This is a genomic window from Sandaracinaceae bacterium, from assembly GCA_016706685.1.
In the GTDB taxonomy this organism is placed as follows: Bacteria; Myxococcota_A; Polyangia; order Polyangiales; family Houyiibacteriaceae; genus JADJJE01.
Genome location: JADJJE010000014.1, coordinates 230686 through 287723 on the forward strand (window position 1 = coordinate 230686; position 57038 = coordinate 287723).

Sequence of the window (57038 nt, forward strand, 5' to 3'; positions counted from 1 at the left end):
CCAGGACTGCGGCGCCAGCGGCCAGCTCCTTGATGAGCGAGTAGCCCTTGCCGAGGATGTGGTCGGTGCTGAGCAGACCCCAGAAGTCGAAGGTGGGGTCGAAGCCGCGGCCCCAGAGCATGATGCTATTGAGCAGCAGCACCTGGAACGCCATGAAGATGCCGACGTGCGCCAACCCCGCGAGGGTGTAGTTGGGCATCTTCTTCTGGAAGAACGCGAAGATCATGAGCGTCTTCGTGCGGTCGAAGAGCTCGCCCGGGCGCGAGAGATCGAAGTCCGGATCAGGGACGCCGACCTTCAGCTGGCGGATGCGGCGCTTGGCGCTCCACGAAAAGAAGCCCAGGGTGGTCAGTAGGACCAGCGTCATGGCAATGGGGCTCATGGATCTCTTGCTCCTGTAGTCCCCGGCTCGCGGCTCGGGGCTGTATTGCGTACCCCACCCGTCCACGCGGACGGTGACTCGGGGGCTAGTCGGGTTCTAGAAGTGGACCGAACCCGTGTCAAACCCGCCGCCGGCAACAAGCGTCACCAGAGCGCCCGGTGGGGGCTTCTTCAGCGCGGCAGCTTGGCGTCGAAGAACGCCTTGAGCTTCACCAGGTTCTTCTCTTCGCGGGAGAAGCTGGGGGCTTCGAAGCCACGGACGAAGTTGCGCACGTCGTCCACGAAGGACTGCTGGGTGCTTTCGTCCTCGAGGATGTCCTGCACCGAGCGGCCGCGGGCGGCGCCCTTGCGCAGGCCCTTCACGTACGCCTTCAGGCGATCGTAGTCCTTGCCCAGGAACTCGCGGATGATGTCGCAGTCGTTGGCCAGGCGGCCGAGCGAGCGCATGCGGTCCGCCGGGACGCCGCTGATGTCCCCGTCGCTGGCCAGCTCGGCGGCCACACGCAGCACGAACGCGTCGTCCAGGTAGCCGATGTCGTCGATGCCGTCCGGGATGAGGTCGAGGCTCTTGAAGAGGTAGTTCACCCCGCCAGCGATGCACTCTCGCGCTTCGTTGGAGATACCAGTGACCGGCACGAGCTCCACCAGCTCCGACGCGTCCTCCCCGAGGCCACGCAGCCACGCCGGGAAAAGGTCAAGGTACTTGGTCTGATCGTTGTCTTGGCTCATGGGGACGCCCTTTATCCTGCTCGTGTCGTGCCGAAGCTCGGGCGATGATAGAGAACACTAGCGTGATGAAGCAAGGACTACCCGAACCCCGGTCGACGCATTCCTGGACGCTGGCGCGCGCCGCCCAGCTCGGCCTCGGGCTCTCCGTGTTGGGCCTCGTCGTCGCTCCGGGCGGCGCCGTGGCGCAAGAGAGCGCGCTGGTCATGGTGGCGGACACGGGCGGGTTGCCACCCGAGGAGGCGCGTTCGGCCTTCGCTGCGCTGCTGGCCGAGCTGCGCACGCGACACCCCTCGAGCGATCTCCGGGCGGACAGCGCGCGCGCCCCCGCCGAGGCGTTCGTGGCCTGCGAGCTCTCTCGCTGTCGCGCTTCGCTCATGCTGCGCTGGCATGCGTTCGCCGTGCTGATGGTCACCTTCGTGGCTGGCGAAGCCGGGTCCGGGCAGCCCCCGCACGTGCTGCTGGACGTCTACGACGCGGGTGGCCAGCGCACCGCGAACGTGGCCATCGAGCTGGTGGCCGGCGAGACGGGCTCCTACCGCGACGCCCTCCGGAGGGGCCTCGAGTCGTTGTCGCTGCCGCACCCCACCTTCGCACCCCTGTTGGTGACTTGTGACGTGGCCGGTGCGCGGGTGTTCGTGGACGACCGGCCTCTCGGCGTGGTGCCCCTCGGCGTGCTGCGCGTGTCGCCGGGTCGTCACCGCGTGCACGTGTCCGCGGCGGGCCACGTTTCGCACACGCAGACCGTGGACGTTCCTCCGAGCGGCGCGCGCGTGGACCTTCGCCTGCAGGCGAGCGGGGCGCCATGACGCGCAAGCCGCACGCCGTCCTCAGTGCCGCGGCTGTCCTCCTCTGGGCTGTGAGCGCGCTGGGCTGCGCAGCCAGCACGCCGCACGTCGCACGCGCCACGGAGGAGGGCGGGGTGAGCACGGGCCCCTACGTCTCGCCCTACCAGTACGAGCACTACCTGCGGGGTGAGCTCGCCCTGGCCTCCGGGCAGCCGGCGCAGGCCGCCCGCGAGTTCGCCCTGGCACGCACCGGCTCGGCCGACGACGCGTGGCTGCGGGCGCGTCACGCGCAGGCGCTCACCGACGCGGGGGAGTGGGAGCGCGCCGGTCGCGTGCTGGACGACTCGCTCGTGCGCTTTCCGCGCTCGCTCGAGCTGCACCTCACGCGTGCGCGCTGGGCGGAAGGGCAGGGCCGCGAGGAGGCTGCGCTGGCTGCGCTCATCCAGGCCGAAGAGGTGTCTCGAGGCGCGCCTGCGGGCGCACTGGCGCACGCCGCCTTGCTTTCGCGCCTAGGGCGTGACGCGGACGCCGAGGCCGTGCTGGACCGCTTCTTGGCGCGCAGCCCGCACGCTCACGCCTACGCGGCGCGGCTCGAGCTGGCGCTGCGGCGGGCACAGCTCGACGTGGCCGTGCAGGTGGTGCGCGCGTGGTCGGAGCACCCGCCCCGAGAGCGTGCGGCGCTCCGCCGTGTCGCCGCCCTGGCGCTCGAGCAGGGGCGTCCCGAGCTGACGCTCAGCTTGTTGACGGCGCCGACGGGGCCGGAGGAGCGCCTGCTGTGTCTGCGCGCGCATGCGCAGACGGGGCGCTATGCCGAGGCGGAGGCCGAGCTCGCGCTGGTGCGCGACCAGGACGTGGGCGGGCTCGAGCAGCGCGCGTCGCTCTACCTGCTGGTGCGCCGCGCGGACGTGGCGCTCGAACTGCTGGGCGAGATCGTGGCACGGCCCGAGGTGGCCACTCCTGCCCAGGCCCTCTTGATCGGAGCCTGCCTCTTGCAGCGGGGTCAGCCTGCCGACGCGGCGGGCTGGTTCGCGCGTGTCCCGTCCGACTCCACGGACGGCAACGCAGCGCGCGAGCAGCTGGGCCGTGCGTTGCGCGCAGCAGGCCTCCCGGCGCTGGCCGCCGAGGTGCACGTTCGCGCCGCGAACGGCTCCGAGCGCTAGACGGGGCCGCACCCGGCCCAGATCCCTAGTACTCGCCGAAGAGGTCTTGGATGCGGACGTCCAGCGCGGACGCGATCTTGTAGAGCGAGCTGATGCTGGCGCTCGACTCGGCGCGCTCGATCTGGCTGAGCAGCGAGACGCTCAGGTTGGTGCGCCGGGAGAGCAGCTTGAGCGTGAGCCCAGCGTCCTTGCGGAGGCGGCGGATGGACTCGCCGATGACCTTGTGGAGGTCCTCTTCCGGCGTCCGGGAGAGACCCTTCTTCCGGAGCACGCGCTCGAGCACGGCGCGGAACTCGTCCGGGTTGAAGGGCTTCTTCAGGTAGTCGACCGCGTCCAGCTTCATGCTCTGGACGGCCGTGTCGAGCGAAGGATAGCCCGTGAAGATGACGACAGCGATGTCCTTGTCGATGCGCCGGACGCGCTCGAGGACCTCGACGCCGTCCATCTTGGGCATCATCAGATCCAGTACCAGCAGATGGTATCCACCCGCTCGTACGGTGTCTTCCACGGCCTGCGGATCGTTCAAGGTCGTGACCTCGAAGCCATCCGCCGTCAGGAAGGTCTCCATGAATTCACAGATGGCTTTGTCGTCGTCGACGACCAGCACACGGACTTGTTGGGGCAGCTTCGGCATAGTTACGTTCCCGTAAGGCTGGCCCAAACCCTCGATTGGGCCAACTATTTTTCGCTGCGGGAGGAAATGGTCGGGGCGAGAGGATTCGAACCTCCGGCCTCACGGTCCCGAACCGTGCGCGCTACCAAACTGCGCTACGCCCCGTTTGAGCCGGGCGGAACCTAGCTCCCGGCCTTGGGGCTGTCAACGAATGAAACGAAATACTTGGTAGGCATCTGCGCTGCTTTCCACGCCGCTGGTCCACGGGCCGATTCGCACCGCGCCGTCGTCGTCGGCCGCCACGCAGGAGCCCTCCTCGAAGGGCAGCGCGCGCAGCCCGAGCGCCGCGGCACCGCGTGCCACGGCAGCACCCTCTTCCATGAGCGGAGAGCACACCGCGTACACCAGCACGCCGCCGGGCCGCAGCAGGCGGGCCGCGTTCGCCAGCAGTCGCCCCTGGAGCTGGCCCATGCGCGCCGGATCCTCGGGCGTGAGCCGCAGCAGCAGCTCGGGGCGCCGATGGAACGTACCGGCGCCCGTGCAGGGGGCGTCCAGTAGCACGCGATCGAATTGCCCCTCGAGCCCGGCGCAGCCCACCTCGAGGTTGGCGCACACCAGCTCCACCTCGGTGTCACAGCCCACCCGGCGCAGGGCCATGGGGATCTGCTCGAGGCGCGCCTCGTGGAGCTCGATGGCGCTCACGCGCCCCTCGTGGCCCACCGCCTCGGCCAGCTGCAGCGTCTTGCCGCCGCGGCCCGAGCAGGCGTCTGCCACCCGCTCACCGGGCTGCGCGCCGACCAGCGCGCCCACCAGCTGCGAGCCGATCTCCTGGACCACGAAGTCCCCGCGCTCGAACCCGGCGAGCTCGCGCGGGTCACCCACGCGCCGCGCACGCAGCGCCGTGGGCAGCGCGGCGAGGCGCTCGAAGACGTGGCCGGCGAGCTCGCGCGCCCCGTCGGCATCCTCAGCGTCGCTCTCGAGCGCGGGGCTGGTCTCGGGTGCGGCAGGACCCGCCGCGAGGGCTGCCAGCACCGCGCTCACATCGCGACCCGCAGACACCCGCAGATCGAGCGGCGGGGGCAGCGGGCGCGCCTCGATCAGCGTGGCGGCACGCCCCCGCCCGAGCGATGTCTCGAGCGCGCGCTCGAACCAGGCCGGCAGCGCCACGCGCGTGGGCGGCGCCGGGTGCTCGGGGCGCTCCTTCGCGAGCCCGCGTAGCACCGCGTTGACGAAGCCCGCCACGCGCTGGCCGCGCGCCTCGCGCACCGCGTTCACGCTGGCGTTCACGGCGGCGTGCGGCGGCACCCGCGAGAGGTGCTGCAGCTGATAGACACCCACCCGCAGCGCGGCGCGGGTGAGCGCGTCCACGCGGCCAGAGCGAGAGAGCCGCGCCTCGATGCGCGCGTCGAGCGCCGGCAGGGTGCGCAGCACGCCGTACACGATCTCGGCGCAGAGGGCGGCGTCCCGTCCGCTCACGCTGCGCCGCTTCAGCTCGGCATCGAGAGCGCGGCTGGCCCACGCTTCCTCTTGATCCACGCGACGCAGCACCTCGATGGCGATGGCGCGCGCGTCCGGGCTCAGGGGGCGCTGCTGGTCTCGGGGAGATCGGGGGTGTCCGGCCATAGGCGCTCGATGTCGTTCTTGAAGGCGATCGCCATCATGAGCAAGAGCAGCACCAGCCCCACCAGGCCGGCTTGCTCGCGGCGCCGTCGCGAGATGGGGCGCCGCAGCACCGACTCCACCAGGAAGAAGAGCAGGTGCCCGCCGTCCAGCATGGGGATGGGCAGCAGGTTGAGGATGCCGAGGTTGACGCTGACGAAGGCCATCAGGCGCAGGTAGTCGCTGGTGCCGGCCTGTGCCGCGCGGCCCGTCTCTTCGTAGACGCTGATCGGCCCGCCGATGGACTTCACGGTGATGCGCCCCTGGAACAGCCGCAGCAGCGAGTACAGCGTCAGCTCCACCATGCGGCGCGTCTCGTCCACCGCCACGCCGGCTGCGTACGCGAGCGCGTTGTCGGGCGCCACCGCTGGCAGGATGGTGACCGGGCGGAACCCGTCGATTCCGATGACCACGCGGTCGTAGCGCTCTCCATGTGGCGTGATGCCCTGCGCGCGGGGGAGCACCACGCGCCCCTCGTGCAGACGATCGCCGCGGCGCCACTCGATGTGGTGCTCGCCGCCCTCGTGGCTACCCAGCAGGTCCACCACGTCGGCCCAGGCACGCACCACGTGACCGTCCACCGTGATGATGCGGTCTCCGGGCAGCAGCCCCATGCGGTGCTCCGCCGAGCCCGCGCGCACGTACGCCACATAGGTGGCGGCGCTCTCGAGGCCCACGCGGTGGAGCGCATCGCCGGCCCCTGGCGGCGCCACCAGTGAGGTGAATTGCGGGCGGTACACGTCCAGCTCCACCAGCCCGCCGAGCGCGCCCTCGAGGCGCTCCGGGCGCAGCAGGGTGACGGGGATCAGGGCTTGTGTCCCGAGCGGCCCGCGCGCTTGCTGGAGCGTCTCGATGCGCGTCCCGCCCAGCCCCAGGATGCGGTCGAAGGTGCGGATGCCCGAGCGCGCGGCCACGCTGGCTGGCGAGGTGACCCCCACGATGGGCAGCGGGCTCGCGGGGCTGATGCCCACCAGGCCCACGCGCTCCACCACACCCAACTCCGGGATGCGAGGGCTCTCGCCCGGGGCGGCCAGCAGCACCTCGGCCCAACGCTCGCGCTCGCCCCGTGGGCCGGTGCCGCCGGGCTCGCGCTCCACCTCGAAGACCACCAGCTCGCCCGGGTGCTCGCGCACGATGTGAGACACCGCACTGAACGTGGACACCGGCTGACCGTTCACGGCGACCACGCGGTCGCCCGGCAGGATCAGGCCGTCTGCCGGCATGCCCGGGCGCACGGAGCCCACCTCGGACGGCGTGAGCATGGCGTCTGCCCCCAGCGTGACGAAGAAGAACAACGCCAGGGGGAAGAACAGGTTCATGGCGGGACCAGCCAGCACGATGACCACGCGGCGCCAGATGGACTGCGCGAAGAAGCTGCGGGGGCGGTCTTCCACGCGCACGTAGTCGCGCGGGCTCTCGCCCAGCATGCGCACGTAGCCCCCGAGGGGCAGGATCCCCACGCGGTACACCGTGTCGCCCCACTTGAAGGAAGCGAGCGTGGGGCCGAACCCCAGGCTGAACGTCTCCACCTTGACCCCGAAGAGCTTGGCCCAGGTGAAGTGGCCGAGCTCGTGGACGAAGATCAGCACTCCCACGAGCATCACGAAGTAGACGAGGTTCATCGAGGCGGCGGCACAGAGGGAACGAGCGCGGGCCAAGCGGGCCCTCGCGGTGTATCCTGTCACGGATCGTCGGCACGCGCGTGCCGAGCCCTAGGAAAGGCACTCCACTATGACTACGCGACTCGCTTCGCTCCTTGAAATCCCCATCCGTCACCGGCTCTTCGGGCTGGTGGCGCTCGCTCCCCTCGCTGCCGTGGCGGCAGGTTGTGGCGGCGGCGCCACGTTCGAGACCAACAACTGCGGGGACTTCGACACCGTCAACTGCGTGGAGATCGAGGGCGGGGACTCGGCGGCCCTGCTCACGGCCGTCAACACGCTCGAAGACGACACCACGGTGATCCTCGGGCCCGGCACCTTCGAGCTCACCAACACGGTGCAGATCCGCAACGCCTCCGGGGTCAACCTGGTCGGGCAGGGCATCGACACCACCACGCTGTCGTTCACGGGCGTCTCGGCGCAGACCAACGGCATCGACGTCATCGGCGACGACTTCCTGGTGCAGGACCTCACCGTGCTGGATGCCGGCAAGGACGGCATCCGCGTGGAGGCCAGCGTCGGCGTCACCTTCCGGCGCATCCGCGCGACCTGGACCAACGAGGGCCGCTCCTCCAACGGTGCCTATGGCATCTACCCGGTCAGCAGCCAGAACGTCTTGGTGGAGGACAGCTTCGCCGAGAACGCGTCCGACGCCGGCCTCTACGTGGGCCAGTGCCGCAACGTCGTCGTGCGCCGCAACCGGGTGACCGGAAACGTCGCCGGCCTCGAGATCGAGAACACGCAGTACGCGGACGTCTACGAGAACCACGCCGAGGACAACACCGGCGGCATCGTGGTGTTCGACCTGCCAGGCAACCCCATCGTGGGCCGTGACGTGCGCCTGCGCGACAACACCATCGTGCGCAACAACCGCCGCAACTTCGCGCCTGGCGGCACCGTCGCCGAGATCCCCCCCGGCACCGGCACGTTCGTCATGGCGTCGCGCCGCGTCGTGGTCACCAACAACACCTACGAAGAGAACAACGCGGTGGACATCGCGCTCATCAGCGGGCTCATCATCGAAGGCAACCCCGCCACGTGGGAGCTGGACGAGGCCGAGCTGGTGGGGAACTGGGACGACCTCGGTCTGCTCCCCGGGGCGACCGCCGACACGGTCATGAACTTCCGCAGCGAGAACATCGTCGTCTCGGGCAACACGCACACCAACCCGGGCTCGTCGTACACGCTCCTGCTGCAGTTCGGGCAGCTCCTGGCCGCGCTCTACGGCTCGGACCCCGCTGACTCGGTCGTCTACGACACCATCGGCGAGCCCATGTTCGACGCCACAGTGGCCGCCAACAACTCCAACGCCAACCGCATCTGCGTGGGTGGGAACACTGGCGGCACGTTCGCGAGCTTCAATGCTCCCGCGCAGCTGGCGAGCCCAGGCTCCCCGTTCCTGCAGCTGGACACCGCGCCCTTCGCGCCGTTCGACTGCACCACGCTCGCGGGCGGGGATCTCGTCGTCTGGGACGCTGACGCGCCATGATTCGGCTCGCGCTGGCTTCGCTCTGCCTCTTCGTGGTGGTGGGCATCGCCAGTTGCGGCGGTGACTCGTCCGGCGGCTTCGACGACTCGCGTCCGCCGCGTGTCTCGCTCACGGGGCCCACGCCCGAGCGCCTCTCGGACTACAACCTGCTGGCCTATGACGGCGATGGACAGTTCCGTTACAACGCGCGGGTGGTGCCCTATGACCTGAACACGCCGCTCTTCACGGATTACGCGCTCAAGGACCGCGCCATTTTCGTGCCGGAGGGCAGCAGCGCCACGTACACCGACGCGGGTGTCTTCGACTTCCCGGTCGGGAGCGTGCTGATCAAGAGCTTCTCCGTGGCGGCCGACCTGCGCAGCCCGGAAGAGAACCGCACCCTGGTGGAGACCCGCTTGCTCATCCGCTTCGAGGATGGCTGGCGGGCGTTCCCCTACGTCTGGAACGAGGCCCAGGACGAGGCCTTCTACACCCCCGGTGGCGAGGTCCGCCCAGTGCCCTTCATCGACGCCGAAGGCGAGGAGCAGGTGGCCAACTACCTCATCCCGCAGCGCAACCAGTGTCAGTCGTGCCACGAGCGGCGCGACGACGAGGGCGTGACCAGCATCGTCCCGATTGGGCCGAAGGCGCGCAACCTGAACCGCGACTACGACTACGGCGTGGGCGTGGGCGCTGTGAACCAGCTCACGCGGCTGGCAGACCTGGGGCTGCTCAGCGGGCTGCCGGACGTAAGCGGCATCGACGCGGCCTACGACTTCGCGCCCATCGAGGCCAACGGCGTCGCGGGCCTCTCCGGCGACGAGCTCACCGAGGCGGCGCGCAGCTACCTGGACGTCAATTGCGCCCACTGCCACAACCCGAACGGGGTGCAGGGCGTCACGTCGCAGCTCTTCCTGCACTACGAGAACACCGATGAATTCCGGCTGGGCGTGTGCAAGCGGCCGGGCAGCGCGGGCAGCGGCACGGGCGGCTTCACCTTCGACATCGTCCCCGGCAACCCCGACGAGTCCATCTTGGTGTTCCGCGTGGAGACCGAAGAGGTGGGGGCCATGATGCCGCTGCTGGGGCGCTCGCTCCAGCACCGTCACGGCGCCGACCTGTTGCGTGCGTGGGTGGCCGAGATGCCGGTCGTGGACTGCAGCGCCCCCTGAGCGCCCGGGCCGGTGGCCGGTCGAACGAGCGTCACGAGCCTTCGAATCTTTTCGGGGCTCGTGACGTCCGACCCTCGGCAGCCGCTCCGAGACGGCGTAAGCTGCGCCCGAAGCCCTGATATGCCGAAGCACTTCCTCACTCCCTCGCCCCTGCTGGTGGCTGCGGCGCTCCTCCTCGGAGGAGTGGAGGTCCCGCACGCGCAGGCGCAGAGCACGTTCAACCAGTTTGCGGACGAAGCCACCGAGGTGACCGGCTCGCTGCTGGAGCTGGCCACGCCGCTCTTCGAGGACTGCCAGGCTTTGGCCGGAGCGCAGCGCCGGGCCTGCAGCCTGCGGGTGCGCAACGCGGCACGCGACCTCAACCGCACCACCTACCTGCACACGCTCCCGGTGGGTGACCACCTGCGCTTCGACCCCTACGAGCCCATGGGCGGCGGCTTCCGTGTCTACCTGCGCGGCTTCGAGCAGCGTGACGGGCAGCGGGTCATCAGCACGCGGGCGACCGAGGGCGGCGTCCTCCCCGTCCACACCATCGCGCAGGGCTTCTCCGTGGTCCCGGCCCGGGCGGCCCGGCCGTGGGTCATCCAGAACGCGCCCGAGCGCTTGGTGCTGCGCGTCATCTTCCGCTTCGGTGAGACGTTCACCGACGGTGAGCTGCGCGGCGTGGTGCTCAACCTGGTGGCCGCGCAGGTGTTCAACGACAGCACGGGCAACGTGCTGCTGGACACCGCGCGCACGCCGGGACCGCCGCAAGAGCCGCACGCTCTCGACCGGCGCGTGCGCCTGTGGGACCGCAACGGGCATGCCGAGGCGCTGTGGCAGGCGCCCGATGGACGCCGCTACGTGTTCCATGTGGAGAACCAGCCGCTGCTCACGCCGCCCAACTCGAGCGCGCCCATGCTGCACGCGTGGCACGGCCCGGAGCGGCAGAGCGTGGTGCACTTCGTGGCGCCCTGCTGCACCGCCAACATCTCGGTAGCCCCGCGCGACGCGGAGACCCTCACGGTCATCATCACCGAGCGCGCAGCCGAAGGCGCGGTGCCTGGCCAGGGCCAGGTGTTGGTCATTCGCTTCGTCCAAGCCCGCGGCGTGTTTCGCGTGGTGGCGCGCTGGCGTGGCAGCAACACGGAGCGCCCACCGGCGTGGGTCACGGATCCCACCGCGCCGCTGCCAGACCCGGCCACGGGTGCCCTCGAGGCCCAAGAAGAGGGCGCCGCGCAAGAAGGCGAGTAGGCCTCGGCGCTGGACTAGCCCGCCGGCTGGCGGAACACCGCCGCCCGGTAGTAGCGCAGCTCCTCGATGCTCTCGAGGATGTCGTCGATGGCCCGATGGCTGCCGCGCTTGGGAGGGCGCTTGCTGTAGTCCTCCGGGAACCAGCGCTGCGCGAGCTCCTTCACGGTGGACACGTCGATCATGCGGTAGTGCAGGAAGCTGTCCACGCTGGGCATGTAGAGGGCGATGAAGCGCCTGTCCTGGTGGATGGAGTTGCCCGCCAGCGGGGCGCTGCGCGGGTCGCAGTGCGCTTGCAAGAACGCCAGCACCTGGGCCTCCGCGTCGGCCTCGCTGACCGTGGACTCCCGCACGCGCGCCGTGAGGCCGCTCTGCCCGTGGTGCTTGGTGTTCCAGTCGTCCATGGCGGCCAGCCGCTCCTCTGGCTGGTGCACCACCAGGTTGGGCCCCTCGGCCACCACGTTGAGCTCGCCGTCCGTGATGAGCATGGCGATCTCGATGATGCGCTCCCGCTCGGGGACCAGCCCCGTCATCTCGAGGTCTGCCCACACGATCCGCGCCGAGCGGGCGTCTTGCTGCTCTGTCACCGCCATTGCCCCCCGCTTATCTCACGACCGGGGGGCGGCAGTCACCAACCGAACGCGGGCTACTCCATCAGGTCGGAGCAGTCTTCGACGCCGCAGTCGCGCTCGTCCGTGGGGCCGGTGAGGTCGGAGCAATCTTCGACGCTGCAGTCGCGCTCATCGGTGGGGCCGGTGAGGTCGGAGCAGTCTTCGACGCTGCAGTCGCGCTCATCGGTGGGGCCGGTGCTCTCTTCGTCGGCCACGGTGTCACCCGTGCCGGCGCTGGCTCCGCCGCAGCCCAACGCGGTGCCGGGGATCGCCAGGGCCATCGCGGCTGCCACGAACAACTCTCGATTGATCTTCATGCTGTGTCTTCCTTCTGCTGGATTGCTTCTGCCGCGACGTCTCGATCGGAGAACGTCACCGGACCACTCGCCAGGAGCTGCTGGGCCTCGTGCCCGCGGCCGGCGATGACCACCACGTCGGCCGCGTGTGCGCTGCCGATGGCCTGTCGAATCGCCGCGCGGCGGTCGACCAACCGCAGCCACTCGGCGCGGCCGCTACCAGAAGCCCGTCCGCTCTCGATGGCGTCTAGGATGCGCTCGGGGTCTTCGCCGCGCGGGTTGTCGCTCGTGGCGATGACCACGTCGGCGAGCTCGCTGGCGATGCGGCCCATCTCGGGGCGCTTGCCCTGGTCTCGGTCGCCACCGCAGCCGAACACGCAGACGAGCCGACCACCCGCCTCCCCGAGCAGGCCGCGTGCCTCGGCGAGCGTGCGGGCCAGCGCGTCCGGCGTGTGCGCGTAGTCCACCACCACGAGGGGCCGCTCGGCCAGCACGTCGAAGCGCCCGGGCACGCCTCGAAACGCGCGGAGACCGCTGCGGATGGCGCTGGCTTCGTAGCCCAGGGCTGCCGCGGCGAGAGCGGCCGCGAGCGCGTTCTCGGCGTGCACGGCGCCCACCACACCCAGCTGGAAGGGGCCTGCCAGGGCTTCGAGGGCGGGGGCGCTCGCGGCGTCTGGCCCAAACGACACATCGAAGCGCGTCCCGTGCACCGCCACCTGCACACGCTCCCCGCGCAGGTGGAGGGGAAGCTCCGCGCAGTCGGGGTGAACGTCTCCCACCACCCAGCCGAAGCGACGCACGCCAGCGGGCACCACGTCGTTCAGCAGCGCACTGCACGGGTCGCCCAGATTCCACACTACCGTTCCGCCCGGTGGGACGGTCATGAAGAGCTGAGCCTTGGCGGCCAGGTAGCCCTCGGGTGAGCCGTGCAGGTCCAGGTGATCACGCGTGAGGTTGGTGAACACCGCCACGTCGGCCGGCCACAGCCGCGCAAAGCCCGCCGCGAGGGCCTTCGACGTGGTCTCCACGGCGATGGTGCGAACGCCTTCGGCCACCGCCTCCTGTGCCAGTTCTTGGAAGGACGCCATGCTGACGCTGCCCGAGACCTGCCGCTCACCCACCCATGTACCGAGGGTGGTGGCCCGCGCCGACGTCTCCCCCGCGGCGGCCACGATGGCCGCGATCATGCTGGTGGTGCTGCTCTTTCCATTGGTGCCCGTGACACCCACGGAGCGAAGCCGGGGCCGGAGGAGCGTGAGCCGTGGGACGGATGTCGGAGGGTTGGACACGGTGGCGCGCGATGCTCAGCCCAGCCTGCCACAAGACGCCACAACAGGGGGCCTCGATGGCATCGCGCGACGGCGGCCCCTCACGGCTGTGCGGGGGCCACCACGGTTGCGTCGAGGGCGAACGCTTCGGGTAGGTTGCCGGACTCGACGAACGTGTGCCCCTCGATGTGCAGCCGCACCGTGCGCGTATCGGCATCGACGGATTGCACGACGAGTCGCCCGTCTTGCACATCCACACGCTGCTCGAAGGTCTCTCCGAGCTCGATCACGACCGAGCCGGTGGAGACAGGGAACTCGCCGACGACGAGGGGCGTCCCCAGGTTCACGGTGAGGCCGAAGGCCGTCGGGCCCGAGCCGAAGTACGCGACGAGGCGTCCCTGCTCGATGTCCACCTGGACCAGGTGGGCATAGTCCGTCGCGACGCTGCCGTCGTAGTTGCGCGGTAGCCCCTCACCCGCGATGGCCAGGGTGCCGGAGGTCTGTGCGGGCACGGCCTCGGCGCCAGCCGTCGACGTACCGGTCGAGGTGGGCTCGCTCGACTCGCCGCCGCACGCGGCCAACAACACCGAGACGCCAATCGCAAGAGCTTGATACTTCATCATAGTGGAATACCTCTAGGGCGGGAGCGACGTCGAGCCAGCAGCGCTCATCGCCGCGTGCTCGAGCCGCCGTGGGGAGGGCGGTCATGGACCGCGCGCCCCGAGCCTTGTACTCCACCGGCGCGCGCCCTTCTAGCCGGGGCGTGGCGGTGAGGTTGGAAGGCGCGGCAGGAACGCGCTATCGCAAGGGGGTGACCACCATCGCGCCGATAGGGACCGATGTCGCCCATGCCGCCGAGCTCTTGCGTGGCAGCGAGGTGGTGGGCATGCCCACGGAGACGGTGTATGGGTTGGCGGCCGCGGCGTTCGACGAGCGTGCCGTGCTGAAGGTGTTCGAGGTGAAGGGGCGGCCCAGCTTCGATCCCCTGATCGTGCATCTGGCGGACGCTGCGCAACTGTGGCGGGTGGCGGATCTCGGGGCTCTGGCACCGGTGGAGCGCGCGCGCGTGCTTGCGTTGGCCGAGCGCTTCTGGCCCGGGCCCCTCACCCTGGTGCTTCCCAAGGTGGCGGCGGTGCCGGACTTGGTGACCAGCGGGCTCGACACGGTGGCCGTGCGCGTCCCGGCGCACCCCATGGCGCGGGCGCTGATCGAGGCGGCGGGCGCGCCCCTTGCGGCACCGAGCGCCAACCCCTTCGGCTACGTGAGCCCCACGCGGGCGGAGCACGTGGCGCAGCAGCTGGGCCACGGGGTGCCCTACGTTCTAGACGGCGGCCCGTGCGACGTGGGGGTGGAGAGCACCATCGTGGCCGCTCCGCGAGTGGGTGGGGCCAGCGTGTGGACGGTGCTGCGTGATGGGGGCCTCACGCGCGAGGCGCTCGAGGAGGCGCTGGGGGTGAGTCTGGCAGACGCGACTGCCGTGGTGGGCCGCGCCGAGAGCCCCGCCGCGCCGGGGCAGCTGGAGTCGCACTACGCGCCTCGCACACCCCTCCGACATGGCGCGCTTCCTGGGCTGCTGCGCGACGCGGCCAGCGCAAGGGTGCACGTGATCGCTTTCCGCGAGGCCCCCGCTGGCGTGTCGGCCGACGTGCTGTCCCCCACGGGTGACCTGGGCGAAGCGGCCCGCCGGCTCTTTGCCCTGATGCGGCGCGCGGACACGCTCGGGGCCGAGCTGATCCTGGCCGAGCGCGTGCCCGACGAGGGGCTCGGTCGCGCCATCAACGACCGCTTGCGGCGCGCATCGGCCGGCGGGGGAGCTGATACGCTGCGCCATGGCTCGTGACCGTGTCGTCTTGGTCGATGGGAGCGCGCTGCTCTACCGGGCGTTCTTCGCGCTGCCCAGCAGCCTCGCCACGTCGGCGGGGGTGCCCACCAACGCCACCTTCGGCTTCGCCACCATGTGCCGCAAGGTCTTCGCGGGGAAGCGCCCGGCGTTCGGTGCCGTGGTCTTCGACGCGCCGGGGGCCACCTTCCGCGAGGAGCGCTTCCCGGCCTACAAGGCACAGCGCCCCTCCATGCCGGCGGAGCTGCGCGCGCAGCTCGCCGACGTGGACCGTGTGGTGCATGCCTTCGGGCTCCCCAGCCTCCGCGTGAGCGGCTACGAGGCCGACGACGTGATCGCGACGCTCACCCGCGAGGCCCTCGAGGCCGGGCACGAGGTGCACATCGTGTCGGGCGACAAGGACTTCGCGCAGCTGGTGGGGGAGCACGTGCGGCTCGTGGACACCATGCGCGACGTCACCTACGACGCCGAGCTGGTACGCAAGAAGTGGGGCGTGCCGCCCGCGCAGATGCGCGACTACCAGGCGCTGGTGGGCGACAAGGTGGACAACGTGCCCGGCGTGCCGGGCATCGGCGCGAAGACGGCCGTCACGCTGCTCGACCGCTTCGGCACGCTCGAGGGGGTGCTGGCCGGCACCGCTGAGCTCAAGGGCAAGCAGCGCGAGAACCTCGAGGAGTACGCCGAGCAGGCACGCCTCTCGCGTGAGCTGGTGACGCTGGACGAGCGCGCGCCGCTGCCGCTGACGCTGGCCGAGACGCGCCTCGGGGAGCCGGATGCGAGCGTGGTCAACGCGCTCTTCCGCGACCTGGAATTCTTCTCGCTGCTGGGGGCCGAGGCACCTGCGCTGGGTGATGCCGAGAGCGCCCCGGCGGCGGTGCTGGCCGAGACGCCCGAGGCGCTGCTCGCGTTCCGCAGCGCCGCTCCTGAGGGCTGCGCGCTGTTCGCCCTCTACGCCGGGCCTACGCCGGTGGCCGCCGAACTCTATGGTGTAGCGCTGGCGGCCGGGACCGAGGCGCTGTTCGTGCCTGTGGGTGGCGCCGATCCGGACGCTGCCAACGACGCGGGCTCCCCGCTGCGCGCTGCGCTGGCGACTGCGCTCTCGGACGCGAGCTGGCCCAAGCGCGTTCACGACGCACGCGACACGTATGCGGTGCTGGCGCAGCACGGCCTGCCGCTCACGGGAGTGGTGCTGGACTCGCAGCTCGCGTCGTATCTCATCGACCCGACCGCGCACCTGCCGCACGAGCTCGAGCAGGTGGCGCGCGCGTTCCTGCAGCGCGTGCTGCCCTCCCTCGCGGCGCCGGAGGGTGCGCCCACCAAGCGCGCGCGGCCCACGCTGAGCGACACGGATCCCGGCGCGCGTGCCGTGTTCGCGTGCTCCCGAGCGCTGGCCCTCGAGGAGCTGCGCGCACCGCTCGAGGCGCTGCTGACCGAGCAAGACCAAGCGCGGGTCATGCGCGACCTCGAGCTGCCGCTCGCACGGGTGCTCGCCGACATGCAGTGCGCTGGCGTGCGCGTGGACGCGGCGGCGCTGTCCGCGCTGAGCACCGAGTTCGAGGAGCGCAAGGCCGCCATCGAGGCGGAGATCTTCGAGCTCGCCGGGCGCCCCTTCAACCTGGCGTCCACCAAGCAGCTGGGCGAGGTGCTGTTCGACGAGCTGAAGCTGCCGGTGCAGAAGCGCACCAAGACGGGCTACAGCACGGACGCCGAGGTGCTGGAGCGCCTCGCCCCGAAGCACCCCATCGCGGAGAAGATCCTGCGCCAGCGCGAGCTCGCGAAGCTCATCAACACCTACACGGAGGTGCTGCGCGCAGCCATCCATCCGCGCACGGGGCGCGTGCACTGCACCTTCCAGCAGACGGCCAGCGCGTCGGGGCGGCTCATCACCACCGAGCCGGACCTGCAGCGCACCCCCATCCGCAGCGAGGACGGCAAGCGCATCCGCGCGGCCTTCCTGCCACGCGAGGGCTGGGTGATGGTGTCGGCGGACTGGAGCCAGATCGAGCTGCGCCTGCTGGCTCACCTGTCCGCCGACCCGGCGCTCATGGCGGCCTTCCGCGACGAGGTGGACGTGCACCGCCGCACGGCCTCGGAGATCTTCCGCTGCACCCCGGAGGAGGTCACGCGCGCCCAGCGCAACGTGGGCAAGACCGTGAACTTCGCCACCATCTACGGCCAGGGCGCCACCGCGCTCGCCCAGGGGCTGGGGGTCACGCGCAACGAGGCCAAGGCCTACATCGAGCGCTACTTCGAGGTCTACGGCGGCGTGCGCACCTGGCTGGACCAGAGCATCGCGGGCGCGCACGAACACGGCTACGTGGACACCATGGTGGGCCGCCGGCGCAAGATTCCAGAGCTCACCAGCGGCGACCCGGCCACGCGGGCGTACGGCGAGCGCATCGCGGCCAACACACCCATCCAGGGCTCGGCGGCGGACCTCTGCAAGCTGGCCATGCTGGGCATCGCGCGCCGCGTGCGCGAAGAGGGCCTCGCGGCGGCGATGGTGCTGCAGATCCACGACGAGCTGCTGTTCGAGGTGGAGCCCAGCGACCTGCCGCGGCTCCTGCCCATCGTGCGCCACGAGATGGAGCACGTGTGGCCCGCGCTGCGGGTGCCGCTGGTGGTGGACCTGGGGCACGGCGCCTCGTGGGAAGAGGCACACGGATGAAGGTCACGCGAGTGAACGGCGTGGGGGCCATCCCCGCGGCCACCTGGGACGCCCTCGCAGGCGAAGACGACCCCTTTGCGGAGCACGCTTTCCTGTCCACGCTCGAAGACTCGGGCTCCGTGGGGGGGCGCTCGGGCTGGGAGCCGGAGCATGTGCTGGTGCACGCCGACGGCCAGCTGGTGGGGGCGCTGCCGCTCTACCGCAAGCAGCACAGCTACGGCGAGTACATCTTCGACTTCGCGTGGGCCAACGCGTCGTCGCGCCTAGGGGCGCCGTACTACCCGAAGCTGGTGGGCATGACGCCGCTCACCCCCGCCACGGGCACGCGGCTCTTGGTGCACCCCGAGGCGGACCGCGGCGCCGTGGTGCGCGCGCTGCTGGATGGGGCGCTGGCGGCCGCCGACGAGCTGCGGGCGTCGTCCATCCACCTCAACTTCCTGAGCGCGCAGGAGGCCGAGGACGTGGCGGCCCATGGCGCCTTCATGCCGCGCACCACTCACCAGTTCCACTTCCACAACGAGGGCTACGCCACGTTCGAGGACTTCGTGGGGCGCTTTCGCTCGTCCATGCGCAAGAAGCTGCGCAAGGAGCGGCGCGCCGTGACCGAGGGCGGGCTCGACGTGGGCGTCACCACGGGGGACGCGCTCTCGGCCGAGGACTGGTCGCTGCTGCGCTCGTTCTACCTGGACACCTGCTACCGCAAGGGCAGCGAGCCCTACCTGAGCGAGTCGTTCTTCACGCTGCTGGCCGAGCGCTGCGCGCACCGCGTGGTGGTGGGCTATGCCCGACGTAACGGTTCGCTCGTGGCGGCGTCTCTCAACTTCGAGAAAGGCAAGCACCTCTACGGCCGCTACTGGGGCTGTGACGAGAGCCACGAGATGCTCCACTTCGAGCTCTGCTACTACCAGCTGATCGACCGCGCCATCTCGCGCGGGCTCACCCGCTTCGAGGCCGGCGCGCAGGGCACCCACAAGGTGCGCCGCGGGCTCATGCCCAGCGCCATCCACAGCGCGCACTTCATCAAACACCCCGTGCTGCGCGATGCCGTGGCGGACTACCTGCCGCGCGAGCGTGAGGGCGTGCTGCACGAGATGGAGGCGCTGGCCGAGCACGGCCCCTTCCGGCGCGGAGACGAAGAATGAGCTTCGGGCTGGTGTCGCTGTTCGCGTTCCTGGCGGCGGTGGGCGCGGCGTGGACGCTGCGCAACAAGTTCTTCGCCATCTTCGTCGGCGTGCTGCTGGGCCTCGAGGGGCTGGTGGCCACGGCCTACGAGCCTCACGTGGGCGCGCTGCGGCCGCTCTTCTGGGGTCTGCACGTCACGGTGTTCCTGCAGATCCTCTCGCTCACGCGGCCGGCGCTGCGTCCCGCGTGGTTCCGCGTGCTGGTCAGCTGGCCCGCCTACTACTTCTTGGCGGCCACGCTGCTGGGCGTGTTCTGGCTGCCCATCCTCCTGGTGGCCAGCGCGCCGGCCTCGCTGCCCGTGCAGCTGGTGCTGAGCGTGCCCTTCGTGCTGGCGGCGGTGGGCATGTGGCAGTCGCTGGTGGGGCGCGAGTCGCTCGTGCCGCTGTCCCTGTTGGACGCGCTCGGGAGCGAGGGAGACGTGGTCATGCGGCACGTGGCGCCTGCGCCGGGGCAGGACGCATCGCGCCCGCTGCGCATCGTGCAGATCACGGACCCGCACTTGGGGCCCTTCATGAGCGTGGCGCGCCTGCGGCGCATCGCCGAGCGCGCCGTAGAGCGCGAGCCGGACCTCATCATGCTGACCGGCGACTTCCTGACCATGGAGTCGCAGGCGCGCGAGAGCTACTTGGCCGAAGCGTTCGCGCCGCTGGCCGCGCTCGAGGGGCGCGTGTTTGCTTGCCTCGGGAACCACGACCACGAGGCGCTGCACATCGTGAAAAACGCCCTGGCCGGCGCGAAGGTGAAGCTGCTGGTGGACCAGAGCGCGCTGGTGGACACGCCCGCGGGACCCGTGCAGATCGTGGGCGCGGACTACCACTTCCGCGGCCGCCACGAACACCTCACCCGGTTGGCCCAGACGCACCCGCGCCTGCCCGGCGCCCTGCGCCTCTGGCTGCTGCACGACCCGGGGGCCTTCCGCCGCATCCCGGTGGGTGACGCGGACCTGGTGCTGAGTGGTCACACGCACGGCGGCCAGGTGGGCCTGCTCTCGCTCGGTGGAAGCTGGACGCCCGTGTGGTCCATCGCGAAGATCCCCGATCACGGCCTCTTCGCCCGCGGGCGCGACCGGCTGTACATCCACCGCGGCACGGGGCACTACGGGTTCCCGCTGCGCCTGGGCGTGCCGTCCGAGCAGAGCCTCTTGGAGGTCTACTTCAACGCTCCCACCTGAGCGTGCGGTGGCCGCCTACGCCCGCAGCTGGCGCCCGGGCGGGGCCGTCAGCATGAAGCGCAGCGCGGCACGCAGGCGCTCCTTGGCGTCCACCTCCACCACCACGCCGTGGGCCATGACCAAGCGCGTGAAGTCGAGCGCCATGACGCGCTCGAGGCTCTGCCGCGCGGCCTCGCGGTCACGCACCAGCAGGCGCAGCTCGAGGCCCTGCGCGAGCCGCTGGTGGGCGCCGACCATGCGCAGGATCAGGCCGGTGAACAGGCCCTGCGTGGGTCCCAGCACGTGGAACACCAGGTCCGTGACCACCAGCGTGCGCGAGGGGGCATGAAAGAAGAGCGTCTCGCTCAGGGCGGGCATGCCCGCGAGCACCACGGCGGTGGCGTCGGCCGGCATGTCCGAGGGCAGCACGATGTGGGGCGGGACCACGCGGCCCAGCTTGCTGAGCTTCTCCGGCAGCCCGGGCGCGAGGTGCACCTGCGCATTGGGCCAGCGCGCGGCGGCGTCGCCCACGAAGAGGTGGTGAAACTTGTTGGGAGACGCGATGTGCGTCACCCGCCCCAGCGCAGAGACGCGAGCCGCCAGCTCGTCGTCCATGCGCAGCGGCGAGATCACCATCAGCTCGCCGCCCGCGAGGCTCAGCAGGGTGGAGCGCAGCGGCAGGTGAAACCCCGGCAGCACGCGCAGGGTGGTCTCGAGGGCGTGGACTCCGTCGGCGAGGCGGACGAGCTCGGTCATCCCGGCTTCCTTTGTGCCTTATACCCGCAGGGTCAACCGGGCAGCGCCGTGCGCCGTCCTCGAATGGAACGCTCGATCGCGTGCCCGATCCGGTCGATGTCGAGGACCTCGTCCGCCGCTCCCGCCTCGGCGGCGGCCCGGGGCATGCCGTAGATGACGCTCGAGCCCTCATCCTGCGCGATCGTCCTGTGGCCCGCCTGCCGCATCGCCATGAGCCCCTTCGCGCCATCGCGCCCCATCCCGGTGAGCAGCACCCCGACCGCCGTCCCGCGATGATGAGCGGCGACGCTCTCGAAGAAGACATCGACCGAAGGGCGATAGGGGTAGTCGCGTGGCTCCGCGATGTAGTCGAGGCGCCCGTCCGAGGCGACACAGAGGTGGTCGCTGGTCGCCGCGAGGAGTGCCTCGCCCACACGAAGTCCGTCGCCTGACTTGGCGAGGCTCACCGGGAACCCCGAGCTCTGCGCGACCCACGCTGCGATCGTTCCCGCGAACGACTCGTCGACGTGCTGCACGATGACGATGGCCGCCGGGAACGGCCGTGGCAACGACGCGAGCACGCGGCTCACGGCGTTCGGGCCTCCCGTTGAAGCACCGATCGCCACCATCGCGGGCGCGAGGCCTCGAGTCGCGGTCAGAACCGACCCGCTACGTGTCGCGGGGGGATGCGATGAGGGGTTGTGCGGCGGTGCAGCCGTCGGGGCTGCTGCCGTGGCCTCCCGGAGAGAGCGATCGGCGGCACGACGCGCACCGAGACGGGCCGCGAGGGCGAGCTTCCGAACGAGTGAGGAGAGCCCGTGGAGCACCGAGGAGCCATCGAGCCACGGCATGTCGACGACGTCCAGCGCGCCCACCTCCATGGCATCGTAGACCTCGTTCACGCGCTCTCCGCGGCCCGTACGAACCAACAGCACGGCAGCGTGGCACTGGGACTCGAGTCGCCTCACCGTCGCTGCAGCCGCGGGCCCGGGAAGGTCCATGGAGAGCAACACGACCGATACCGGCTCGCTGGCGGCGCGTCGGAGAGCGTCGTCGGCGTCGCGTGCGCTCCACGCCACGGCGTGATCCGGGAGGGACTCGACGGCCTTCCTCAGCACCTCGATCGCCGAAGACGAGGGGTGGGCGATGCCAATGCGCGTCGAGGTCACGAGGGGCCCCCGATCAGCTCTTCGACCGCCCGCGCCAGCGTCTCGTCGTGGAAGCTGGTCTTGCCGAGGTAGTAGTCCGCCCCGGCTTCGAGGCCTCGCATGCGATCGGCGTCGCGCTCCTTGTACGAGACGATCATCACGGGAAGCACCCGAAGACGCGGGTGATCCTTGATCGCGCGGGTCAGCTCGAGTCCGTTCATTCGTGGCATATCGACGTCGGTGATCACCAGGTCGAACTCGCCCGCGCGAACGGCGTTCCAGCCATCCGCGCCGTCGGTCGCGACGACGACTTCGTAGCCACGGTTCTCCAGGATCTGCCGCTCCACTTCGCGGACCGTGATCGAGTCGTCCACGACGAGCACTCGCTTCCTTGCGCGGGGGCGGCTCTCGTCGACCGACACGAGTCGTGGACGTCCCCGCCGCGCGAGCGACGCGCACGACCGCGCCAGATCGTCGACGTCGAGCACCACGATTGGACTCCCATCTCTTCCCATGGCGATGGCGATGACGTCCTGCACGCGTCCGAGGCGAGGGTCGAGCGGACGAAGGACCAGCTCCAGCTCTCCGATGATTCGATCGACCACCAGCCCAAAGCGGTCTTGACGATCGCCGATGACGACGACATCGAGTGCGTCTTCGCGCGAGCTGCCCTGGCCCAGCTCCAAGACCTCTGCGAGCGTGACGAGCCCGACCGAGTGTCCGTCGACCATCATCTGCTCGCGTCCCTCGATGGTGGACACTTGCTCGCGCGAACTGCGCACCACGCGCTCCACCCTGTGAAGCGCGATCGCGTGTGGCGCCCCGGCTACCTCGATGTGGAGGCAGCGCACGACCGAACGCGTGAGGGGAAGCTCGAGCTCGAAGCGAGTTCCGAACCCGAGGTGCGACACGATGCGCACGTCGCCTCCGACTTCCCGAATGGTGCTCTGGACGACGTCGAGGCCAACGCCGCGTCCCGAGAGCTCGGTGACCGCGTCCCGCGTCGAGAACCCGGGCAGGAACAAGAACTCGAGCAACTCGCGTGTGTCGAGGTTGGCTGCGTTCGCGGCCGAAGCGAAGCCGCGCTCCGAGATCCGTGTGCGAATCTTCTCCACGTCGATGCCGCGGCCGTCATCACTGATGGCGACGGCCAGCAGACCGGCGCGATGGCGTGCCTCGATGCGGAGCGTTCCCTGCTCGCTCTTTCCCTTGGCCACGCGCTCGGCCGGAGTCTCGAGGCCATGGTCCACGGCGTTGCGGAGAAGATGCCCGAGCGGAGCGTCGAGCTTGTCCAGGATGTCCCGGTCCACACCGACCGTTCCACCGACGATCTCCAGCTTGACCTCCTTGCCCAGCGCGCGGCCGAGATCCCTCACCACGCGGGGGTACTTCGAGATGCCCTCGTCGAGCGGACGCATGCGCGACGCCAGGACTTCGCGATGCAGGCGCGAGGCGAGATCGTGGGACCTGCGGGTCTCGTCCTCGAGTTCGTCCAAGCGCTCGGACACGGCCTGAGCGAGCTCACTCGAACGCTGTCGTGCTTCGTCCACTAGGCCGAGCGCGAGCGGCGACGCGCGCAGCAGATCGTGGAGTTCGTCGAGGACCTCGGCCAGGCCAAGGTGCCGCGTGCGCGTCTCGCGAAGACCATCGACGGCGCCCTGGAGGCGGCCCGAGGCAACGAGCGCCTCGCTCGCCAAGTTGAGCACGCGACTCATGCTCTCCGCCGCGACGCGAATCACCCGCTCGCGAGCATCGGCGGACTGCGCGGGACGGTTGTCGACGGGCTCGCTCGAGGCAGCCGACTCGGCTGCGACGGCGGACGCAGCGTGCACGCTGGGGGCGACCGTCGGCTGTTCCGCCACCTTGGGCGTGACCGGACGGAGAGGGCCCGGTGGGGGGGCCGCCCGTGCGGCGAGGAGACCGGCCAGCGCCGCCGCGACGTCATCCTTGCGCGTGTCTTTGAACGCCTTGGCGGCCGGCTCGTCGCACGCCGCCAGCTGCCTCAGGAGGTCCACGCACGCGAGCTCCGCGTCGATCATGGCGCGATGAATGCGCAGCTCCCCGGCGCGAGCGGAGACGAAGACGTCCTCCATGGCGTGCGCGATCTGCACGCCAGCGTCGAGCCCGACGATCTTCGCCGCGCCCTTGATCGAGTGCGCAGCGCGCATCAACGCATCGAGCGTCGCGCGGTCATCGGGGGACGCTTCGAGCGCCAGGAGTCCCGTATCGAGGGCGGCCGCGTGCGCGTCCATCTCCTCACGGAACAGCTCGAGCATGCTCATGTTGCCGAAGCCGTCGCTCATGCGACGCACCTCGCGAGCGCCGCGAACAGCGTCGCCCCATCCATCAGGCCCACGACGCGCTCTCCATCGTGAACCATGCCGCTGACGTGAGGCAGGAGGGCGCGTGAGAGAGTGGCTGGCGGGGGGAGGACCTCCGAGTCCGCGAAGCGGCGGATGCCGTCGACCTCGTCGACGCGGAGGCTGAACCTCCCCTCCGCGTCTTCGACGACCACGAGCCTTGCTCGGGCTCCGGCACCATCTTCGGCCGGGATATCGAGGAGCGCTCGGAGGGAGACCGACAACACGACCTGACCCCGGACGTTGACGAGGCCCTCGAAGGCGCCTCCGGTTCGGTGCGCCAAGGAGAACGCGCGTCTGGCTTCGGTGACCTCCACGCAGCTCGCCGACGCAATCCCCAGCCACTCTCTTCCGACCCGGACCGTGAGATACGTGGTCGACGGGCCGATGGCGGGAGCCTCTGGGGTCGAGAGTCGCTCCGTCCACTCGGACCGGTAGCCCGGGGGCGCCGGGCGCTCGAACAGCTCGCGGGCGGTCTCGGCGAACACCGGGCATCGCAGGCAGTGAACGTGAACCGCGAGCTCCGGGCAGCTGCGGTCTCCGTACACGCCGATGCTCGCAAAGCAGCTCTCGCCGGGTTGGACGGCCGACGTCACGACTCACCGCTCTTCATTCGCTGGCGACTGGCGCGCGCTCGAAACTGGGCCGCGCTCGGGTCTCCGCGGCGTTCACGCAGCAGCGCCATGTTGACGAGGCTCGCGTAGTGTTCGCTGTCCAGGTAGATCGCGCGCGTGAGGCAGCGCTCGGCTTCATCGAAGCGCCCCTCCTCTTGGCAGATCATGCCGAGCAGGTGGAAGGCGTCCGCGGACGGGCTGCTCAGCGCCTCCTCGACCAGCGTTCGTGCCTCGGCCAGGGCTCCTTGGTTCGCGAGCGCACGCGCGGCACCGAGCGGATCGTGCGCTCTGTCGGCGGTGTCACTCGTCGCAGCAGGAACGGCGACGCTCGAGGGAGAGGGTCCGACAGGGACGGCGGCTCGGTGCTCCCTGGCAGGCTGCTTCGTGTGATGTTGAGTCGAGAGCAACCGAGGTGGCTGTGCCAGCGTGAGGACCGCTTCGCCGTCTTTGATGCGCTCGTATCCGAAAGCCCGGACATCGGGGAGCCGACGCAGGCCGTTGTCGAACCCCGTGAGCGACTCCGCATGACCCACGAAGAGCAGGCCGCCAACCGTCAGAGACGAGCGCAGCGTCGCCACCAACGACTCGCGCGCCGCGCGATCGAAGTAGATCAGGAGATTGCGGCAGAAGATGACGTCATAGGGTGGGGCACCGCGGAGCAGCTTCGAGTCCAGGGCGTTCCCCCGCTGGAACGAGACGCTCTCGCGCGCACTCGGGACGAGCGCGAACTGATCGCCGCTCGGCACGAACCAGGTTTGCTTCGAGGCCTCGGCGCGTGGACTTCGAAACGAGACGCTTCGGTAGAGCCCTGCAGCCGCCCGCGAGAGCGCGGCAGTGCTCACGTCGATGCCGTCCACGTGGAACTGAGACGGTTGCAGGCCCGCCTCCCTGAGCGCTATCGCGATGGAGTACGTCTCCTCGCCACTCGCGCAAGGGAGGCTCAGCACACGGAGCGGCGTGCGGGTGTCGGGCGCACGCTTCAGCGCGTGGCGTGCGAGCTCGACGAAGGGGTTCTCGTCGCGAAAGAACCACGTCTCCGGAACGACGAGAGCCTCCACCAGAGCGTCGAGCTCCGACGGGTCGCGCTGCAGCTTCTCGTACCAGAGCGCCTGCGAGAGCCCCGTCGTGCGCAACCGTGTCTCGATGGCGTCGTCGTACACGGCGTCACCGAGCGTCGCGGGGGAGAACCCCACATGGTCCCGGAGCAAGGCTCGGACTGCTGCGCCCACACTCATGGTGCCGCCATCAGTCCCCGGAGCTCGGGCGGGAGGGCACTGCCGAGCGCGAGCATGTGCACCGGGCGTCCGTCGATGACGACCGCATCCGCGACCACCGGGTGCCGCGCGACGTCGAGCCGCCGGTCGGAAGCGCCCACGCGGCGAACGTCGGCGACCCGGCCGACGAGGACCCCGACGAGGCCATCGCGCGTGCTCGAGATCACCACGCGCACAGCGAGACAATCCTCGGTGGCCACCCCTGTCAGCGCCTGGGCCAGGTCGATCACGGGAACGATGGTGCCTCCGTAGGAGAACGTCCCGAGCAGCCCTGCAGGTGCGCCCGGCAGCGGCCGCAGCTCTGGCAGCGGCAAGACCGAGACCACGTCCGTGCACGGGATGGCGAAGAGATCGCTACCCACATGAACCACGAGGGCTGCCGGGTCGCGGGTGGGGCTCACTCGCTCACCCGGAATCTGGAGATCTCGTTCCGCAGCCCACCCACCGCATCACGCAGGTGCTCCGTGGCCGCGTTGAACTCGCGAACGGACGCGGCCGTGTGACGCGCGCCGTCGGTCAGCGTGCGCATGGCTTCGTCGATCTGGCGGGCGCCCTGATTCTGGCTGCGCATGCCTTCGCCAACCTGCTCGAAGCGATCGCTCGCGGACTTCACTTGCTCGATGATTCCGGCAAATCGCAGCGCGACGTCGCTCGCGATGGCCACGCCCTTCTCCACGTCGTGCGCAAACCGCTCCATCTCCGCGACTCCGGTGGAGACGGCGCTCTGCATCTGCCGCACGATCTGCTCGATGTTCAGCGTCGACACGGCGGTTTGGTCGGCGAGGCGGCGAATCTCTCGCGCGAGCACGAGGAACCCGAGACCGTGTTCTCCTGCCTTCTCGGCCTCGATCGCGGCGTTCACGCTCAGCAGATGGGTCTGGTCGGCGATCTTGGTGATGGTGGTGACCACCATGTTGATGTCGCCGGCCTTGTCCCGGATCGTCGCCAGCTTGCTCGAGATGCCGGTGGTGGAATTCGCGAGTCCCCGCATCCTCTGGTCGAGGTTCACGATGGAGGCCCGTCCGTTCTCGGCGATGCCGGCCGTGTCGCTGGCGGTTCTCGAGACGTCTTCCATGGTGGAGAGCAGCTCCTGACTCGTGGCGCTGATCTCCTTGACGGCGGCAGCGATCTGACTGCTCGAGGCTCCGAAGCCGGCCGCCGTGGCTTCCTGTGATGCGGTTGTCGCGGCGAACTCCGTGGCAGTGGACATGAGCTCGACGCTCGAGCGCTTCACTCGGGTGACCAAGCTCTCGAGGCTCTCGGCCATCGCGCGGATCGAGACCAAGAGCGCACCGGCCTCGTCGCTTCCTTCGGCAGCGACCCGCACGGTGAGGTCGCCCGCCGCCACTCGTTCGGCTGCGGAGGTGGCCGCGCCAACCCGCCGCACGAGCCGCCCGGCAACGCCTCGCGCGTACATGCCGAGCGCGAGCGCGAGCACGAGTCCACCGAGCCCCAGCGCGAGCAGGGTAGACATCCCGGAGCGGAGCTCGTCCGTTGCCGTCGCTTCGTGCATGCGGTTGCGCTCGGTGGCGAGGACCACGACTCGATCGATCGCTCTCCGGTGTGTGGAGTAGTGTTGGAAGAGCTCTCCGCGAGCGAGCGAGGTGGCGGTGGCGTGGTCCCCGGCGCGAACCGCGCTGAGGAACGCGTCGTCACGAGCGTCGTAGAACGCTATCGCCGCGCGATACGCCTCGTCGACCATCGCGGTCCGAAGTGGCCCGGGCGGGAGGTCGCGATCCCATCGGACGTGGGTCGTCTCGTACTCCACCCTCAACTGGCCGCCCCGCGCAACCAGCTCTGCGACACGGTCGGGGTTGGTCTCCTGCGTCAGCTGGAGAACCACCAGGTAGGACTCGATGATGTACTCCGGCGGGGGCAGGACGTCGGCGATCAGGTCCTTGCCCTCGATGATCGAGTCGTAGAGGGGACTCTTGACGCGCACCGTCTCGATAGTGACCCACGCGCGGTATGCGAAGCCCACGAAGAGGCTCACCTGAAGCGCTACGAGGATGAAGATTTGACCGGCAATCCCAATCTTGATTCGTCGATCCACGGAGTCCTCGTTTCGGCCATGTTTCAAGGCCGTTTCTGCACAGTGCGAAGCTTGACTGGCTCCACCGCATGATATCCTGCGTCGACTCATGGATGAACCAAAACCTGTCGTCTTACTCGTCGACGACCAGCGAATGGTGGGCGAGGCCGTGCGCCGAATGCTCGCCGCCGAGCCCGACATCACCTTTCACTTCTGTATCGATCCCACGGTGGCCCTCGAGCGCGCCATCGAACTCTGCCCCACCATCATCCTGCAAGACCTCGTCATGCCGGGCGTCGACGGGTTCATGTTGCTCGCGAGCTACCGCTCGACGCCGTCCATTCGGGACGTCCCGGTGGTGGTGCTCTCATCGAACGAGGAGCCGAAGGACAAGAGCCGAGCGTTCGCCGAAGGCGCCGCCGACTACCTCGTGAAGCTCCCAGACCCTGTCGAGCTCGTGGCGCGGGTGAGGGCGCACTCTCGCCGCTTCCTGCTGGAGCGAGCCCGTGAGCGCATGCTCCAGGAGCTGCAGGAGACGCAGCAAATGCTCGAGGCTTCCAACGCCAGGTTGCACCTCCTCTCGTCCGTGGACGGTCTCACCGGCATCTCGAATCGCCGCGTCTTCGACGACGCGCTGTTTCGGGAAGCTCGCCGGTCGGAACGTGAGGGCTGTCCTCTGTCGGTGATCTTGGTCGACATCGACTACTTCAAGCGGTTCAATGATTCGTACGGGCACCAAGGGGGCGACGACGCATTGCGTCAAGTGGCCCAGGCGATGGCCAGCGTGGCCAGACGAGCGAGTGACACCGTTGCGCGCTACGGCGGTGAGGAATTCGCGTTCGTGCTCCCGTCGACAGGCCTCGACGGAGCGCTTCGTGTCGCCGAAGACGCCCGCGCTGCGGTGCAGCGGCTCGCCATCGAGCATCGGGAGTCGGAGGTCAGCGATCACGTCACGCTCAGCCTCGGGGTGGCCACCGTCGTGCCGTCGGGGGCCCCCATCGACGCCACCAACCTCGTCACCCGCGCAGACGCCGCGCTCTACGCGGCGAAGCGGAACGGGCGCAACCGCACCGAGTGCGATGCGACGCCGGCTGCCTCGCCCGAGGACGCGCCCGCGTCCTAGAGCCCGAGGGAGCGGCCGATCTCGACGTGCTCGGCGCGCGCGGCTTCTGCCATGTGGTAGGCAGCACGTCCGGCGAGGAGGCCAATGACCGAGACGGCCAAGCCTGCGGTCCCCGCCGCGACCGCGGCACCTTGGAGGGCGTGCACGGCCACCGCTCCAGCCTCCCAGAGAATGTGGGCACCTTCCGCGAGCTCGACCGCGTGGTGCACCTGCTCGTTCGTCGTGTCCCGCGCGGTGGCGGCCGCGGTCGCGCTGTCCGATGAACCTCCGAGGTTCGCGCGTCGCGCCGAGCGTTCCGCCGCCGCTGGGAAGTCGCTCGCCTGCCACCAGGCTTGGCCTCGCGTGCGGCCCATGAAGGTTTGGAACCCCTCGATGCTCTCCTGGATGGACGCGCGCGCGCGCGCGAGGTCACCCTCGTCCCCGCGGATGCCGAGAGCCTGTGCTTGGATGGCTTCGAGGGTCCCCGGCCGCGCGTTGCGCAGCGCCGGGAGCAACTCGGGGAGGGCGTCGCGCATCGCGCGGAGATCCTGGATGCGCGCCGTGACGATGACCTGGGCTTCCTGAACGATGCCCAGACGGATGCGGTCACTCGCCACGGACTCCACGATGCCCGCCACGCTGCCGGCGTCCACGCCGGTGACCAGTGAGCGCACTCCGCTGGACTGACGCTCGAACGACGCCGTGAGGTCGCGCTCGAGGCGCGCTGCGTCCACGTTGGCGAGCGTGGACAGCATGGCGCCGTCCTGGCCGAGGAGGACGCGCAGGGGGGCTCCGCCGCCTTCGAGGTACGTGCGGGCCGCCTCGTCCACGGCTCGCTGATACGCCACCGGGTTGGCGCGAGCCGCCGGCGTGGTGCGCGCGGTTTGGAGCGTGTGCACGTCGTCGGCGGCCTGGTGGCGCACCTCGGCAGCAGGCGGTGGTGGAGCCGACGAGCGGGTGGTGACGGGCGGGCCCGAGGGGGGCGCGGCCGGAGTGGAGTGGACGGTGTTCTTCGGGATGGGTGCAACCATGATGTCTCCTTTGGCCACTTGTCGGTCGCGCTGCGTCGGGATTGCGTGTGGCGTGCGCTACACTGCGCGCGAACCATGCCGTCCCCGCTCCCCATGCGCGTCCTCCCGCTGCTCTCGCTCGCCTTCCTGGCGTATCCCCTGCTCACCAGCTGCCAAGAGGGCAGCAGCAGCCTGCCGCTGGTGATCAACGAGGTGCACGCCACGCCCCCCGAGTGGGTGGAGATCCTGAACCTCAGCGACCAGCCGCAGCCCCTGCGTGACGTGCAGCTCATGGGCAGCGACGCCGACGGGCGCCCGAGCGAAGAGCGCGCGCAGCTGCCCGACATCGCCATCCTGCCGGGCGAGCACTTCGTGGTGGCGCTGGGCAAGGTGAACGCCGACAGCGAGCTGCACGGCGCTCGCGAGTGCGACATCGAGGGCGTGAGCGAGTGTGCCTTCGCTGCGTTTCGCGTGCGCGCCGACGAGGGCGAGACCGTGCACCTGTTCGAGAACGCGCGGCACATCGACTCGTTCGAGTACGCTCCCCGTGGCGCGAGCCTGGATGAGACGCAGTGCCGCCTGCCCGACGGCACGGGAGCCGAGCGCACGTGTGCCGCTACCCCGGCCGAGGAGAACAGCGCGCCATGAGCGGCCCCGAGGAGTTCGTCCATCGGACGCGCGAGGGCTTCTACGCGGGGCTCACGCTCTTCTTGGTGTTCCCGGCGATGGGTGTGGGAGCGCTGCTCGAGTCCGTCGCAGACATCCCGCAGGGTCCGATCCCGCTCATCGTGATCCTCGCGTTCGCCGTGGTCGTGTACTTCGGCCTCGGGGTCGAGAACCGTGTGGTGGTCGACGAGCGCAGCATCCGCTTCTCGCACGCTTCGGTGCGCTTCGGCATGCGCGGCGCAGAGACCGTGGCGTGGGAGATCCCGCTCGGACCGCACACCACCGTCCGAGAGGTGACCACGCGCACCCCCAGCAGCCGAGGAGGCTGGAACACCGGCACCACGCTCCACTTCTCGGAGACGCAGCGCATCCACGACACGGAGCTGGGGCTGAAGGGCGCTCCCAGCAGCCCGTACGATGCGCTGGTGATATCGCTGAAGCGCCGCCTCGGCGACGGATTTACGTCCGAGCAGGCGACCTGAGCCTCATCGTGACGGTGGCCAGCACCGAGCGCGCGCTCGAGCTGCGCTGGCCTGGCATCGCGGTGGCGTTCATGTCCGGGGCGCACCTGCTCACGGACATGGCCAGCACGGTCCACCGCACCAGCGCCTTTCGATAGGGGACATCCGGAAAAACGACTCCGCGCGCGGCGCCCGCCTTGACGCGCGGCTCTATTGACTGTAGTTCAATAGGGAACCCCACCAAGGAGTCGACATGAACAGCGAACACGTGGACGTGCTGATCGTCGGAGCGGGCCTCTCGGGCATCGGCGCGGCGCATCAGATCCAAGCGGAGTGCCCGTCGAAGAGCTTCATGCTGCTGGAGGCGCGCGACGTCATCGGCGGGACGTGGGACCTCTTTCGCTATCCCGGCATCCGCTCGGACTCGGACATGTACACGCTGGGCTACCGCTTCCGGCCCTGGACGGGCGAGAAGGCGCTGGCCGACGGGCCGTCGATCCTGAAGTACATCTGCGACACCGCGCGCGAGGCGGGCATCGACAAGAAGATCCGCTTCCACCACAAGGTGGTGCGCGCCGAGTGGAGCAGCGACACGCGCCGCTGGACGGTGACGGCCGAGCGCAGCGACACCGGGGAGCGCGTGCAGATCACGGCGGGCTTCGTCTACAACTGCAGCGGCTACTACCGCTACGACGCGGGCTACACGCCGGACTTCCCGGGCATGGAGCGCTTCGCCGGGCAGATCATCCACCCGCAGCGTTGGCCCGAGACGCTGGACTACACGGGCAAGCGCGTGCTGGTCATCGGCAGCGGCGCCACGGCCGTGACGCTGGTTCCGTCCATGGCCGACGAGGCGGCGCACGTGACCATGCTGCAGCGCTCGCCCACCTACGTGGTGACCGTGCCGGGGCGTGACCCCTTCGTCACGAAGGTGCGGCAGTACCTGCCCGAGCCCGCGGTCTATGCGCTCACGCGCTGGAAGAACGTGGCCCTCAGCGCAGGTATCTACCAGTTTGCCCAGCGGCGGCCCGAGAAGATGAAGGCGTTCATCCGCAAGATGCAGGTGCGCCAGCTGCCCGCCGGCTTCGACGTGGATACGCACTTCAAGCCTCGCTACAACCCGTGGGACCAGCGGCTCTGCGCCGTGCCCGACGGCGACCTCTTCAAGTCCATCCGCAGCGGCAAGGTGTCGGTGGTGACGGACACCATCGAGACCTTCACCGAGAAGGGTGTGCGGCTGCACTCGGGCCAGGAGCTCGAGGCGGACATCATCGTCACGGCCACGGGCTTCACGCTGCAGATGATGGGCGGCGCCACGCTCGTGGTGGACGGCAAGGAGGTCCGGCTGTCCGAGAAGATGACCTACAAGGGCATGATGTTGAGCGACGTGCCGAACTCGGCGTTCACCATCGGCTACACCAACTCGTCATGGACGCTGAAGGCCGACCTGGTGGCCGAGTACGTGTGCCGCATGCTCAACTTCATGGACGAGAAGGGCTACGACGTGGCCGTGGCGCGCAACACCGACCCGAGCGTGAAGCAGAGCCCGCTGCTGGACTTCGGCGCGGGCTACGTGCAGCGCTCCCTCGAGGAGCTGCCCACGCAGGGCTCGAAGTGGCCGTGGAAGCTGGGTATGAGCTACCCGGTGGACGTGGTCACGCTGCGCCACGGCTCCGTGGACGATGGCGTGATGCAGTTCAGCCGGGCGCCGAAGGCCGCTACTCGGTCCGCAGCGCAGCCACAGGGTCGAGCTGCGCAGCCCGCCGCGCCGGCCCCACTCCGAACACAAGGCCGATAGTCACGGAGACGCCCAGCGACAGGAAGATGCCGTAGAGCGGGATGATGGGCGGCCAGTCGCCCAGCTTGGCGATGCCATAGGCCAGCGCCACGCCCAGCAACACGCCCACGATGCCGCCGGCGATGGACACGACCACCGCCTCCACGAGGAACTGAAGGAGGATGTCGCGGCGGCGTGCGCCCACGGCCATGCGCACGCCGATCTCGCGCGTGCGCTCGCGCACCGACACCAGCATGATGTTCATGATGCCGATGCCGCCGACCAGCAGCGACACGGCAGCCACGCTCCCGAGCAGCGCCTTGAAGACGCCGGTCACCTGCCCGAGGGTCTCCAGCATCTCGGCCTGGGAGCGCACCGCGAAGTCGTCTTCCACGTCGTCGCGCAGCCGGTGCCGTGCGCGCAGCACCTGGGTGATGCGCTCCACTAGCTGCGGCGCGTCGTCCTCGTTGGCGATCTGCAGGTTGATGCCGCTGAGCTGCGGAAGCCCGAACAAGGAGCTCTGGTGGGTGCTGAGCGGGATGTAGACCTGGTCGTCCGGGGAGCTGAAGCCCGTGTCGCCCTTGCGCCCCAGCACGCCCAGCACGCGGAACGTGATGCCGCGCACCTGCACCCGAGCGCCCAGCGGTGAGGCGTCACCGAACAGCTGCTCCGCCACGTTGGCGCCCAGCACCACCACGCGCCGCCGCTGCGTGAGGTCGGCTTGGGAGAGGCCGATGCCGGTCGCAACGCTCAGCGCCCGCACCTCCAGGTACGCGGGCGTGACGCCGTAGATGGTGGCCGTCATGTTGAACTCGCGGTACTTGACCTGAGCGCTGCCTGCGGCCTCGGGCGCCACGCCCGTGATGCCGGGCAGACGCGCCAGGGCCTCGGCGTCGGCCAGCGTGAGCGTGTCCACCGTGCCGCTGCGCACGGGGCCGTTGGTGCGGTTGGCTGGCCGGATGTAGAGCAGGTTGGCGCCCAGCGCTCGGATCTGATTGGCCACGCTGGCCTGCGCGCCCTCACCGATGGCCAGCACGGCCACCACGGCGGCCACGCCGATGACCATGCCCAGCGCGGTCAGCGCGGTGCGCATGCGGTTGCTGAGCAGTGAGCGCATGGCGGTGCGCGCCGTCTCGCGGATCAGCATGAGGTGGCTCCGCGCTCTTCGACGTGCGCAAGCTCTCCGCGCCGGATCTCGTCCACGATGGCCGCCGCCGGTCCGTCCCCCTCGATGCGACCGTCTCGCATGGTGAGCGCGCGCTTCAGCGTGGAGGCCACGCTGAGATCGTGCGTGACCATGATGATGGTGGCGCCCTCGGCGTTCAGCTCGGCCAGCAGCCCGAGCACCTCTTGCCCCGTGCGCGTGTCGAGCGCGCCGGTGGGTTCATCGCACAGCAGGATGGACGGATCCGTGACCAAGGCGCGCGCGATGGCCACGCGCTGCTTCTGGCCGCCCGACAGCTCTGCGGGGACGTGGTGGGCGCGGTCCGCGAGGCCCACGCGCGCGAGGGCCGAGAGGGCGCGATTCTTGGTGTCGTCCACCCCTGCGTAGAGCAGCGGCAGCTCCACGTTCTCGGCGGCGCTCATGCGCGGGAGCAGGTTGAAGCTCTGGAACACGAAGCCGATGTGGCGGTTGCGCACCGCGGCCAGCTCGTCGCTCTTCATGGTGGCGACGTCGCGGCCCTCCAGCCGGTAGACGCCACTGGTGGGCTGGTCCAGGCAGCCGAGGATGTTGAGCAGCGTGCTCTTGCCGCAGCCCGAGGGGCCCAGGATGGCCACCGACTCTCCGCGCTCGATGGTGAACGAGATGCTGTTCACGGCCACCACGCGCAGCTCGGGCCGCTCCGGGTGGTACACCTTGCTGAGCGACTCGATGATGACCGGTGCGCTGGTCATCGCCGTCTCCGGCCGCCTGGGCTGCCGAACAACGCGCTCCCGCCGCTCCCGCTGGGGCGCCCGGCCTCTTCGCCTTCGGCCCGGGGTGGGTTCGGGTCGGCCGAGATCTCGTCGCCCTCGTTCAGGCCGCTCATCACCACCACGCTGGTTCCGTCCGTGCCGCCGGTGGTGATGTTGTGGGGCTGTCCGTCGGCCAGGAGGACGGTGGACTCTGCGCCATGGCTGCGCACCGCCGTGAGCGGGATGAGCAGCACGTCCTGTTGGCGGCTGGTCACGATCTCCACGTCGGCGCTCATGCCAGAGCGCAGCTGCCCGGCGCGCTCGTCCGTGACCACGATCTCCACGTCGAAGGTGACCACGTTGGAGGCGTTGGTGCCCAGCGGGCTGACGCGATGCACGCGCCCGGCGAAGACGGTGTCGGGGTAGGCATCGACGCGGATCTGCACGACCTGGCCCACCGACACGGAGCCGATCTGGGCCTCGTCGATGGCGCCGATGACGCGGAGGTCGGCGAGGTCCGCCAGCGTCATGATGGCGGACCCACCGCCCACGTTGGTGACCGCCGACGTGACCATGGAGCCCACCTCCACGGTGACCGAGAGCACGGTGCCGGTGATGGGTGCGGTGATGACGGTGGCCTCTCGCCGCCGGCGCGCGTCGGAGACGTTGAGGCGCGAGGACGCCACGAGGGCGCGCGCGGCAGCCACCTGCGCGCGCCGCAGCTCCACCTGCCGCTCGGCCACGCCCCGCTGGTGCTCGGTGGCGCGGGCGCTCTCGTCGGACACCAGCCCGAGCGTCTGGCCGCGGGCCGACACGTCGTTTGTGATGCCGGCCTGGCCCAGCTCGGCCTCCGCCACTGCCAGGCTGGCCTCGGCCTCGCGCAGCTGCGCCAGCGTGCGGCGCTGGTCGGCCAACGACCCATCCACGATGCGATCGGTGTCGAAGGGGTCGAGGCGGATGAGCGGCGTTCCGGCGGTCACCACCTGGCCCTCCTGGACCATGACCTCGATGACCTCGCCGCTCTCACGCGAGCGGATCTCCACCTGCACATCGGGCTGTATGGTCCCTGTGGCGCCGGCGTACTCCACCAGCTCGCCGCGCGTGACGCGCACGGTGACGCGCGGGCGACCCGCGTTGGGGTCCGGGCGGAAGAAGAAGTAGTAGACCGCGCCTCCGATGGCGCCCAGGAGCACGAGGGCAAGCAACGCACGCTTCATGATGCAGGTGTCCCGGCCACGCGCGGCGCGACCAACGAAGTGAGCAGCTCGCCGGTGCGGTGGCGCAAACGCAATACCACCAGCACCTCGTCCAGCACGGCACGCTCGCGCCGCAGGACGGCGCTGCGGGCTTGCTGTTGAGCCTCGATCACCACGATGGGCGTGGTGGTCCCGAGCGCCAGCCGCTCGCGTTCCGCGGTGGCCAGCTCCTCGGCGAGGGCCGTCTGTGCGTCGCTCTGCTGCGCCCGCGCTCGGGCCGTCTCGAGCTCCGTGAAGAGCGTGGCCAGCTCGGTCTCGATGGCCAGCTCGCGCGCGTGCGCCCGCGACCGCGCCGCCAGCAGCTGGGCGCGTGCCTGTTCATGCGCGGCGTCTGCGCGCCCACCTCCGACGGGGAGCTCCAGCTCGAGCCGCCCACCCACCGAGAACGCGGGCCGACCTCCCGGGAGCGAGAGCCCGCTCAGCATGTCGTCGGTCCACAGACCGCCCATGGAGCCGCTCAGGATCAGGTCGAGGCGCGCCTGGTCTGCGTCCGCAGTAGCGCGCAGCGCCTCTTCGGCGGCCTCGAGCTCGGCCATCACGGCCAGCCACTCGCTCGAGTTGGCCATGGTCAGGGCGAGGGCGCTCTCGAGGTCCACCGTGTAGGCGTCCAGCGCGGGGCGCGTGACGGCCACCAGGGTCTGCGCGCCTGCGGGCTGCCGCGCCAGGAGCCGCGACAGCTCGAGGGCCCGCGCGTCGCGCTGCTGCGTGGACACGGCGAGGGCGTCCTGCACCGTGAGCTGCTCGGTGGCGAAGCGCAGCACGTCGGCGCGCGCCAGGGTCCCGAGCGCCTGCTGCCTGCGCGTGGCCTCGTCGAGCTGCTGCGTGGCCAGCGCCAACGCCGCCGCTTGCACTTCCACTGCGCGCTGCGCGTACCACAGCTCCCAGTAGGCGGTCAGCACGTCGCGCGCGAGCTCGCTGGCGGCTTGATCGTGCTGGTGACCGGCCTGCCGCTCGACGGCCCGCGCCCGCTCGAGCGACGCGCGCGTGGCGTCGGTGCCCGCTCCGCGCAGCAGCGGCTGTGTGGCGGTCAGCGCGAGCTGCCCCCGGTAGACGGGGCCGATGGTGACGGCGGTGGTGGTCCCCGCGGTGAGGTTCACGGTCTGCCACAGCATGGACGAGGTGACCTCGGCGGTGACCCGCGTGCCTAGCGCGCCGGTGTGCTGCACCCCCAAGCGCGCGTCGCCGCCGTGGTCTTCATTGAGCACGGGGCCCTGGCTGGTGGCCGAGAAGCGCTCGTTGCGACTCGCCCCCACGCTGGCCGTCACGACGGGGCGCACGGCGTCGCGCTCGGCCTCGCGCCCATAGCGGGCGGCGGCGGCGTCTTGAGCGGCGGCCTCGAGCGCCGGGTTGCTCTCGGCCGCCAGCGCCAGCGCTTCTTCCGCGGTGAGCTGCTGGGCCGCGCCCTCGCTCGGCCAACCCAGCATCAACCCGAGCGACGCCGCCAGCACTGGCCCACGTGTCAGTCGGCGCACCCGTGGCAGGGGACGCCCTGCCGGGTCTGTCCTGAGTCGTCGAGGCGGGGACGGGGGGGCGGCGAGTGCGAGCATGACGCGACTTTCTAGCATCCTTCAGGGCTCAGGTATTCCACGACCCGCTGCGTAGACTGCCGACCGTCGGGCGGAAATCGATGAGAACTGACCTTGGGGCCACGGTGTGAAGGGGATGCGCGGGCCCATGTGAAGAAGTGTGAAGCTCGCGGGAGCCCGTCTCGCGACCGAACCCACCCTACGTGCACCTGGCCGGCAACGCGAGGTTGTCTCGTGTGTTCCGGGTTCTAGGATGCCTTTGGGCCGACGAACTCGACCGCGCGCTCCACGAACAGCCGCCAGTCGAGCGGGCAGTCGTTGTGGCCTCCTTCTTCGGCCAGCAGCGGACCCCCCGTGATGGCCGCAAGCGCCTCGGCGTGGGCGAAGGGAACCAGCTCGTCCCGGCGGCCGTGCAGGTGCAGCACGCGCCCGGGCTTGCTGCGCAGCACCGCGGCGCTGTCGAACGGGTCCACCACGAAGCGCGCGGGGAGCCGGTAGAGGTGGCTGGCCAAGTCCACCACGCTGGTGAACGTGCTCATCAGCACCAGCGCGAACGCGCCCCGCTCCCGATAGACCTGGCAGACGGCGCCGCCCCCGAGCGAGCGTCCCATCAGCACGCAAGCGCTCGGGTCCACGTCGGGGCGCGCCTGCATGCGGTCGTAGAGGCGCACGAAGTCCTGTCGCACCTTCGTCTCGCTGGCCTGTCCCTCGCTCCGCCCGTAGCCCCGGTACTCGGCGAGCAGCACGTGGAAGCCGCGCTCGCGGAAGGACTGCATGGGGTGCGGCCAGTCGTCGATCAGCTCGCCGTTGCCGTGCGCGAAGAAGATGGCGGGGCGCGGGCCCGAGCCGCTCAGCGCGGGCAGCCACCAGGCCTCGATGGGGCCCTCGTCGGTGACGAGCGTCCAGCGCTCGAGCCCGGGCACATCGCTGCCCGCACGGCAGGCCGGGATGCGGTCCTGGGCTGGGAAGAGCAGGGCACGCTGGAGCCGCTTGAACACGTTCAGTTCAGGGCCTCCGGGCGTGCCACCCCGCGCAGGAAGGCGGCCACGTGCTCGGCCACCTGCGCGGTGTGCTCCGTGGGGAGGCTGTGACCGGCACCCGGCAGCACCACCAGCTGCGAGCCGGCGATGTGCTCGTGCAGGAAGCGCGCGTACTTGAGTGGGGTCAGCAGGTCGGCGTCACCCACCAGGATGATGGTGGGGGTGCGGATCTGGTGGACCTCCGCCATGCGGTCGAACGCGTTGGCCGCCTGCCAGTCCGCGAGCGCGGTGGCGCGCGGGGTCAGGGCCGCGGCCTCGATGCTGCGCGCGAACGCCTCTCCCGCCGGAGCCGGGCTGGCTGTGTCGCCGCTCGGCGAGAGCGCCGCCAAGATGCTGGGGTGCACACGCAGCCGAGCGCCCGTGGCCACCAGCGCGAGCGCGCGCAAGCCGGGCGGAGCGTGCAGCGCGTACTCGAGGGCCACCGCGCCACCCATGGAGTGACCGAGCACCACGTGCGGCGCATCCAGGCTGCCCAGCGCTGCGGCCACACGCTCCCGGATGAACGCTGCCAGCTCTGCCACGGAGCCACGGGCGGGGCCCGGCACATCGGCGCGGCCCGGATACGAGAGGGCATGCGCCGTGACGCCCGCCTGGGCCTCGAGGGCCCGCGCGAGCGCAGCGCAGGACCCGCCGTCACCGCCCGCGCCATGACAGAGGAAGACGGCCGGCTGGGGCGCGTGCGCGCTCACAGCGACTCGGCGCGCTCCTGGAACTTCTGCATCATCTCCGGCAGCTGCGAGTCCGCGAAGGCCTTCTGGATCTCGAGCGCGATGGGCAGCGAGGTCACCAGCTCGGACCGGTAGTGCGCGATGGTCTCGCCATCGGCGGTCTCCTCGAGGCGCCAGACCCCGTCGTTGACCGTGAGGTCCGGCGAGGCGTGCAGCGTCCACGACACGGTCAGCGCGTCGCGGTCGATGGTGTAGTCCACGGTGTACTCGGTCTTCACGTCGAGGCCGGCGAAGGCCACGGCCACGTGGAAGCGAGCGCGCATCGCGGTTTCGGACTTGGACAGCACCTCGACCTTCTTCACCTCGGGCAGGAAGCGCGGGTAGTTCGTAACGTCCAGCACGACGTCCAGGAATTCCGAGGGGGCGACGAAGCTCTCGATGGTGGTCTCGCTGATCGGCATAGCGTTCCTCGTACAGCGCGATCGCCGCGGGGCGCAATGGGATTCGGTGGGTCGCCACGGAATCGCCACAACTTCTCCCCGCTCCTTCCTCGTGCGCTTCGCGAGGGCTCCATTCCGCGCCGTCAGGTTGTCCCCATGACACGTACGACATTTGGAGGTGCTCGATGAAGAAGCTCGGTTCGATCCTCGGGATCTGGGTGGGCTGCGCGTTCGCGTGGATGGTGCTCGGCTCGACGCTGACGGTGCGCTCTGGTGAAATGTCCTCGTCGCTGCGCGAGGAGGTGCACCGCCTGTGGGGGCCCGAGGGCGTGCAGTACGCACCCACGGCCACGTTCGAGACGGTGGGGGTGTCGGCCGAGACGCAGACCACCACGGTGGACGGCGAGACCCGTGAGACCACCACCCAGCGCGAGGAGCGCACACGGGTGGACGTGCCCCTGGTGCAGTCGGACCTGCGCGCGCGCCTGGAGCTCGAGCAGCGCAAGAAGGGGCTGAACTGGTTCCCCACCTACGATGTCACCTTCCGGGGCGTGTACCGCTTCGTGAACCCCACGGACCAGCCGCAACGCGTGAGCGTGGTGATCCCGCTCATGGCCGACAACGTGGGCTACGACAACTTCGTGGTGCGAGCACCCGGCGGGGCCGAGCTGCCGTTCACCATCACCAGCCAGTCCGCCACGGTGGAGCACGACTTCAGGCCAGGCCAAGCGGTGGCCTTCGAGGTGGCCTACCGCACGCGGGGTACCAGCTCGTGGACCTACCACATGGCGCAGGGCAACGGCCGCGTGCGCGACTTCCACTTGGTGGTGGACACCGACTTCCGCGAGGTGGACTTCCCGCCCGGCTCGCTCTCGCCCAGCGAGCACAGCGCCACCGGCGGCGGCTGGCACGGCGAGTGGCAGTTCGACTCGCTGATCTCGAGCGCGCCCGTGGCCTTGGCGCTGCCCGAGCAGCTCAACCCCGGCCCGCTCGCCTCGCGCATCACGTTCTTCGCGCCGGTCTCGCTGCTGTTCTTCTTCTTCGTGGTGGCCGTGCTGGCCACCGTCCAGAAGAAGGAGTTCCACCCCATGCACTACTTCATGATCGGCTGCGCCTTCTTCGCGTTCCATCTGCTGTTCGCCTACCTGGTGGACCACGTGCCCGTCACGGCCTCCTTCGCGCTGAGCGCGCTGGTCTCGCTGCTGCTCGTGGTGTCCTACGCGCGCCTCTTCGTGGGCTGGCGCTTCGCGCTGCGCGAGGTGGGCATCAGCCAGGTGCTCTACCTGGTGCTCTTCAGCTACAGCTTCTTCTGGGAGGGCTTCACGGGCCTCGCCATCACGCTCGGCGCCATCGGCACGCTGTTCGTGATGATGCAGGTGACCGGGCGTCTCGACTGGGGCAAGGCCGAGGGAGCGCCCAGCGCGGCACCCCCCGCACCCGGCTCGCCCGATGACTTCGGCGACCACCTCGGTGCGGCACGGCCAGTGAGTTTCTAGCGAGCGCTAGCCGGTCGCGTCGTTCTGCCCGGCGTGGCCGGCCGCGCTGTCCCGGTCCGAGACCACCGAGTTTCGGCCGCTGCGCTTGGCCTCGTAGAGCGCGGCGTCGGCCACGTCCAGCAGGGTCTCGACGGTGGCGTAGACCGGCGGCAGCGTGGCGATGCCGAAGCTGGCGGTCACGCGCAGGGAGCCACCCGCCGAGCGCGCCGCCGGCACACCGAAGTCGAGCGCCGCCACGGCCACGCGGCAGCGCTCGGCTACCACGCGTGCCTCGCCGTCTCCGATGCCGGGCAGCACCAGCAGGAATTCCTCGCCACCGAAGCGCCCGAGCGTGTCGTTCTTCCGCAGGCTGGCGTGGAGGGCGGTGGCGACCTGCCGCAGCACCTCGTCGCCGATCAGGTGACCGTGGTCGTCGTTCACCTTCTTGAAGTGGTCGATGTCCACCATGACCACCGAGAGCGGCCGCTTCTCGCTTGCGCGCGCGAAGGCCCGGTCGAGCACCTCCATGACGTAGCCACGGTTGAAGATGCCGGTCAGCGCGTCGGTCTGGGCAGCGCGCTCGAGGCGCAGCTCGCGGTAGCGCCAGCTGTCCACGATCATACCCAGGAACGGGAACACGATGATGGCGAGCGCGACGGTGGCCACGGTGGAGCGCAGCAGCCAGTCGGGCTCGAGCCCGCGCCCCGCCGTGGAGGCCATGTAGAGCGCCTCGAACGGCAAGAACCCGTGGTGGCTGAGGTAGGCGATGGCGGCCAGCCCGACCACGTGGAAGAACAGCCCGATCAACAAGACCTGACGCTCGAAGAACAGCATCCCCGTGGTGACGCCGGCCAGCAGCGCGAAGCCGCTGGGCGCGCTGAAGGGCCCGGTCACGTAGCTGAAGAACGCGATGTTGACCGCATAGTAGATGGCCGTGGCGTGCGTGAGCACCGGGCGCGGCTCGACGTCCTGCGCCCGCACCAGGCGCAGGGTGGGGACGAGCATCAGCGGCCAGAGCGCCACGATGGCGATGGACCACGGCGCGCTCGCGCGGACCGGGCCCAGCACGGTGTCGTCGAAGAACGGCCACCCGTCCAACGCTGCGGCCGTCAGGCTGTAGATGCCGGCTGCCACGCTCATGAGTGCTTGCACGAACAAGCACTTGGCCGCGTCGCTCAGCCGCCCCGTAGAGCCGGCCTTCTCCGCCATGCGGTCGAGTAACGGGAGGTGCTCCACCGGCGGCGCGGTGGTCATCCCGGACCACGACTGCAGCCCGTCGCCCGAGGAGGTGAACGAGCGCCGCTCCGCGCTGCGCAACGCAGCAGCGTCGGCAGCGAGCGGCTTCTCCTCTTCGGGTGGGCGCGTCGACGACGGGGACATTCCTGACCCTAGAGTGTATCGTTGTCTCGGTATTGGGAACGCCCTTTGTTCCCGGCGAACATGAGTGAACGTTCCAGCAGTAGCTCGGCCGATGCTCGGCAGGAGGTGGGGCACGACCGAGACCTCGTCTCGAGCTTGAGCTGGCACGTGCAGCGCGCCATGCTCTTCGGCGTCGCCGCGTTCACGGCCATCGCTGCGCTCTACGTAGTTGTGCCGCCCACCCAGCCGGCCGAGGCCATCGCCACGCTGAGCGCCGCAGTCGCCCTCGGATGCGCTGCGGTGGTGCTGCTCAACCGGCTGATCGGGGCCACCCACGCACGCGCCGTCGCGTTCCTGGCGGCCACGGTCGTCGCCGTTCATCCGCTCGGCATCGTGCAGCTCTCACAGCACCCGGACCAGACCGTGGTGGTCATCTTCTGCATGCTCGCTGGAGCGGGCGTGGTCCCGAGCGGCGTGGTCTCGTTCTACCTCACGCTGATCTTGTGTGTGGGCTGGGTGGCGCTGCGTCCCCCCATGGATCCCCACGAGTCCGCCCACTGGACCGTCAACGTCGCCGTGTCGGCGGTGGCGTCGGTCATCATCGCCGCGGTGCGCGAGCGCTTCATGCGCACCATCGCCGCGCTCGCCCAGAAAGACAGAGATTCGCGGCGTCGCCTCGAAGCGCAGACGCGCGAGGTGGCCGAAGCGCGCGACGCCGCGCTCGAGTCGGCGCGCGCCAAGGGCCGTTTCCTCGCCAACATGAGCCACGAGATCCGGACCCCACTCAATGGGATCATCGGCATGCTGTCGCTCCTCCGGCGGACGCCACTGCACGCCGACCAAGAGCAGTACCTGGACGAGGTGGTGCGCTCGAGCGAGCTGCTCATGGCCATCGTCAACGACATCCTCGACGTCTCGAAGATCGAGGCCGGCGCGGTGGAGCTCGAGCTGGTGGCCTTCGACATCGCGGAGCTCATGGAGGAGATCGCCTCGGCGCACGCGGCGACCGCGCTCCATCGAGGCATCGAGCTGATCGCGGACGTGGACGCCAACCTGCCGAAGCAAGTGGTGGGCGACCCTCTGCGCGTGCGGCAGATCATGACCAACCTGGTCTCGAACGCCATCAAGTTCACCGCAGAGGGCGAGGTGGTGCTGTCCGCGCGCTTGCTGGCCACCACGGCGCGCGGGACGGTCATCCTGCGTTTGGCGGTCACCGACACGGGCGTGGGCATCCCGGCCGACAAGCTGGCCACCATCTTCAACCCGTTCTCGCAGGCAGACACCTCCACCACGCGGCAGTTCGGCGGGACGGGCCTCGGCCTGTCCATCTGCAGACAGCTCGCGGGCCTGATGGGCAGCGAGCTGCGGGTGGACAGCGTGGAGCGGCAGGGCAGCTCGTTCCACCTCGAGCTCGAGCTCGAGAAGGAGGACCTGCTCACCACCCGCGGCCTCAAGGTGAACGCGCGTCTGTGGAACGCCCACGTGCTGATCATGGACGCCTCCGAGCGCATGCGCGCCACGCTCCAGTCCCAGCTCGCGGCGTGGGGCATCGAGACCGTGCTCAGCCGCACCCCGGACGAAGCGGCGCGCGCGGCGGCGGAGTTCGCCGAGAGCGGAAGGCCGGTGGACGTGGCCATCATCGACGTCACCAGCCTGGGTCAGCCCATCATCCAGAAGGCCCAGGAGCTGGGCGCGCTGCTCTCGCCGCTGGGCTGCGCCATGATCGCCATGGGCTCCGTGCTGGGCGAGCTGCGTCAGCAGCTGGATGTCTGCGGCTTCGTCACGGACCTCCCGAAGCCCATTCACCGCAACCGTCTGCTGGACGCCCTCAACGCGGCGCTCGCGGCCGATCCGATCGTGCCGCAGGTGGGGGCGCCGGCGTCCGCTCCCCCTTCGCACGTGGCATCGGACGCGGCCCGCACCGAGGTGGTCCCCAACGGCCTGGCCGTCCTGGTGGCCGAGGACAACGAGACGAACCAGCGCGTAGCTGTCGCGCACCTGCGCGCGCTGGGCTACGGGGCCCACGTGGTGGCCGACGGTGCCGCCGCGCTCGCCGCGCTCGAAGCCAACACGCCGCACTACGCGTGTGTCCTGATGGACGGTCAGATGCCGGTCATGGACGGCTACGCCACCACGCGCGAGGTGCGCTCGCGGGAGCAACTGACCGGTCGCCCGCGTGTCCCCATCGTGGCCCTGACCGCGAACGCGATGGCGGGTGACCGTGATCGCGCTCTCGCCGCCGGCATGGATGCCTACCTGGCGAAGCCCTTTACGCTCGAGCAGCTGGACGAAACGCTGCGTCGCTGCTGCGCGAACGTCGCTGATCGGCTACCCTCTCTTGCCATGGACGCGCGCGACACACTCGCGAGTAAGGAGCGAGACGCCGTGGCCTGGCGGGAGGCGCTGGACACCAACGTGGTGGACCAGCTCCTGATGCTGGAGCGTGGCAGCCCCGGCTTCTTCGGGCAGGTGGTGGAGACCTACCTCTCCACCAGCGAAGAGAACCTCCGCGAGCTCCTCGAGGCGGCTCGCGCCGACGACAAGCCGGTCATGCAGCGCCGGGCCCATGCCCTGCTCGGCAGCAGCCGGCAGGTGGGCGCGGCTCGCGTGGGCCAGCTGTGTGTGGCCATCGAGCGCGCCGGGTCCGTTGGCGAAGTGGACACCCAGCTGGCGGCGCTCACGGACGAGCTCACGCAGGCGCAGGTAGCGCTGGTGGCAGCGGTCAAGAGCCTCGGCGCGTAGCCCAGCGCTACTCCGGCACGCCCGCCATGACCGTGGCGAAGCGGTCACCCGACACGTCCACGAAGATGCCCTCCGCGCTCGCGGTTCGTGTGCTGCCCGCCAGGATCTGGCCCTTGAGCTTGTAGCGCCGCCCGCTGTGCTCGGCGATGTAGCCCTCGCAGCGCAGCGGCACGCCCAGCGGGGTGGGCGCGTGGTAGCGCACGTTGAGCGTGGCGGTCACCACCGACACGCCCGTGGAGATGGCCGCGTGGCCCAGCACCTCATCGAGCAGCGTGGCCACCACGCCCCCGTGCACCAGCCCGGGCGCGCCGCCGTGGGCAGGGCCCAGGGTGATCTCGCCGATCACGCGCTCGCCCTCGCGGCGCAGCACCATGGGCCCGGCGATGGGGTTGCTCTGGCCCAGCATCGCGCCCTGGTCCACGAAGCGCAGCGGCTCGGCCAAGTAGGTGCCGTTGCGAAAGGCGTCGCGCGCCGGGCTGCGAGGCGCGGCGGCCAGGCGCTCGGTCAGCGTGCGCACGCTCGCGGTCACTTCACGCAGCATCCCGGCGTCCGCGCGGGTCTCGATGCAGCGCGCGATGAGCTCGCGCAGGGCGCTGGCCAGCGCGCGCTGAGCGCCCCAGTCATCCGAGCTGGCGGTCTCCGGCGGCTTCACCCAGGTCATGCTGTCCGACATGTGGCGCAGCATGACCCGAAGGCGGCGCGCGGGCCGGCGGCTGCGCTCACTTCTTCAAGAAGCCGCTCAGCATCCCGAGGCCCTTCTCGGCCAGCTCGTCCATGCCCGAGCCGTCGCCGTCGGCATCCAGCAGCTGCGTGAGCATGCCCATGGCAGGGCTCTGCTGCGCCGCCTGCGGGCGAGCCCCTGCCAGCGTGCGCGCGAGGCCGCCCGCGTCCAGGCCCTGCTGCCGCTGCTGCTGACCCAGCGCGCCCATCACGAGCGGCGCTAGCATCGCCAGCAGCTGCGTGGACTGCGAGGCATCGAGCCCCGTCGCGCCGCCCAGGCTCGCGGCCACCGGCGCCTGACGCTGCCCCAGAACGTGCCCCAGGATGGCGGAGCCCGCGGTGGCCGCCGCGCCACCGCCCAGGAAGCCGCTCAGGTTGTTCAGCACGCTGCCGTCGTGGTCCCGCTCGAGCGCGCTGCCCAGCGCCTGCGCGCCCTGCGGGGTGCGGGCGTTGTTGGCCAGCGCCGTGAGCAGCGTGGGCAGGGCCGCCTGGATGGCCGACTGCGTGGCACCCGGGGGCGCGCCCAGCTGCTGGCTGATCTGCTGAACGGCGCTCGGGCCCAGCTGGCCCAGCAAGCTGGAAAGGATGTCGGTCATGGTCGTCTCCTCGGGCCGCTCGAGTGCGGCGGGCGGCCATCCTAGCAGAGCCGTCCCCAAATGGGGTACACGGGATTGTTGCCGTCGGCGCGCCGTTGTTGCTTGGGGAGGGGCGTGGGGCCGTGAATACTCGCGCGCATGACCATCCCATCGCGAGGCTCCGCTCTCAGCCGTCGAGGCTTCCTCCAACGCAGCGCCGCCGGCACGGGCGCGCTCCTGCTGGGGCCCACGCTGCTGGGGCCTTCGCTCGCTGGCTGCGGCGGTGAAGGCGATGTGGCCGTGCCCACGCCAGCGGCCGGTGACCTGACACGCCATGGCGCGCTCGGGGCCCCGAACGAGTTCGGCATGCGCCTCCCCGAGGGCTTCACGGGCCGCATCATCGCCACGTCGGATCTGCCGGTCATCGAGGGGCAGGAGTACGTCTGGCACGACTTCCCGGACGGTGGCGCCACCTACCCCACGGCGAACCAGGGCTACATCTACGTCTCCAACAGCGAGATCCCCATCGTGCGCGGGCGCTCGGGCGTGGGCGCCATCCGCTTCAACCGCAACGGTGACATCGTGGACGCCTACCCCATCCTGACCGGCTCCACGTGGAACTGCTCGGGTGGGGCCACCCCGTGGGGCACCTGGCTCTCCGGGGAAGAGCGCGAGGGCGGGCTGGTGTGGGAGTGCGACCCCACCGGCGCGACGCCCGGCGTGGAGCGCCCGGCGCTGGGCTTGTTCATCCACGAAGCCGTCGCGGTGGACCCAGGGCGCATGCGCCTCTACCTCACGGAAGACGCCAGCAACGGGCGCTTCTACCGCTTCACTCCCGACGCGCTGGACGACAACGGCAACGCGATCCTGACGGCGGGTACGCTCGAGGTCATGCGCGTGACCACGGGTGACACGGGCCCCGTCACGTGGTTGCCCGTCCCCGACCCCAGCGCGGCAGACGTCGCCACGCGCCTCCAGGTGCCCGAGAGCACGGCCTTCGATGGCGGCGAGGGCGTCTGGTTCTACGACGACGAGATCTACTTCACCACCAAGGGCGACGACCGCATCTGGGCGCACCACGTGGTGGATGACACGCTGCGCGTGGTCTACGACTCGAACGCCGTCACCGACCCGATCCTCACGGGCGTGGACTTCATCCTGGCCACCAGCGCGGGCGACCTGCTGGTGGCCGAGGACGGCGGCGACATGCAGGTGGTGGCCATCTCCCCGAGCGGCGACGTGGCGGCCATCGTGCAGCTCGAGGGCCACGACGGATCCGAGATCACGGGCCTGGCCTTCGACCCCACGCTGCGCCGGCTCTATTTCAGCTCGCAGCGTGGCCTGACCGGCAGTGGCACGGGCGTCACCTACGAGGTGACCGGGCCCTTCTTCGGGCCCTTGGCCTGACGCACCGGTTGGTGGCACGCCCACGAGAGCCGCTGATCAGGGCTTCCGTGGGTGTGCGTTCCGGTGGTGGCTACGGAGCGGCGCTGCAGAGGGCACCGCTCAAGAGCCCGCGTCGGCACAGGTCGAGGCAGACCTCGCCGGTGAGATAGCCCAGCCGGCACAGGCTGGCCTTCTCGTCGTCGGGCATCTCGTCCACCGAGACCTCATTCGTCTGGGCGCGCCCCTCGGCGGCCCAGCGCGCGCGCTCCGCCATCAGCACGCGCAGCGCAGCCACCTCTTCGGCGCTGCTCGCTTCGCTGGCGTGGTCGTGCTGCTCGGCCGGGTCATCGTCCACATGGAACAGCTCGGTGGTCGGCAGGCCACGCGGGTTGCCCTCGTTCGCGGTGATGAGCTTGCGCTCGGTCATGCCGGTCCGAACACGCACGGACTCGAGCACGTTCTCGGCGTGGCTCTCCTCGGCGTAGACCGTGTCGGTGCCCGTGAAGAGGTCGCCGCCCTGCACGCCCTCGGGCACCTCGAGCCCCTGCGCGCGCAGCAGCGTGGGCATGATGTCGATGCTCTGCACCCAGTGGCGCAGCACCGTGCCGCCGCGCGAGTTGCCCGGCAGCTTCACGAAGAGCGGCACGCGCAGCTGCTCGTCGTAGAGCGTGTCGCCGTGCCAGAAACCGCCATGGTCGCCGAACTCCTCACCGTGGTCGGACGTCACGATGATGGTCATGTCGTCGTACACGCCGCGCCGCTGCAGCTCGGCCACGAGCGCGCCGAAGTGCTGGTCCCAGTAGGTGATCTCACCGTCGTAGAGCCGGCGCAGCGCAGGCGCCTCTTCGGGGCGCGGGTTCTGGTGCGCCGCGCGCGAGTAGCCGCTGCCCGAGTACGGGTGGGCGAAGTACGGGTCGTGCGGGTCCATGTAGCCCGCCATCAGCAGCCAGGGGCGGTCCGACGGGGCGCGGTCTAGCCACGCGAACAGCTCGCCGTTGACCGTCTCGGCGTCCTGGTAGTCGTCGCCGGGGGCCACGATGTCGAACATCCCGTTGATCTTCTCGCGGATGCGGCGGGCCACCTGCAGGATGAGCAGCTTGCTCGAGTCGGCGTCCGCACCCAGCACGAAGCGGGGCTCGAGGAAACGGTACTCGTCGAAGCCCTGCCCGAAGTTGAAGCGCGGCTCCACGTTGAAGTTGGTCATGAAGCCGCCGGTCACGAAGCCGCGCGCGCTCATGGCTTCGGCCATGGTGGTGATCTCCTCCGGCAGCCGCGAGCCCTTGCCCATGACGGTGTGGCTGCTGGGCATGCGGCCCGTCATGATCGAGGCGAAGCTCGGGCGGGTCCAGCTGGCGTTCGAGAACGCCTGGTCGAAGCGCACGGCGTCGGCCGCGAACGCGTCCAGGTGCGGTGTGCTGCCGGTTTGGTAGCCCCACGCCGGCAGGTGGTCGGCGCGCAGGGTGTCCACCACGATGACCAGCACGTTGCCCGCGCTGGCGGGCGGGGTGGCCCGGTTCTGGTCGTTGGACGCGGTGGCCGGCTTGCCCACCGCGAAGGTGATGCCTGCCAGGAGGGCAATGATGCCCACGAAGAGCCCCAGCGAGCCGCGCATCCCCAACATGGGCGCGGCCACCTGCTTCTTCAGCAAGAAGCGCAACGACACGCTGAGCACCAAGTAGAGCACCAGCCCGAAGAGCGCCGCGCTGCCCAGCAGCAGGAGGCCCTCCTTGCTCTTGAACGCGATCTCTTCGTTGTAGATGTCGCGCCGCACCAAGAAGGCGCCCAACACGAAGCCGAAGACCCCCACGATGGCGCCGCAGTAGCGCGCATAGGCGTCCGCTTCGGGCATGGCCTCGCGGCGCATCATGCGGCTGATGTGCGCCATGACGAAGCCGCCCACGCCACCCAGCACGGAGCACAAGAGCGCGTAGCCCACCGCTCCGTAGACCAGCGCGTTGAGGCCCGTGGGCACGGCGCTGGTGGCCACGATGACGCTGCCCTCGGCGAGGCCGATCATCAGGCCCGCCAGCAGTCCTGCGCCGAAGCCCAGGATGGCGCCACGCTTGGGCACGGACGAGCGGGCCGCGTCCACGCCGGTCTGCTCGTAGAACTCGTCCTCGCGGTTCGCCTCGTCCACGGTGATGTCGCTGCGCAGACCGCCCTTGCGGGCCAGGAAGAACAGGCCGCCCCACGCCGACACGAACATCTCGCAGGCGAAGCCCACGGTGGGGATCAGCACGGCCACGGCCAGCGGGAGTCCAATGGCCGGCGAAGTGTAGAGCGCCACGGCCGCCGACTCACGCAGGCCGAGGCCGTTGATGGAGATGGGAAGCAGCGTCGCCAGGATCTGCAGAGACGATGCGAAGAACACGTGGCCGACGCCCAGCTCCACTCCGAGCGCGCGTGCGGCGCAAACGTAGATCAAGTTGTTGAACGCGTGGACCGCTACACCCAAGAGCGTCACCTGCACCAACAGCACGTTCTTGCCCTGGTAGGCGCAGACCGCGTCGATGAGCGTGTGGATGCGCGCGCGGATGTTCGCGGGGAGGAAGCCAGCCAGCACGCGGAAGAGGTGCGGCCGGGCCAGGAACGTGAGCCCGATGCTGACGATGACCGCGAAGCCGAGGTTCACGAGCACCACGCCCATGGTGCCGATGAACGCCGAGCCGAAGACGCTGCCCATCATGACCACGAGGCCAAAGGCCAGCTGCCCCATGATCATCTCCACGCTGATCACGGCGCCCGCGCGCGCCACCTTGCCGGTGCGGTCGGCGATGTCGAAGATGCGCCAGCCGCCAAAGCCCGTGAAGCCGCCAGGCGTGAACGCGCCCCAGAAGCGAGCGATCATGAAGGAGCCACCGAGGAAGCGCCACGGTGCGTGGATGCCTTGACCCACCAGCAGCCGCTGCCAGCGCACGATGGCGCAGACGATGGCGCTCAGCTGCATGCTCACCGCCGCGATCACCCAGCGCATGTCCAGGTTGGCGATGCGCGTCTTGAGGTCCTCCGCGCCGTCGCGCGCCAGCACCTTGTCGAAGATCACGAAGAGCATCGCCGCCGTGAAGGCGAGCTTGATCCCCAGCGACACGTACTTCTTGATGCCGGGCTTCTGTTTGGCCTGGTCGCCTTCGCCCCGCGCCTCCGGGATCTCGGCCGTGGTCGCGTCGAGAGGGCGCGCCATGTCTTGCTGGTCGTGTTCCGTCATGTGTCCTCGTGCTGACCCGCGGCGTTCGCCCCGCCACGGGGATACCCCTCCGGTATCGAGCCGGCAGTCTGGGGTCAAATTCTCGGCGGGTCACCCCGGGTGGGGCTGGCGGGAACTTGCCCCGGCTGCCGAGCGTTGGTAGCTGCACCCCGAACCTCGGAGATCGGCGCATGCAACGCTCAGACAACGCCCCCCACTTCCCCAGCTCGAACCTCTGTGATCTCTTCGGCTTTTCCCGCACGAGTCGGTCCGCGCTGATGGCGCTGGGACTCCTGACGCTGGGCGGGAGCGCGCTGGGCTGCGGTGGCGACGACCCCGCCGAGACCACGGCACCGGTCACCCCCGCCACGACGACGGCCGTGACCGAGACCCCCGAGCCACCCGCCGCCCCCGCAGACCCGCTGGCGCTGCCCGACGACCTGCCCAACGGCCTGATGCTGGGGTACAGCGACTTCGCCGAGGACGAGAACGGCAGCTACACGGTGCCGCAGGCCGCGCGCCTCGAGATCCTCACGCGCCGCGGTGGCGAGTGGACCACCGAGGTGGTCACCGACGCGGACAGCAACGTCTTCCACAAGGCCATGCCGTTCACGCCGGCCGAGGGCGCGCCGGGCATCCTGACGGCCGCCGGCAGCGGCGCGTTCGTGCGCATCTGGCGACGCGGCGCGGAGGGCTTCACGGCCGAGACGCTCTGGACCGAGGCCTTCGGCGGGCGCTTCGACCGCATGCGCGACATCGAGGTGGGTGACCTCTACGGTGACGGCCGCCCGGCCATCGCGGTGGCGACCCACGACCAGGGCGTCTTCGCCGTGCTGCGCCAGGCCGTGGGCGGCGCGTGGACCGTGGACCGCATGGACGCGCACCCGAATACCTTCGTGCACGAGGTGGAGATCGGCGACCTGAACGGCGACGGCAAGCTCGAGGTCTACAGCACGCCCAGCGAGCCCAACCGCCTGGACGGTGGCGCCCAGCACGGCGAGGTGCTGCGCTATGTCCCGCAGGATGGTCGCGGCAGCCGCACGGTGGTCGCCGATCTTGGCCAGCGGCACGCCAAGGAGATCTGGGTGGGCGACGTGGACGGTGACGGCCGCGACGAGCTGTACGTGGCGGTCGAGGCGCTCACCCGCATGGAGAACGATCGCCTGGTGACGGTGGAGCCCGTCGAGATCCGTCGCTACGAAGCGGACACGCCGGCGAACGCGCGCGTGGTGGTGGCGACGTTCGAGGACATGCAGTGCCGCTTCCTCACGGTGGGCGACTTCGACGGCGACGGAAAGCGCGAGATGGTGGCCGCGGCCATGCGCTCGGGCCTGTGGCTCTTGCGGCCGGGCAGCGACCCGCGCGGCGAGTGGTCGGTAGAGCGTATCGACGCGGAGTCCGGTGGCTTCGAGCACGCCTCGGTGGCGGCCGACCTCGACGGCGACGGCCGGCACGAGCTGTACGTGGCCTCCGACACACATGGGGAGCTGCGCCGCTACGTGTGGGTGAACGGGCGCCCGCGCCGCCAGATGATCCACAGCCGTGCCGAGCCGCGTCAGCGCATGACGTGGAACATCACGCCCGTGCCCGTGGCCTTGCTCGGCGCGCGCTGAGCGACTACCCCGAACGCATGCCACACGTCGTCTCGGTGCCGCGCGCGCCCTTCCTCACCGCCGATGGCCTGCTCGAAGTGCACCAGGTCCCGGCGGCCCAGGACAACCTGATCTGGTTGCTGCGCGTGGTGGGCACCGACGAGGTGGCCGCGGTGGACGGGCCGGACGCTGGCGGTGTGCTCGACTACTGTGCGGCGCAGGGTCTGCGGCTCACCGCCATCCTCAACACGCACACGCACCCCGACCACATCGGCATCAACCGCGACCTGAAGAAGCGTGGGTTGCTCGATGGGATGCGCGTGGTGGGCGCTGCGGCCACCCGCGACGTCATCCCCGGGCTGACGGAAGCCGTGGGCGAGGGCGACGTGGTCCGGCTGGGCGCGGCCGCGGGGCGCGTGCTGCTCACCGAGGGGCACATCAACGGGCACATCAGCTACGTGTTCTCGGACGCGCTCTTCTGCGGCGACACGCTCTTCGCAGGGGGCTGCGGCTACCTGTTCGACGGGCCCCCCAGCAAGATGCACGCGTCGCTCACGCGGCTCGCCCAACTACCGCCCGCCACGCGCGTGTGCTGCGCGCACGAGTACACCGAGGACAACCTGCGCTTCGCCTTCTCGGTGGAACCCGACAACGCGGCGCTGGCCGAGCGCATCCGCGCGGTGTGGGCCCTGCGTGCGCGTGGGGAGTGCTCGGTGCCGTCCACCATCGCGGACGAGCTGGCCACCAACCCCTTCTTGCGGCACGCGAGCCCCACGCTGCGGGCCAAGGTGGAGGCGGCGTCCGGCGAACCTCTGACAGAGGCTGCCGCGGACGTGTTCGCGGCCACGCGCGCTCTCAAGAACAAGGGCGCGTACAAGTCACGTGGCGACGAGGGCTTGCCGCTCTGAGCGGCAGGCGGACTCGCCGCGCGGGCCTCGGGGGCTTCGGCGCTTCCGCGGTGGGGGCCCTTGGTGCCTTTCAGCAAAGCAAGTCAGCCCCCTGGCGAGATGTGTCGATCTGCAGCCTCACGGCGGGGGGAGCATCACCGGCGCCGTGGCGCCGCCCCGGATGATCTGCTCGTAGACCCGAGCGCGAGGGGTGCCGCGCCGGACCAGCTGCCGTGCGGCCGCCAGCTCCGTGTCCACGCGCGCCTGGAATGCCTGCAGCGGCTGGGCTCCGCGCAGCAGCTTGCCGTTCACGAACACGCTGGGGGTGCCCGTGGCGCCCAGCTGCGCGGCGAGCGCGCGGTCCGCGTCGATGGCGGCGGCGTGCACGTGGCCGTCGAGCGCCTGAGCGAAGCGCGGCATGTCGAGCCCGATCTGCCGCGCGTAGCTCTCGAGGTCGGCCCGCTCGAGCGCGCGCTGGTTCGCGAAGAGCAGGTCGTGGTAGCGCCAGAAGGCGCTGTCCCCACCTTGAGCGGAGGCCTCGAGCGCGGCCTCGGCGGCCAGCAGCGCGTGGTTGTGGAACGAGAGTGGGTTGTTGCGGAACACCAGCCGCACGTCAGACCCGTATTGCTGAAGGATGGCGTCGAGGGTGGGCGCGACGCGCGAGCAGAACGGGCACTCGAAGTCCGTGAAGAGCACCAGCGTGACCAGCGCGTTGGCGGGGCCGCGCGAAGGCTGCGCACGGGTGACGGGCACGTGGTAGACCGCCTCGGGGTCCAGGGTCGGGCGACCTGCTGCCGCTGTGCCCGTGCCCGCGCTAGGCGGCTGGGGCGGTGGCGTGGTCAGCCCGTTGCGGATCGAGCGTGCGTAGACCTGGCGGCGCGGCGTGCCGCTGCTCACCAGGGCCTGCGCTTCGGCCAGCGCGCGGTCCACGGCTTCCACGAAGCGCGCCTCGGGCTGCGCCCCCGTCAGCTGCCGCCCGTTGATGAAGAACGTGGGGGTGCCCGACGCGCCCAGCGCTCGCGCGGCGTCCATGTCGGCTTCCACCCGCGCGCGGTGCGTCTGCTGGTCTAGCGCGGCGCTGAAGCGGCGCATGTCGAGGCCCACCTGCTGCGCGTAGCGCTCGAGGTCGGCGCGCGAGAGGGCCCGCGGGTTGGCGAAGAGCAGGTCGTGCATGGCCCAGAAGCCAGGGCTGCCGCGCTGCACGAACGCTTCGACGGCGGCCTGCGCGGCGGGCATCGCGTCTTGATGAAAGGGCAGCGGGTTGTGCCGGAAGACCAGGCGCAGGTCGCGCCCGTAGCGCTGCTCGAGTGACGCCAGCGTGGGGACCACCCGGGCGCAGAAGGGGCACTGGAAGTCGCTGAAGACCACCACGGTGACCAGCGCGTCGGCCGCCCCGCGCACCGGCTGGTTCGGGTCCAACGGGACCCGAAAGACTGGCGCGTCCGCCGGCGTAGCGGCGACCGCTCCATTCGCAGCGCTCGGGGCTCCCGGCGCGGCACGCGGCGTGGCCATGGCCAGCCCGTAGATGTCTTGGCGGCTCGCGCCGAGCGCCATCGCCCGCGTGGCCAGCGCGAGCTCGGCGTCCATGACGGCGCGGAACGCCTCGAGCGGCTGGGCACCCGTGATCTGCACACCGTTGACGAAGAAGTTCGGCGACGCGCGGGCCCCGAGGTACTCGGCGTCCGCCTCGTCGACGGCGATCACGGCGTCGTGCCGACCATCCCCGAGCGCACGCCGAAAGCGCTGCTCGTCGAGCCCGAGCTCACGCGCGTAGGTGACCAGCGACTCGACGTCGAGCGCGCTCTGCGAGGCCAGCAGCTTGTCGTGCATGGCCCAGAACCACGTGGCTCCGCCCTGCTCGAGCGCCTCCTGAGCGGCGCGCGCGGCGTTGCGCGAGTGGGCGTGGAAGTCGAGCGGGCGGTGGCGGAAGACGATGCGCAGGTCCGCGCCGTATGCGTCACGGAGCAGCTGCAGGGTGGGCTGCACGCGCGCCGTGAACGGGTCTTGGAACTCCGCGAAGAGCACCATGGTGAGCGGCGCGTCCACCGGGCCTTGAGCCGCCGCGGAAGAAGCATCCACGCGGACACGGCGGGTGGTGGACTCGGCGTAGACCGACGCGGGCGTCTCGCGCGGTGGCAACCGTCGAGCGTCTGCGCTGGGCCCCGCTGGTGCCATGGCCGCCATGGCTCCCACGAGGAGCAAGAGCGCGCGGCTCCCGCTGCGGCGCGCGGGGGCGGACGTCATCCGCGCAGGCTCCGCGCCACCGTCTTGGCCGCGTAGGTCAGGATACCGTCGGCGCCCGCGCGCTTGAACGACAGCAGGCTCTCCAGCATCACGCGCTCCTGGTCCAGGAATCCGAGCTGACCAGCGGCTGCGAGCATGGCGTACTCGCCGCTCACTTGGTACGCGTACGTGGGCACGCCGAAGCGGTCTTTCACGCGCCGCACGATGTCCAGATACGGCATCCCGGGCTTCACCATCACCATGTCCGCGCCCTCCTCGAGGTCCATGGCCACCTCGCGCAGGGCCTCGTCGCTGTTCGCGGGGTCCATCTGGTAGGTGCGCTTGTCGCCGCCGCCCAGGTTCTTGGCCGAGCCCACCGCGTCGCGGAACGGACCGTAGAACGCGCTCGCGTACTTGGCCGCGTAGCTCAGGATCAGCGCGTCGTGAAAGCCCTCCGCTTCCAGCGCGCTTCGAATCGCTCCGATGCGCCCGTCCTGCATGTCGGAGGGCGCCAGCACGTCGCAGCCGGCGGCCGCCTGCACCAGCGCCTGCTGGCAGAGCGCGGTCACGGTGAGGTCGTTCACCACGTAGCCGTCGCGCACGATGCCGTCCTGGCCGTGCGTGGTGAACGGGTCGAGGGCCACGTCGCAGATCACGCCCAGCTCCGGGCAAGCCTGCTTCACGGCGCGCACGGCGCGACACACCAGGTTCTCGGGGTCGTGCGCGTGCTCGCCGTCGGGCGTCTTCAGCGCCGCGTCGATCACCGGGAAGATGGCGATGGCGGGGATGCCCAGCGCCACCGCCTCGCGCGCCTCCACCACCAGCTCGTCGATGGACAGCCGCTCCACACCCGGCATGGACGCGATGGCCACGCGCGCGGGCCCCGTGCCCGGGGCGTGCACGAAGAGCGGCCAGATCAGGTCGGCCACGGTGAGCGTGTTCTCACGCACCAGGCGGCGCGTCCACTCGTGCCGGCGCGTGCGGCGCAGGCGGGTGTCCGGGTACTGCGGCATGCTCAGC

General features: G+C 70.3%; 49 protein-coding genes and 1 tRNA gene (2 of these 50 only partly in view). 18 read left to right on the forward strand and 32 right to left on the reverse strand.

Translation table 11 applies throughout. From position 1 onward, the window contains the following. Both IPI43_18615 and IPI43_18620 read right to left on the reverse strand, forming a co-directional pair. Positions 1–382: the beginning of a (Fe-S)-binding protein gene (locus tag IPI43_18615; GenBank protein ID MBK7776114.1), read on the reverse strand. The gene continues 1799 nt to the left of window position 1, outside the view; the window shows 382 of its 2181 coding nt (coding positions 1–382); the start codon lies at positions 380–382; the stop codon falls past the left edge of the window. A 170-nt stretch (positions 383–552) separates the two neighbouring features. Next, positions 553–1110 carry a DUF1232 domain-containing protein gene (locus tag IPI43_18620; protein ID MBK7776115.1) on the reverse strand — a complete coding sequence of 186 codons (558 nt, stop codon included), beginning with the start codon at positions 1108–1110 and terminating at the stop codon, positions 553–555. Between the two features lie 65 nt (positions 1111–1175). Here IPI43_18620 and IPI43_18625 point away from each other — a divergent pair, with 65 nt between their 5' ends. Together IPI43_18625 and IPI43_18630 are read left to right on the forward strand one after the other, a co-directional pair. Next, the gene (locus tag IPI43_18625) at positions 1176–1916 is read left to right on the forward strand and encodes a PEGA domain-containing protein (protein MBK7776116.1); all 741 of its coding nucleotides are present in this window, start codon (positions 1176–1178) and stop codon (positions 1914–1916) included. Then, positions 1913–3055 (forward strand): tetratricopeptide repeat protein, encoded by a 1143-nt coding sequence (locus tag IPI43_18630; GenBank protein MBK7776117.1) that lies wholly within the window; start codon positions 1913–1915, stop codon positions 3053–3055. The genes IPI43_18625 and IPI43_18630 overlap by 4 nt, the downstream gene beginning before the upstream one ends. Positions 3056–3080: 25 nt before the next feature. Here the strand turns inward: IPI43_18630 and IPI43_18635 are convergent, their stop codons facing one another. From IPI43_18635 to IPI43_18650, 4 genes are all read right to left on the reverse strand, one after another. Continuing rightward, positions 3081–3689, reverse strand: a complete 609-nt coding sequence (locus IPI43_18635) for a response regulator (GenBank protein ID MBK7776118.1) — start codon at positions 3687–3689, stop codon at positions 3081–3083. A 67-nt stretch (positions 3690–3756) separates the two neighbouring features. Next, positions 3757–3833: transfer RNA gene (locus IPI43_18640), tRNA-Pro, on the reverse strand. A gap of 39 nt (positions 3834–3872) precedes the next feature. Then, positions 3873–5291, reverse strand: coding sequence for a hypothetical protein (locus IPI43_18645; protein MBK7776119.1), 1419 nt, complete (start codon positions 5289–5291; stop codon positions 3873–3875). After that, positions 5246–6949: a site-2 protease family protein gene (locus IPI43_18650; protein MBK7776120.1), complete on the reverse strand. Its 1704-nt coding sequence runs from the start codon at positions 6947–6949 to the stop codon at positions 5246–5248. Before IPI43_18650 ends, IPI43_18645 begins: the two co-directional genes overlap by 46 nt. Before the next feature lie 109 nt (positions 6950–7058). Between IPI43_18650 and IPI43_18655 the strand changes: the two genes are divergently transcribed. From IPI43_18655 to IPI43_18665, 3 genes are all read left to right on the forward strand, one after another. Further along, a complete protein-coding gene (locus IPI43_18655) occupies positions 7059–8474 on the forward strand; it encodes a right-handed parallel beta-helix repeat-containing protein (GenBank protein ID MBK7776121.1) in 1416 nt (471 codons plus the stop codon). After that, entirely contained in the window at positions 8471–9625 is a 1155-nt protein-coding gene (locus IPI43_18660) for a hypothetical protein (GenBank protein MBK7776122.1), read from the forward strand. The genes IPI43_18655 and IPI43_18660 overlap by 4 nt, the downstream gene beginning before the upstream one ends. A gap of 120 nt (positions 9626–9745) precedes the next feature. Continuing rightward, positions 9746–10858, forward strand: a complete 1113-nt coding sequence (locus IPI43_18665; protein ID MBK7776123.1) for a hypothetical protein — start codon at positions 9746–9748, stop codon at positions 10856–10858. A gap of 14 nt (positions 10859–10872) precedes the next feature. On the opposite strand, the gene orn is transcribed toward IPI43_18665, so the two are convergent. The 4 genes from orn to IPI43_18685 all read right to left on the reverse strand — a co-directional run bounded on the left by orn (position 10873) and on the right by IPI43_18685 (position 13617). After that, complete coding sequence (gene orn / locus IPI43_18670) at positions 10873–11448, reverse strand: oligoribonuclease (GenBank protein ID MBK7776124.1); 576 nt, start codon at positions 11446–11448, stop codon at positions 10873–10875. A gap of 53 nt (positions 11449–11501) precedes the next feature. Continuing rightward, positions 11502–11783, reverse strand: coding sequence for a hypothetical protein (locus IPI43_18675; GenBank protein MBK7776125.1), 282 nt, complete (start codon positions 11781–11783; stop codon positions 11502–11504). Then, positions 11780–13051, reverse strand: coding sequence for a UDP-N-acetylmuramyl-tripeptide synthetase (gene murE / locus IPI43_18680; GenBank protein MBK7776126.1), 1272 nt, complete (start codon positions 13049–13051; stop codon positions 11780–11782). Before murE ends, IPI43_18675 begins: the two co-directional genes overlap by 4 nt. A gap of 80 nt (positions 13052–13131) precedes the next feature. Next, on the reverse strand, positions 13132–13617 hold the full coding sequence (locus IPI43_18685) for a hypothetical protein (protein MBK7776127.1): 486 nt from the start codon (positions 13615–13617) through the stop codon (positions 13132–13134). A gap of 119 nt (positions 13618–13736) precedes the next feature. On the opposite strand from IPI43_18685, the gene IPI43_18690 reads away from it, so the two are divergent. From IPI43_18690 to IPI43_18705, 4 genes are read left to right on the forward strand one after another with little or no spacing between them, the layout of a single operon-like run. Beyond that, the gene (locus tag IPI43_18690) at positions 13737–14870 is read left to right on the forward strand and encodes a threonylcarbamoyl-AMP synthase (protein MBK7776128.1); all 1134 of its coding nucleotides are present in this window, start codon (positions 13737–13739) and stop codon (positions 14868–14870) included. Continuing rightward, entirely contained in the window at positions 14860–17538 is a 2679-nt protein-coding gene (gene polA, locus IPI43_18695; GenBank protein MBK7776129.1) for a DNA polymerase I, read from the forward strand. The genes IPI43_18690 and polA overlap by 11 nt, the downstream gene beginning before the upstream one ends. Next, positions 17535–18680 (forward strand): N-acetyltransferase, encoded by a 1146-nt coding sequence (locus IPI43_18700; protein ID MBK7776130.1) that lies wholly within the window; start codon positions 17535–17537, stop codon positions 18678–18680. Before polA ends, IPI43_18700 begins: the two co-directional genes overlap by 4 nt. Continuing rightward, positions 18677–19891: a metallophosphoesterase gene (locus tag IPI43_18705; GenBank protein MBK7776131.1), complete on the forward strand. Its 1215-nt coding sequence runs from the start codon at positions 18677–18679 to the stop codon at positions 19889–19891. The genes IPI43_18700 and IPI43_18705 overlap by 4 nt, the downstream gene beginning before the upstream one ends. A gap of 15 nt (positions 19892–19906) precedes the next feature. Here the strand turns inward: IPI43_18705 and IPI43_18710 are convergent, their stop codons facing one another. From IPI43_18710 to IPI43_18740, 7 genes are all read right to left on the reverse strand, one after another. Continuing rightward, a complete protein-coding gene (locus tag IPI43_18710) occupies positions 19907–20626 on the reverse strand; it encodes a DUF4336 domain-containing protein (protein MBK7776132.1) in 720 nt (239 codons plus the stop codon). A 32-nt stretch (positions 20627–20658) separates the two neighbouring features. Then, positions 20659–21195 carry a hypothetical protein gene (locus tag IPI43_18715; GenBank protein ID MBK7776133.1) on the reverse strand — a complete coding sequence of 179 codons (537 nt, stop codon included), beginning with the start codon at positions 21193–21195 and terminating at the stop codon, positions 20659–20661. Between the two features lie 575 nt (positions 21196–21770). Next, positions 21771–24056, reverse strand: coding sequence for a hybrid sensor histidine kinase/response regulator (locus IPI43_18720; protein ID MBK7776134.1), 2286 nt, complete (start codon positions 24054–24056; stop codon positions 21771–21773). Beyond that, the gene (locus IPI43_18725; protein ID MBK7776135.1) at positions 24053–24601 is read right to left on the reverse strand and encodes a chemotaxis protein CheW; all 549 of its coding nucleotides are present in this window, start codon (positions 24599–24601) and stop codon (positions 24053–24055) included. The genes IPI43_18720 and IPI43_18725 overlap by 4 nt, the downstream gene beginning before the upstream one ends. A gap of 104 nt (positions 24602–24705) precedes the next feature. Beyond that, positions 24706–25935 carry a tetratricopeptide repeat protein gene (locus tag IPI43_18730; GenBank protein ID MBK7776136.1) on the reverse strand — a complete coding sequence of 410 codons (1230 nt, stop codon included), beginning with the start codon at positions 25933–25935 and terminating at the stop codon, positions 24706–24708. 23 nt (positions 25936–25958) lie between these two features. After that, on the reverse strand, positions 25959–26402 hold the full coding sequence (locus IPI43_18735; GenBank protein ID MBK7776137.1) for a chemotaxis protein CheW: 444 nt from the start codon (positions 26400–26402) through the stop codon (positions 25959–25961). Then, positions 26399–28234, reverse strand: a complete 1836-nt coding sequence (locus IPI43_18740) for a methyl-accepting chemotaxis protein (protein MBK7776138.1) — start codon at positions 28232–28234, stop codon at positions 26399–26401. The genes IPI43_18735 and IPI43_18740 overlap by 4 nt, the downstream gene beginning before the upstream one ends. On the opposite strand from IPI43_18740, the gene IPI43_18745 reads away from it, so the two are divergent. Next, positions 28143–29156, forward strand: coding sequence for a diguanylate cyclase (locus IPI43_18745; GenBank protein ID MBK7776139.1), 1014 nt, complete (start codon positions 28143–28145; stop codon positions 29154–29156). The genes IPI43_18740 and IPI43_18745 overlap by 92 nt on opposite strands. Here the strand turns inward: IPI43_18745 and IPI43_18750 are convergent. Next, positions 29153–30166 (reverse strand): hypothetical protein, encoded by a 1014-nt coding sequence (locus IPI43_18750; protein MBK7776140.1) that lies wholly within the window; start codon positions 30164–30166, stop codon positions 29153–29155. The two genes, IPI43_18745 and IPI43_18750, sit on opposite strands and share 4 nt — an antisense overlap. 75 nt (positions 30167–30241) lie before the next feature. Here IPI43_18750 and IPI43_18755 point away from each other — a divergent pair, with 75 nt between their 5' ends. The 3 genes from IPI43_18755 to IPI43_18765 all read left to right on the forward strand — a co-directional run bounded on the left by IPI43_18755 (position 30242) and on the right by IPI43_18765 (position 33070). Next, a complete protein-coding gene (locus IPI43_18755; GenBank protein MBK7776141.1) occupies positions 30242–30793 on the forward strand; it encodes a lamin tail domain-containing protein in 552 nt (183 codons plus the stop codon). After that, on the forward strand, positions 30790–31293 hold the full coding sequence (locus tag IPI43_18760) for a hypothetical protein (GenBank protein MBK7776142.1): 504 nt from the start codon (positions 30790–30792) through the stop codon (positions 31291–31293). Before IPI43_18755 ends, IPI43_18760 begins: the two co-directional genes overlap by 4 nt. A 232-nt stretch (positions 31294–31525) precedes the next feature. Then, positions 31526–33070 (forward strand): NAD(P)/FAD-dependent oxidoreductase, encoded by a 1545-nt coding sequence (locus IPI43_18765; GenBank protein ID MBK7776143.1) that lies wholly within the window; start codon positions 31526–31528, stop codon positions 33068–33070. Here the strand turns inward: IPI43_18765 and IPI43_18770 are convergent. The 7 genes from IPI43_18770 to IPI43_18800 form a co-directional block, all read right to left on the reverse strand. Further along, positions 32991–34196 carry an ABC transporter permease gene (locus IPI43_18770; GenBank protein ID MBK7776144.1) on the reverse strand — a complete coding sequence of 402 codons (1206 nt, stop codon included), beginning with the start codon at positions 34194–34196 and terminating at the stop codon, positions 32991–32993. The two genes, IPI43_18765 and IPI43_18770, sit on opposite strands and share 80 nt — an antisense overlap. After that, positions 34190–34945 (reverse strand): ABC transporter ATP-binding protein, encoded by a 756-nt coding sequence (locus IPI43_18775; protein MBK7776145.1) that lies wholly within the window; start codon positions 34943–34945, stop codon positions 34190–34192. The genes IPI43_18770 and IPI43_18775 overlap by 7 nt, the downstream gene beginning before the upstream one ends. Continuing rightward, positions 34942–36162, reverse strand: a complete 1221-nt coding sequence (locus IPI43_18780) for an efflux RND transporter periplasmic adaptor subunit (GenBank protein ID MBK7776146.1) — start codon at positions 36160–36162, stop codon at positions 34942–34944. Before IPI43_18780 ends, IPI43_18775 begins: the two co-directional genes overlap by 4 nt. Then, entirely contained in the window at positions 36159–37673 is a 1515-nt protein-coding gene (locus IPI43_18785; GenBank protein ID MBK7776147.1) for a TolC family protein, read from the reverse strand. The genes IPI43_18780 and IPI43_18785 overlap by 4 nt, the downstream gene beginning before the upstream one ends. Before the next feature lie 302 nt (positions 37674–37975). Beyond that, on the reverse strand, positions 37976–38725 hold the full coding sequence (locus IPI43_18790; protein ID MBK7776148.1) for an alpha/beta hydrolase: 750 nt from the start codon (positions 38723–38725) through the stop codon (positions 37976–37978). A gap of 2 nt (positions 38726–38727) precedes the next feature. Beyond that, a complete protein-coding gene (locus IPI43_18795) occupies positions 38728–39456 on the reverse strand; it encodes an alpha/beta fold hydrolase (GenBank protein MBK7776149.1) in 729 nt (242 codons plus the stop codon). Then, on the reverse strand, positions 39453–39896 hold the full coding sequence (locus IPI43_18800; GenBank protein MBK7776150.1) for an SRPBCC family protein: 444 nt from the start codon (positions 39894–39896) through the stop codon (positions 39453–39455). The genes IPI43_18795 and IPI43_18800 overlap by 4 nt, the downstream gene beginning before the upstream one ends. Before the next feature lie 164 nt (positions 39897–40060). Between IPI43_18800 and IPI43_18805 the strand changes: the two genes are divergently transcribed. Beyond that, complete coding sequence (locus tag IPI43_18805) at positions 40061–41371, forward strand: inner membrane CreD family protein (GenBank protein ID MBK7776151.1); 1311 nt, start codon at positions 40061–40063, stop codon at positions 41369–41371. A gap of 6 nt (positions 41372–41377) precedes the next feature. On the opposite strand, the gene IPI43_18810 is transcribed toward IPI43_18805, so the two are convergent. Next, a complete protein-coding gene (locus tag IPI43_18810) occupies positions 41378–42730 on the reverse strand; it encodes a GGDEF domain-containing protein (protein MBK7776152.1) in 1353 nt (450 codons plus the stop codon). 60 nt (positions 42731–42790) lie between these two features. Between IPI43_18810 and IPI43_18815 the strand changes: the two genes are divergently transcribed. Continuing rightward, positions 42791–45451, forward strand: a complete 2661-nt coding sequence (locus tag IPI43_18815) for a response regulator (protein ID MBK7776153.1) — start codon at positions 42791–42793, stop codon at positions 45449–45451. Positions 45452–45458: 7 nt separating this feature from the next. Here the strand turns inward: IPI43_18815 and IPI43_18820 are convergent, their stop codons facing one another. Both IPI43_18820 and IPI43_18825 read right to left on the reverse strand, forming a co-directional pair. Further along, entirely contained in the window at positions 45459–46124 is a 666-nt protein-coding gene (locus tag IPI43_18820; GenBank protein ID MBK7776154.1) for a PaaI family thioesterase, read from the reverse strand. A 46-nt stretch (positions 46125–46170) separates the two neighbouring features. After that, complete coding sequence (locus IPI43_18825) at positions 46171–46767, reverse strand: DUF937 domain-containing protein (protein MBK7776155.1); 597 nt, start codon at positions 46765–46767, stop codon at positions 46171–46173. Positions 46768–46905: 138 nt separating this feature from the next. On the opposite strand from IPI43_18825, the gene IPI43_18830 reads away from it, so the two are divergent. Next, positions 46906–48153, forward strand: a complete 1248-nt coding sequence (locus tag IPI43_18830) for a DUF839 domain-containing protein (GenBank protein MBK7776156.1) — start codon at positions 46906–46908, stop codon at positions 48151–48153. Positions 48154–48223: 70 nt separating this feature from the next. On the opposite strand, the gene IPI43_18835 is transcribed toward IPI43_18830, so the two are convergent. Beyond that, positions 48224–51337, reverse strand: a complete 3114-nt coding sequence (locus IPI43_18835; GenBank protein MBK7776157.1) for a sulfatase-like hydrolase/transferase — start codon at positions 51335–51337, stop codon at positions 48224–48226. Positions 51338–51507: 170 nt separating this feature from the next. Between IPI43_18835 and IPI43_18840 the strand changes: the two genes are divergently transcribed. After that, the gene (locus IPI43_18840) at positions 51508–52929 is read left to right on the forward strand and encodes a VCBS repeat-containing protein (protein MBK7776158.1); all 1422 of its coding nucleotides are present in this window, start codon (positions 51508–51510) and stop codon (positions 52927–52929) included. Between the two features lie 17 nt (positions 52930–52946). Then, a complete protein-coding gene (gene gloB / locus IPI43_18845; GenBank protein MBK7776159.1) occupies positions 52947–53816 on the forward strand; it encodes a hydroxyacylglutathione hydrolase in 870 nt (289 codons plus the stop codon). A gap of 117 nt (positions 53817–53933) precedes the next feature. On the opposite strand, the gene IPI43_18850 is transcribed toward gloB, so the two are convergent. The 3 genes in view from IPI43_18850 to IPI43_18860 are tightly spaced (at most 2 nt apart) and all read right to left on the reverse strand, a layout consistent with a single transcriptional unit that may run on beyond the window. Next, positions 53934–56039, reverse strand: a complete 2106-nt coding sequence (locus IPI43_18850; protein MBK7776160.1) for a thioredoxin domain-containing protein — start codon at positions 56037–56039, stop codon at positions 53934–53936. Next, on the reverse strand, positions 56036–57031 hold the full coding sequence (gene hemB, locus IPI43_18855; GenBank protein ID MBK7776161.1) for a porphobilinogen synthase: 996 nt from the start codon (positions 57029–57031) through the stop codon (positions 56036–56038). The genes IPI43_18850 and hemB overlap by 4 nt, the downstream gene beginning before the upstream one ends. Positions 57032–57033: 2 nt before the next feature. Continuing rightward, a protein-coding gene (locus tag IPI43_18860; protein MBK7776162.1) for an SDR family NAD(P)-dependent oxidoreductase crosses the window boundary here: on the reverse strand, positions 57034–57038 show its 3' portion. It continues 796 nt past the right edge of the window; only the last 5 of its 801 coding nucleotides appear in the window; the start codon falls outside the window, past its right edge — the gene reads right to left on this strand; its stop codon occupies positions 57034–57036.

Excerpts from the sequence above, each read along its gene's own strand:
- IPI43_18625 (MBK7776116.1), top strand. The coding sequence starts at position 1,176 with ATGAAGCAAGGACTACCCGAACCCCGGTCGACGCATTCCTGGACGCTG.
- orn (MBK7776124.1), bottom strand. The coding sequence starts at position 11,448 with ATGGCGGTGACAGAGCAGCAAGACGCCCGCTCGGCGCGGATCGTGTGG.
- IPI43_18815 (MBK7776153.1), top strand. The coding sequence starts at position 42,791 with ATGAGTGAACGTTCCAGCAGTAGCTCGGCCGATGCTCGGCAGGAGGTG.
- IPI43_18830 (MBK7776156.1), top strand. The coding sequence starts at position 46,906 with ATGACCATCCCATCGCGAGGCTCCGCTCTCAGCCGTCGAGGCTTCCTC.
- IPI43_18705 (MBK7776131.1), top strand. The coding sequence starts at position 18,677 with ATGAGCTTCGGGCTGGTGTCGCTGTTCGCGTTCCTGGCGGCGGTGGGC.
- IPI43_18635 (MBK7776118.1), bottom strand. The coding sequence starts at position 3,689 with ATGCCGAAGCTGCCCCAACAAGTCCGTGTGCTGGTCGTCGACGACGAC.
- IPI43_18675 (MBK7776125.1), bottom strand. The coding sequence starts at position 11,783 with ATGAAGATCAATCGAGAGTTGTTCGTGGCAGCCGCGATGGCCCTGGCG.
- IPI43_18820 (MBK7776154.1), bottom strand. The coding sequence starts at position 46,124 with ATGTCGGACAGCATGACCTGGGTGAAGCCGCCGGAGACCGCCAGCTCG.
- IPI43_18825 (MBK7776155.1), bottom strand. The coding sequence starts at position 46,767 with ATGACCGACATCCTTTCCAGCTTGCTGGGCCAGCTGGGCCCGAGCGCC.
- IPI43_18690 (MBK7776128.1), top strand. The coding sequence starts at position 13,737 with ATGGACCGCGCGCCCCGAGCCTTGTACTCCACCGGCGCGCGCCCTTCT.
- IPI43_18645 (MBK7776119.1), bottom strand. The coding sequence starts at position 5,291 with ATGGCCGGACACCCCCGATCTCCCCGAGACCAGCAGCGCCCCCTGAGC.
- IPI43_18800 (MBK7776150.1), bottom strand. The coding sequence starts at position 39,896 with ATGCCGATCAGCGAGACCACCATCGAGAGCTTCGTCGCCCCCTCGGAA.
- IPI43_18650 (MBK7776120.1), bottom strand. The coding sequence starts at position 6,949 with ATGAACCTCGTCTACTTCGTGATGCTCGTGGGAGTGCTGATCTTCGTC.
- gloB (MBK7776159.1), top strand. The coding sequence starts at position 52,947 with ATGCCACACGTCGTCTCGGTGCCGCGCGCGCCCTTCCTCACCGCCGAT.
- IPI43_18700 (MBK7776130.1), top strand. The coding sequence starts at position 17,535 with ATGAAGGTCACGCGAGTGAACGGCGTGGGGGCCATCCCCGCGGCCACC.
- hemB (MBK7776161.1), bottom strand. The coding sequence starts at position 57,031 with ATGCCGCAGTACCCGGACACCCGCCTGCGCCGCACGCGCCGGCACGAG.
- IPI43_18770 (MBK7776144.1), bottom strand. The coding sequence starts at position 34,196 with ATGCTGATCCGCGAGACGGCGCGCACCGCCATGCGCTCACTGCTCAGC.
- polA (MBK7776129.1), top strand. The coding sequence starts at position 14,860 with ATGGCTCGTGACCGTGTCGTCTTGGTCGATGGGAGCGCGCTGCTCTAC.
- IPI43_18760 (MBK7776142.1), top strand. The coding sequence starts at position 30,790 with ATGAGCGGCCCCGAGGAGTTCGTCCATCGGACGCGCGAGGGCTTCTAC.
- IPI43_18850 (MBK7776160.1), bottom strand. The coding sequence starts at position 56,039 with ATGACGTCCGCCCCCGCGCGCCGCAGCGGGAGCCGCGCGCTCTTGCTC.
- IPI43_18840 (MBK7776158.1), top strand. The coding sequence starts at position 51,508 with ATGCAACGCTCAGACAACGCCCCCCACTTCCCCAGCTCGAACCTCTGT.
- IPI43_18765 (MBK7776143.1), top strand. The coding sequence starts at position 31,526 with ATGAACAGCGAACACGTGGACGTGCTGATCGTCGGAGCGGGCCTCTCG.
- IPI43_18835 (MBK7776157.1), bottom strand. The coding sequence starts at position 51,337 with ATGACGGAACACGACCAGCAAGACATGGCGCGCCCTCTCGACGCGACC.
- IPI43_18775 (MBK7776145.1), bottom strand. The coding sequence starts at position 34,945 with ATGACCAGCGCACCGGTCATCATCGAGTCGCTCAGCAAGGTGTACCAC.
- IPI43_18745 (MBK7776139.1), top strand. The coding sequence starts at position 28,143 with ATGGATGAACCAAAACCTGTCGTCTTACTCGTCGACGACCAGCGAATG.
- IPI43_18620 (MBK7776115.1), bottom strand. The coding sequence starts at position 1,110 with ATGAGCCAAGACAACGATCAGACCAAGTACCTTGACCTTTTCCCGGCG.
- IPI43_18805 (MBK7776151.1), top strand. The coding sequence starts at position 40,061 with ATGAAGAAGCTCGGTTCGATCCTCGGGATCTGGGTGGGCTGCGCGTTC.
- IPI43_18780 (MBK7776146.1), bottom strand. The coding sequence starts at position 36,162 with ATGAAGCGTGCGTTGCTTGCCCTCGTGCTCCTGGGCGCCATCGGAGGC.
- IPI43_18665 (MBK7776123.1), top strand. The coding sequence starts at position 9,746 with ATGCCGAAGCACTTCCTCACTCCCTCGCCCCTGCTGGTGGCTGCGGCG.
- IPI43_18810 (MBK7776152.1), bottom strand. The coding sequence starts at position 42,730 with ATGTCCCCGTCGTCGACGCGCCCACCCGAAGAGGAGAAGCCGCTCGCT.
- IPI43_18630 (MBK7776117.1), top strand. The coding sequence starts at position 1,913 with ATGACGCGCAAGCCGCACGCCGTCCTCAGTGCCGCGGCTGTCCTCCTC.
- IPI43_18655 (MBK7776121.1), top strand. The coding sequence starts at position 7,059 with ATGACTACGCGACTCGCTTCGCTCCTTGAAATCCCCATCCGTCACCGG.
- IPI43_18720 (MBK7776134.1), bottom strand. The coding sequence starts at position 24,056 with ATGAGCGACGGCTTCGGCAACATGAGCATGCTCGAGCTGTTCCGTGAG.
- IPI43_18750 (MBK7776140.1), bottom strand. The coding sequence starts at position 30,166 with ATGGTTGCACCCATCCCGAAGAACACCGTCCACTCCACTCCGGCCGCG.
- IPI43_18755 (MBK7776141.1), top strand. The coding sequence starts at position 30,242 with ATGCCGTCCCCGCTCCCCATGCGCGTCCTCCCGCTGCTCTCGCTCGCC.
- IPI43_18740 (MBK7776138.1), bottom strand. The coding sequence starts at position 28,234 with ATGTCGGGCTCGGCGGCGAGCATTCGGCGCACGGCCTCGCCCACCATT.
- IPI43_18710 (MBK7776132.1), bottom strand. The coding sequence starts at position 20,626 with ATGACCGAGCTCGTCCGCCTCGCCGACGGAGTCCACGCCCTCGAGACC.
- IPI43_18660 (MBK7776122.1), top strand. The coding sequence starts at position 8,471 with ATGATTCGGCTCGCGCTGGCTTCGCTCTGCCTCTTCGTGGTGGTGGGC.